The sequence below is a fragment of the Arthrobacter sp. 10T413_2 genome (assembly GCF_056394205.1).
Window position 1 is genome coordinate 1 of record NZ_JBFTHK010000010.1, and the last position, 56,636, is coordinate 56,636.

General features: G+C 65.2%; 50 protein-coding genes and 2 pseudogenes (1 of these 52 running past the window's edge). 31 read left to right on the plus strand and 21 right to left on the minus strand.

Annotated elements, in window-relative coordinates; genetic code table 11:
• Positions 1-2 precede the first annotated feature (2 nt).
• Positions 3-1,379, plus strand: coding sequence for an aldehyde dehydrogenase family protein (locus AC1DBQ_RS03220; RefSeq protein WP_476927131.1), 1,377 nt, complete (start codon positions 3-5; stop codon positions 1,377-1,379).
• A 105-nt stretch (positions 1,380-1,484) separates the two neighbouring features.
• The gene (locus AC1DBQ_RS03225; RefSeq protein ID WP_476927132.1) at positions 1,485-2,894 is read left to right on the plus strand and encodes an aspartate ammonia-lyase; all 1,410 of its coding nucleotides are present in this window, start codon (positions 1,485-1,487) and stop codon (positions 2,892-2,894) included.
• Positions 2,895-2,899: 5 nt separating this feature from the next.
• Here AC1DBQ_RS03225 and AC1DBQ_RS03230 read toward each other — a convergent pair whose 3' ends face one another.
• Entirely contained in the window at positions 2,900-3,367 is a 468-nt protein-coding gene (locus AC1DBQ_RS03230) for an Lrp/AsnC family transcriptional regulator (protein ID WP_476927133.1), read from the minus strand.
• A gap of 76 nt (positions 3,368-3,443) precedes the next feature.
• Here AC1DBQ_RS03230 and AC1DBQ_RS03235 point away from each other — a divergent pair, with 76 nt between their 5' ends.
• Entirely contained in the window at positions 3,444-4,199 is a 756-nt protein-coding gene (locus AC1DBQ_RS03235) for an HAD hydrolase-like protein (protein WP_476927134.1), read from the plus strand.
• A 191-nt stretch (positions 4,200-4,390) separates the two neighbouring features.
• Here AC1DBQ_RS03235 and AC1DBQ_RS03240 read toward each other — a convergent pair whose 3' ends face one another.
• Entirely contained in the window at positions 4,391-5,008 is a 618-nt protein-coding gene (locus AC1DBQ_RS03240; RefSeq protein ID WP_476927135.1) for a TetR/AcrR family transcriptional regulator, read from the minus strand.
• Positions 5,009-5,143: 135 nt separating this feature from the next.
• Positions 5,144-5,578, minus strand: coding sequence for a YegP family protein (locus AC1DBQ_RS03245; protein ID WP_476927136.1), 435 nt, complete (start codon positions 5,576-5,578; stop codon positions 5,144-5,146).
• A 339-nt stretch (positions 5,579-5,917) separates the two neighbouring features.
• On the opposite strand from AC1DBQ_RS03245, the gene AC1DBQ_RS03250 reads away from it, so the two are divergent.
• The 4 genes from AC1DBQ_RS03250 (at position 5,918) to AC1DBQ_RS03265 (ending at position 8,000) form a co-directional block, all read left to right on the plus strand.
• Entirely contained in the window at positions 5,918-6,280 is a 363-nt protein-coding gene (locus AC1DBQ_RS03250; RefSeq protein ID WP_476927137.1) for an ArsR/SmtB family transcription factor, read from the plus strand.
• A 170-nt stretch (positions 6,281-6,450) separates the two neighbouring features.
• Positions 6,451-6,687 (plus strand): hypothetical protein, encoded by a 237-nt coding sequence (locus AC1DBQ_RS03255; protein WP_476927138.1) that lies wholly within the window; start codon positions 6,451-6,453, stop codon positions 6,685-6,687.
• 121 nt (positions 6,688-6,808) lie between these two features.
• Positions 6,809-7,444, plus strand: a complete 636-nt coding sequence (locus AC1DBQ_RS03260; RefSeq protein WP_476927139.1) for a LysE family translocator — start codon at positions 6,809-6,811, stop codon at positions 7,442-7,444.
• Between the two features lie 31 nt (positions 7,445-7,475).
• Entirely contained in the window at positions 7,476-8,000 is a 525-nt protein-coding gene (locus AC1DBQ_RS03265; protein ID WP_476927140.1) for a DUF2127 domain-containing protein, read from the plus strand.
• 11 nt (positions 8,001-8,011) lie between these two features.
• On the opposite strand, the gene AC1DBQ_RS03270 is transcribed toward AC1DBQ_RS03265, so the two are convergent.
• The gene (locus AC1DBQ_RS03270) at positions 8,012-8,983 is read right to left on the minus strand and encodes a magnesium transporter CorA family protein (protein WP_476927141.1); all 972 of its coding nucleotides are present in this window, start codon (positions 8,981-8,983) and stop codon (positions 8,012-8,014) included.
• A 206-nt stretch (positions 8,984-9,189) separates the two neighbouring features.
• Here AC1DBQ_RS03270 and AC1DBQ_RS03275 point away from each other — a divergent pair, with 206 nt between their 5' ends.
• The 5 genes from AC1DBQ_RS03275 to AC1DBQ_RS03295 all read left to right on the plus strand — a co-directional run bounded on the left by AC1DBQ_RS03275 (position 9,190) and on the right by AC1DBQ_RS03295 (position 18,517).
• Positions 9,190-10,359, plus strand: coding sequence for an alkaline phosphatase family protein (locus tag AC1DBQ_RS03275; protein WP_476927142.1), 1,170 nt, complete (start codon positions 9,190-9,192; stop codon positions 10,357-10,359).
• Between the two features lie 154 nt (positions 10,360-10,513).
• Positions 10,514-13,189 carry a PEP/pyruvate-binding domain-containing protein gene (locus AC1DBQ_RS03280; RefSeq protein WP_476927143.1) on the plus strand — a complete coding sequence of 892 codons (2,676 nt, stop codon included), beginning with the start codon at positions 10,514-10,516 and terminating at the stop codon, positions 13,187-13,189.
• A gap of 196 nt (positions 13,190-13,385) precedes the next feature.
• Positions 13,386-14,411, plus strand: a complete 1,026-nt coding sequence (locus AC1DBQ_RS03285; RefSeq protein ID WP_476927144.1) for a DUF6454 family protein — start codon at positions 13,386-13,388, stop codon at positions 14,409-14,411.
• 188 nt (positions 14,412-14,599) lie between these two features.
• Positions 14,600-16,345, plus strand: a complete 1,746-nt coding sequence (locus AC1DBQ_RS03290; RefSeq protein WP_476927145.1) for a phospholipase C — start codon at positions 14,600-14,602, stop codon at positions 16,343-16,345.
• Between the two features lie 192 nt (positions 16,346-16,537).
• Positions 16,538-18,517, plus strand: a complete 1,980-nt coding sequence (locus AC1DBQ_RS03295) for an APC family permease (protein WP_476927146.1) — start codon at positions 16,538-16,540, stop codon at positions 18,515-18,517.
• 66 nt (positions 18,518-18,583) lie between these two features.
• Here the strand turns inward: AC1DBQ_RS03295 and AC1DBQ_RS03300 are convergent, their stop codons facing one another.
• The gene (locus tag AC1DBQ_RS03300; protein ID WP_476927147.1) at positions 18,584-20,038 is read right to left on the minus strand and encodes a purine-cytosine permease family protein; all 1,455 of its coding nucleotides are present in this window, start codon (positions 20,036-20,038) and stop codon (positions 18,584-18,586) included.
• A 344-nt stretch (positions 20,039-20,382) separates the two neighbouring features.
• Here AC1DBQ_RS03300 and AC1DBQ_RS03305 point away from each other — a divergent pair, with 344 nt between their 5' ends.
• Positions 20,383-21,267, plus strand: a complete 885-nt coding sequence (locus AC1DBQ_RS03305; protein ID WP_476927148.1) for a carbon-nitrogen hydrolase family protein — start codon at positions 20,383-20,385, stop codon at positions 21,265-21,267.
• A gap of 246 nt (positions 21,268-21,513) precedes the next feature.
• Here AC1DBQ_RS03305 and AC1DBQ_RS03310 read toward each other — a convergent pair whose 3' ends face one another.
• From AC1DBQ_RS03310 to AC1DBQ_RS03320, 3 genes are read right to left on the minus strand one after another with little or no spacing between them, the layout of a single operon-like run.
• Positions 21,514-21,666 (minus strand): LPXTG cell wall anchor domain-containing protein, encoded by a 153-nt coding sequence (locus tag AC1DBQ_RS03310; protein WP_116766408.1) that lies wholly within the window; start codon positions 21,664-21,666, stop codon positions 21,514-21,516.
• 10 nt (positions 21,667-21,676) lie between these two features.
• Positions 21,677-22,027, minus strand: a complete 351-nt coding sequence (locus tag AC1DBQ_RS03315; RefSeq protein WP_476927149.1) for a hypothetical protein — start codon at positions 22,025-22,027, stop codon at positions 21,677-21,679.
• 5 nt (positions 22,028-22,032) lie between these two features.
• Positions 22,033-22,290 (minus strand): hypothetical protein, encoded by a 258-nt coding sequence (locus tag AC1DBQ_RS03320; protein ID WP_476927150.1) that lies wholly within the window; start codon positions 22,288-22,290, stop codon positions 22,033-22,035.
• A 270-nt stretch (positions 22,291-22,560) separates the two neighbouring features.
• Here AC1DBQ_RS03320 and AC1DBQ_RS03325 point away from each other — a divergent pair, with 270 nt between their 5' ends.
• Positions 22,561-23,274, plus strand: a complete 714-nt coding sequence (locus AC1DBQ_RS03325) for a TetR/AcrR family transcriptional regulator C-terminal domain-containing protein (protein ID WP_476927151.1) — start codon at positions 22,561-22,563, stop codon at positions 23,272-23,274.
• A 13-nt stretch (positions 23,275-23,287) separates the two neighbouring features.
• Here the strand turns inward: AC1DBQ_RS03325 and AC1DBQ_RS03330 are convergent, their stop codons facing one another.
• Both AC1DBQ_RS03330 and AC1DBQ_RS03335 read right to left on the minus strand, forming a co-directional pair.
• Positions 23,288-23,638: a DUF1003 domain-containing protein gene (locus AC1DBQ_RS03330; protein WP_476927152.1), complete on the minus strand. Its 351-nt coding sequence runs from the start codon at positions 23,636-23,638 to the stop codon at positions 23,288-23,290.
• Positions 23,639-23,774: 136 nt separating this feature from the next.
• Positions 23,775-25,037 carry a S1C family serine protease gene (locus tag AC1DBQ_RS03335; protein WP_476927153.1) on the minus strand — a complete coding sequence of 421 codons (1,263 nt, stop codon included), beginning with the start codon at positions 25,035-25,037 and terminating at the stop codon, positions 23,775-23,777.
• Positions 25,038-25,407: 370 nt separating this feature from the next.
• Between AC1DBQ_RS03335 and AC1DBQ_RS03340 the strand changes: the two genes are divergently transcribed.
• The 3 genes from AC1DBQ_RS03340 (at position 25,408) to AC1DBQ_RS03350 (ending at position 27,704) form a co-directional block, all read left to right on the plus strand.
• Positions 25,408-25,560, plus strand: a complete 153-nt coding sequence (locus tag AC1DBQ_RS03340; RefSeq protein WP_476927154.1) for a hypothetical protein — start codon at positions 25,408-25,410, stop codon at positions 25,558-25,560.
• 122 nt (positions 25,561-25,682) lie between these two features.
• Positions 25,683-26,300, plus strand: a complete 618-nt coding sequence (locus AC1DBQ_RS03345; RefSeq protein ID WP_476927155.1) for a PadR family transcriptional regulator — start codon at positions 25,683-25,685, stop codon at positions 26,298-26,300.
• A gap of 207 nt (positions 26,301-26,507) precedes the next feature.
• The gene (locus tag AC1DBQ_RS03350) at positions 26,508-27,704 is read left to right on the plus strand and encodes an MFS transporter (protein ID WP_476927156.1); all 1,197 of its coding nucleotides are present in this window, start codon (positions 26,508-26,510) and stop codon (positions 27,702-27,704) included.
• A gap of 18 nt (positions 27,705-27,722) precedes the next feature.
• On the opposite strand, the gene AC1DBQ_RS03355 is transcribed toward AC1DBQ_RS03350, so the two are convergent.
• The 5 genes and pseudogenes from AC1DBQ_RS03355 to AC1DBQ_RS03375 form a co-directional block, all read right to left on the minus strand.
• Positions 27,723-28,844, minus strand: a complete 1,122-nt coding sequence (locus AC1DBQ_RS03355; RefSeq protein ID WP_476927157.1) for an ABC transporter ATP-binding protein — start codon at positions 28,842-28,844, stop codon at positions 27,723-27,725.
• Between the two features lie 10 nt (positions 28,845-28,854).
• Complete coding sequence (locus AC1DBQ_RS03360; protein ID WP_476927158.1) at positions 28,855-29,682, minus strand: ABC transporter permease; 828 nt, start codon at positions 29,680-29,682, stop codon at positions 28,855-28,857.
• Positions 29,669-30,556: an ABC transporter permease gene (locus tag AC1DBQ_RS03365; RefSeq protein WP_476927159.1), complete on the minus strand. Its 888-nt coding sequence runs from the start codon at positions 30,554-30,556 to the stop codon at positions 29,669-29,671. Before AC1DBQ_RS03365 ends, AC1DBQ_RS03360 begins: the two co-directional genes overlap by 14 nt.
• 1 nt (position 30,557) lies before the next feature.
• The gene (locus AC1DBQ_RS03370; protein ID WP_476927160.1) at positions 30,558-31,655 is read right to left on the minus strand and encodes an extracellular solute-binding protein; all 1,098 of its coding nucleotides are present in this window, start codon (positions 31,653-31,655) and stop codon (positions 30,558-30,560) included.
• Between the two features lie 488 nt (positions 31,656-32,143).
• A pseudogene (locus AC1DBQ_RS03375) lies at positions 32,144-32,446 on the minus strand (IS110 family transposase); the annotation flags it as partial.
• A 580-nt stretch (positions 32,447-33,026) separates the two neighbouring features.
• Between AC1DBQ_RS03375 and AC1DBQ_RS03380 the strand changes: the two are divergent.
• Positions 33,027-33,202: pseudogene (locus tag AC1DBQ_RS03380) on the plus strand (SGNH/GDSL hydrolase family protein); the annotation flags it as partial.
• Between the two features lie 152 nt (positions 33,203-33,354).
• Positions 33,355-34,329 carry a class I SAM-dependent methyltransferase gene (locus tag AC1DBQ_RS03385; protein WP_476927161.1) on the plus strand — a complete coding sequence of 325 codons (975 nt, stop codon included), beginning with the start codon at positions 33,355-33,357 and terminating at the stop codon, positions 34,327-34,329.
• A 49-nt stretch (positions 34,330-34,378) separates the two neighbouring features.
• Here AC1DBQ_RS03385 and AC1DBQ_RS03390 read toward each other — a convergent pair whose 3' ends face one another.
• On the minus strand, positions 34,379-35,158 hold the full coding sequence (locus tag AC1DBQ_RS03390; protein WP_476927162.1) for an MBL fold metallo-hydrolase: 780 nt from the start codon (positions 35,156-35,158) through the stop codon (positions 34,379-34,381).
• Between the two features lie 266 nt (positions 35,159-35,424).
• On the opposite strand from AC1DBQ_RS03390, the gene AC1DBQ_RS03395 reads away from it, so the two are divergent.
• The 3 genes from AC1DBQ_RS03395 (at position 35,425) to AC1DBQ_RS03405 (ending at position 39,271) form a co-directional block, all read left to right on the plus strand.
• The gene (locus AC1DBQ_RS03395) at positions 35,425-36,486 is read left to right on the plus strand and encodes a hypothetical protein (protein ID WP_476927163.1); all 1,062 of its coding nucleotides are present in this window, start codon (positions 35,425-35,427) and stop codon (positions 36,484-36,486) included.
• Between the two features lie 458 nt (positions 36,487-36,944).
• On the plus strand, positions 36,945-37,433 hold the full coding sequence (locus tag AC1DBQ_RS03400) for a hypothetical protein (RefSeq protein ID WP_476927164.1): 489 nt from the start codon (positions 36,945-36,947) through the stop codon (positions 37,431-37,433).
• Positions 37,434-37,642: 209 nt separating this feature from the next.
• Positions 37,643-39,271, plus strand: coding sequence for a S53 family peptidase (locus tag AC1DBQ_RS03405; protein WP_476927165.1), 1,629 nt, complete (start codon positions 37,643-37,645; stop codon positions 39,269-39,271).
• Positions 39,272-39,443: 172 nt separating this feature from the next.
• On the opposite strand, the gene AC1DBQ_RS03410 is transcribed toward AC1DBQ_RS03405, so the two are convergent.
• Positions 39,444-40,145 carry a GntR family transcriptional regulator gene (locus AC1DBQ_RS03410; RefSeq protein ID WP_476927166.1) on the minus strand — a complete coding sequence of 234 codons (702 nt, stop codon included), beginning with the start codon at positions 40,143-40,145 and terminating at the stop codon, positions 39,444-39,446.
• 292 nt (positions 40,146-40,437) lie between these two features.
• On the opposite strand from AC1DBQ_RS03410, the gene AC1DBQ_RS03415 reads away from it, so the two are divergent.
• Genes AC1DBQ_RS03415 through AC1DBQ_RS03440 form a run of 6 tightly spaced genes read left to right on the plus strand, consistent with a single transcriptional unit; the run spans position 40,438 to position 47,724 of the window.
• Positions 40,438-41,523: an ABC transporter permease gene (locus AC1DBQ_RS03415; protein ID WP_476927167.1), complete on the plus strand. Its 1,086-nt coding sequence runs from the start codon at positions 40,438-40,440 to the stop codon at positions 41,521-41,523.
• 36 nt (positions 41,524-41,559) lie between these two features.
• Positions 41,560-43,284 (plus strand): ABC transporter substrate-binding protein, encoded by a 1,725-nt coding sequence (locus AC1DBQ_RS03420; RefSeq protein WP_476927168.1) that lies wholly within the window; start codon positions 41,560-41,562, stop codon positions 43,282-43,284.
• A gap of 60 nt (positions 43,285-43,344) precedes the next feature.
• Entirely contained in the window at positions 43,345-44,346 is a 1,002-nt protein-coding gene (locus tag AC1DBQ_RS03425; RefSeq protein ID WP_476927169.1) for an ABC transporter permease, read from the plus strand.
• Positions 44,343-45,419 (plus strand): ABC transporter ATP-binding protein, encoded by a 1,077-nt coding sequence (locus AC1DBQ_RS03430; RefSeq protein ID WP_476927170.1) that lies wholly within the window; start codon positions 44,343-44,345, stop codon positions 45,417-45,419. Before AC1DBQ_RS03425 ends, AC1DBQ_RS03430 begins: the two co-directional genes overlap by 4 nt.
• Before the next feature lie 8 nt (positions 45,420-45,427).
• On the plus strand, positions 45,428-46,459 hold the full coding sequence (locus tag AC1DBQ_RS03435) for an ABC transporter ATP-binding protein (protein WP_476927171.1): 1,032 nt from the start codon (positions 45,428-45,430) through the stop codon (positions 46,457-46,459).
• Positions 46,460-46,482: 23 nt separating this feature from the next.
• Positions 46,483-47,724 carry an amidohydrolase family protein gene (locus AC1DBQ_RS03440; protein ID WP_476927172.1) on the plus strand — a complete coding sequence of 414 codons (1,242 nt, stop codon included), beginning with the start codon at positions 46,483-46,485 and terminating at the stop codon, positions 47,722-47,724.
• Positions 47,725-47,796: 72 nt separating this feature from the next.
• Here AC1DBQ_RS03440 and AC1DBQ_RS03445 read toward each other — a convergent pair whose 3' ends face one another.
• Together AC1DBQ_RS03445 and AC1DBQ_RS03450 are read right to left on the minus strand one after the other, a co-directional pair.
• Entirely contained in the window at positions 47,797-49,110 is a 1,314-nt protein-coding gene (locus tag AC1DBQ_RS03445) for an MFS transporter (RefSeq protein ID WP_476927173.1), read from the minus strand.
• Positions 49,111-49,328: 218 nt separating this feature from the next.
• On the minus strand, positions 49,329-50,606 hold the full coding sequence (locus tag AC1DBQ_RS03450; RefSeq protein ID WP_476927180.1) for a DUF3100 domain-containing protein: 1,278 nt from the start codon (positions 50,604-50,606) through the stop codon (positions 49,329-49,331).
• A 380-nt stretch (positions 50,607-50,986) separates the two neighbouring features.
• Between AC1DBQ_RS03450 and AC1DBQ_RS03455 the strand changes: the two genes are divergently transcribed.
• Complete coding sequence (locus tag AC1DBQ_RS03455) at positions 50,987-52,474, plus strand: chlorohydrolase family protein (protein ID WP_476927174.1); 1,488 nt, start codon at positions 50,987-50,989, stop codon at positions 52,472-52,474.
• Positions 52,475-52,557: 83 nt separating this feature from the next.
• On the opposite strand, the gene AC1DBQ_RS03460 is transcribed toward AC1DBQ_RS03455, so the two are convergent.
• Positions 52,558-53,697, minus strand: a complete 1,140-nt coding sequence (locus AC1DBQ_RS03460; protein WP_476927175.1) for an ROK family protein — start codon at positions 53,695-53,697, stop codon at positions 52,558-52,560.
• Between the two features lie 311 nt (positions 53,698-54,008).
• On the opposite strand from AC1DBQ_RS03460, the gene AC1DBQ_RS03465 reads away from it, so the two are divergent.
• Positions 54,009-55,280, plus strand: coding sequence for a DUF1479 domain-containing protein (locus AC1DBQ_RS03465; protein ID WP_476927176.1), 1,272 nt, complete (start codon positions 54,009-54,011; stop codon positions 55,278-55,280).
• 61 nt (positions 55,281-55,341) lie between these two features.
• Positions 55,342-56,025, plus strand: coding sequence for an HAD family hydrolase (locus tag AC1DBQ_RS03470; RefSeq protein ID WP_476927177.1), 684 nt, complete (start codon positions 55,342-55,344; stop codon positions 56,023-56,025).
• Here the strand turns inward: AC1DBQ_RS03470 and AC1DBQ_RS03475 are convergent.
• Positions 55,954-56,636, minus strand: partial view of an HD domain-containing protein gene (locus AC1DBQ_RS03475; protein ID WP_476927178.1) — the 3' portion only. It continues 61 nt past the right edge of the window; the window shows 683 of its 744 coding nt (coding positions 62-744); its start codon lies beyond the right edge, outside the window; it ends in the stop codon at positions 55,954-55,956. The two genes, AC1DBQ_RS03470 and AC1DBQ_RS03475, sit on opposite strands and share 72 nt — an antisense overlap.

The following is a 56,636-nucleotide window of genomic DNA, read 5'->3' on the forward strand; positions in this document are numbered from 1 at the left end:
CGCTGCCGCAGTTCCGCGATGTGACGAGCCCCTTTGACGGCAGAGTGATCGGCGCGGTGTCGCTGACCGAATCCGCTGCCGGCAAAGCCGTGATCGAAACGGCTCGCATCGGCGCCCGGAAAGCACGGGCACTGTCCCGCAACGCACGCGGGAAGATACTGGACGGCGCCGCAACGGAGATCGAGAAGCGCAACGAGGAGTTCGCGCAAACCATTGTGTCCGAAGCCGGTAAAACAATCCGTCAGGCCCGGAAGGAAGTCCTGCGCGCAGTCAATACGCTCCGCCTCTCCGCGGCCGAAGCACGCCGGAACGCAGGCGAAGTCATCCCTTTTGACTCGTACGAGGGCTCGGAGGACCGCACCGGGTGGTACTCGCGCGAGCCGCTGGGCATCATTGCCGCGATCACTCCGTTCAACGACCCCCTCAACCTGGTGGCACACAAAGTCGGGCCCGCAATCGCGGGAGGAAACGCCGTAATCCTCAAACCCTCGGCCCTGACGCCCCTATCGGCCCAGCTGCTCACGGACGCCCTCGTGAACTCCGGTCTCCCGCCGGAGGCCCTCACGATTGTTCACGGCGACCGGGAAGTGGCCGAAACAATCATCAGGTCCCGGGACGTAAGAATGGTGTCCTTCACCGGGGGGTTCTCCACTGGTGAGAGTATCGCCCGCACCGCGGGCCTGAAGAAGCTTTCCATGGACCTTGGCGGAAACGCTCCCGTGATCGTCCTGGACGACGCCCACATCGACAACGCAGTGGAATCCTGCGTCTCCGGAGCGTTTTGGGCCGCCGGGCAGAACTGCGTGGGGGTGCAGCGGATCCTGGTAGCCGCCCCGGTGTATAGCGCGTTCCGTCAGCGCTTCCTGGAGGCAACGGCACAGTTGGTTACCGGAGATCCACTGGATGAACAGACGGATGTCGGGCCGATGATCAGCCCCGCTGCCGTGCACGGGTTACAGTCCAAGGTTGACGAGGCCCTCGACGCCGGCGCTGTCCTTCTCGCAGGCAATGTCACGGACGGCAACGTGCTTCACCCGACCGTTCTGGAAGCCGTCCCGGAAGACAGCCGGTTGTGGACGGAGGAAGTTTTCGGGCCGGTGGTCATGCTTCGAAAATTCAACACCTTCGACGAGGCCATCGAAGTCGCCAACGCCATCGAGTTCAGTCTCCACGCCGGCATATTCACCGACTCCCTGGCCAGGGCCATGGACGCAGCCCACCGCCTCGAAGCAGGCGGCGTAATGATCAACGATTCGTCGGACTACCGGTTCGACGGCATGCCGTTCGGCGGCGCCAAGTACGGGAGCATGGGCAGGGAGGGCGTCCATTTCGCGTATGAGGAGATGACCCAGCCAAAGGTCATCTGCATCAAGAAATGATCGAAGCGGAGGGGCGCGGCCGGTCCTTGCGCCCCTCCACTTCCTCCGAGTAAGCGGCACACAACTACGCCACCACCCACACTTTCACGCAGAGGATCGAAACCCATGACCACCCGCATCGAGACGGATTCGCTCGGGAACGTTCCCGTACCGGCCACAGCCTATTGGGGGGCACACACCGCCCGCGCCCTGGACAACTTCACCATCAGCGGTATTCCCGTCTCCCGCCACCCCCATCTGGTGCGTGCCCTGGCGATGATCAAGAACGCTGCGGCGCAGGCCAACTGCGAACTCGGCATCCTCAACCCGCGTGAAGCGACAGCGATCCGCGAAGCATGCCAGGAAATCCAGGACGGACATCACCACGAACACTTCTGCGTGGACGTCATCCAGGGCGGTGCAGGCACCAGCACGAACATGAATGCCAACGAGGTGATCGCGAACCTTGCGCTGGAAAAACTGGGCCACCGCCGCGGCGAATACCAGCACCTGCACCCCATTGACCACGTCAACCGGTGCCAATCCACAAATGACACCTATCCCACGGCGATCAAGCTGGCACTGAATTTCGCTACTGCAGAACTCCACCGGGAGTTGGGGAAACTTGCCGAATCCGCCCGCAACAAGGGCGCCGAATTCGCCGACGTCGTGAAGATGGGCAGAACACAGCTCCAGGACGCCGTCCCGATGACCCTTGGGCAGGAGTTCAATGCCTTCGCCGCGACGCTGGAAGAAGACCGCTGCAGGCTAAGGGAATCCACAGCGCTGATGCTCGAGTGCAGCCTCGGTGCCACCGCCATCGGGACGGGCATCACCGCCGAACCTGGATATCAACAACTCGTCCTTCGGGCACTGTCCGAAGTGTCCGGCGTCCCGGTCTTTCCCGCCGCTGATCTCATCGAAGCCACGTCCGACGTCGGCGTTTTCATGCACATGTCAGGCATGCTGAAACGCACGGCCATCAAGCTCTCCAAAATCAGCAGCGACCTCCGGCTGCTGTCGAGCGGTCCACAGAACGGCTTCGGCGAAATTATCCTGCCCCCGCGCCAGGCCGGGTCCTCAATCATGCCGGGAAAGGTCAACCCTGTCATCCCGGAGACCATGAACCAGATTGCCTTCGCAGTGGCCGGAGCCGACACCACAGTGACGATGGCTGCAGACAACGGCCAGCTCCAGCTCAATGCCTTCGAACCTGTCATTGCCCATGTCCTTCTTCAGAGCATTTCGTGGCTCGAACAAGGATCACGCGTTCTTCGTCGGTACTGCATAGAAGGCATTGAAGCGAACACCGGACGCCTCGCCCGCCAGACGGCAACCTCCGTAGGTCTCGCAACAGCCTTGATACCGGCAATAGGGTATGCCGCCGCTGTAGCGGTGGCCAAGGAAGCACTCCAGGACGGGTCCGCCATCCTGGAGATCGTCACCAGCAGGAACCTCATGGACCGGGACACAGCTCAGTTACTGCTTGAATCCGCCGTGCTGCCCGTCAGAAATGCCAACATGTCCGGCGTCTGATCACTTCACTCGCTGGCGCCGACCCCTCCGGTCCCCCGCCTGATGAAACTCGAAAGCGTCATGGCCGTCACCGTGTCCGTCACGCCAGGAATAGCCGCGATCTGCTCCCAGATCTCCTGAACCCTCTCCAGCGAACGGGCCTCGACCCTGACCAACAGGTCAAAGTCACCGCTCACGACATCACACAGAACCACCTCCGGAATCGACCGCAAGACGGTGATGACGTCCGACCCCCGCACCCGGTCCTTCCGGTAAACCATCAGGAAGGCGGACACCGGACCCTGGCCCGGCGGCCCGGCAACAATCGTGTACCCCTGGATATACCCCTGCCGCTCCATCCGTTCGATCCGCTGGCGAACGGCATTCCTCGACAGGAGGACCTTGGTCGCCAGCTCCGCATGGCTCATGCGGGCGTTCTTGGTGAGCTCCGCAAGAATCCTCTGATCAATCTGATCAAGACTCACTCGATCCATGCCTACCCTTCACCGCAACAATCCCCCGGGCACTACCGGAACGGAACCAATATCAAGACCGAAAGCCCTCGAAAAAATGACACCTCTGCACCAGGCCCGCCCCTCTCTCACTGGCGTTAGCTGCATCTTGTTCGACATGGACGGCACGCTCCTGGATTCAGCTCCCGGCGTGACAGCAAGTGCTGCCCAGGCCCTGGCAGCTGTAGGTGCGCCAATCCCCGCGATGGACACTCTGCGCCGGTTCGTCGGCCCGCCGATGATCGAGTCCTTCAGGACAGTCTCACAGTTGGACGAAGAAACCGCCCAAAGGGCCCTCCAACATTACCGCAAAGCGTATGCCGCTCATGGCGCTGAACAGTGCAGTCCATACGACGGGATCACAGACTTGCTTGAGCACCTACACACGGCCGGTCTTCCAATGGCTGTAGCCACTTCCAAGGTGGAAGACCAGGCAGTACGACTTGCACGACGGTTTGGGATTGAGCGCCACTTCATCAACGTGTGCGGGGCGTCGGACTCCGATGGAAGAGCGAGCAAGGCGGAGGTCATCGCCGAATTGCTGCTCCGGCTCCAACGCGAAGGCGTCGACATCTCCCGTCCCGCAATGGTTGGAGACCGAAGCTACGACGTCGCGGGAGCAGCCAAACACGGCATCCCCACGATATTCGCACTCTGGGGGTACGGGGAGGCCGAGGAAGCATCACAGGCGGCCGCCGTCGCTGCCTCCCCCGCGTCCCTGCTGCCACTGCTCCTGAAACACGACCGGCCGTCAGCCGCCCTGCATGAGAATCGCCCCTGCGATGAGTCCATGGCTTCGACCATCGGGGATTAACGCTCCACTGTGTGCCAGAAAACTGTGGATTGGCCGGAGTCGCGGCAGACAACGAAGACCCGCCTATTGGGGGTTAGACGGGCCTTCGCCTGCAACGGTACATCGCGCTGTCTCGGCCATCGAGTGTAGTAATCTCCCCCACCCACGGAGGGCGCCCGTGGTGCGGGGCTTGGTAACGAGTGGATCGCCGGTTACAGGCTCCGGTGGTGTTCGATCAGCCAGCGGGCCATTTGCTGCGCCCGCTTGGAAGCCAGGATGTCGCCTTCGGTCGCCGAGATGATGGAGCCCTTCATCAGGATGTGCCAGGAACGGGCAAATTCCTCGGGGCGGTTCAGCCCGGCTTCCTCGGCGAGAGCCTGGATGTGGTCCCTGATCCTGCTGAGGTATCCGATGCTTGCTATCCCCAAGGGGTGCCCCGGTCCCATCTCCAACAGGACGTTGATGAACGTGCACGCCTCGAAGTCTTCTCGCTTGAACCAGTCCCCGAACACGTCAAAGACGGCCAGTAGCCGTTCCTCGGCGGTGTTGCCGCGGCGCCTGGCCTCGGCCACGATGAGGTCCACGGTCCACACCTGGTCACGCAGCTCCAGGAAGGCAAGCACCAGCGCGTCCTTGGATGGAAAGTGCCGGTAGAACGTTGCCTTGGAGACGCCTGAGCTGTCGATCAGCTCGTTGACCCCGACGTCGCGGATGCCGCGGCGGGAGAACAGTTCGTAGGCGGTGGAGAGAATGCGGTCCACTGGATCATCGCGACCGGCCATCGCCGCGGCGGGCAACAACGTGGGACTGGCAGCTTCGTTGGCGGTCATTGTGGAAGAAATTTTACACGGGACCCTCGGGGCGGACTTGTGTGTCGTAAGTCGGCCCCCGGCCTCATGCGGTACAAGGCCGGGTAAACAAAGCCCGGACGTCCCTCCCGTGGATGGCACGGGAGAATCCGGGGTTCAGCAAGGGCTCAGCCCGGCCGGGGTAGCTGCCGCTCCCGGGGCTCGGCGCCACCTCATCATCATCATGTGATTCCGGGCAACGGCCCGCCCGCCAAGAAAATGTGCGGCGGAAGGGATACGGATGCGTGGCAGCCGGGCACGGGCCCCGGATGCTCCATCAGCGGCCGGATTCTCCTGCCGGACCCGATTCTGTGCAGTGGCCCCCGACGGAACCTGTACCGCCGCGGGTTCCTTTACGCCGTCGTCTCCCGGTGCCGAGATTTCACAAACCAGCCCCATTCCGGCGTACTCACGTACCGCGGCGATTCCTGCCACTGCGGACGGCTTGTCGGGGAATGACCTGGAGAGCGCCATCACCGTCCCGTCCGGGGCAGTCAAACGAAATCGATAGGAAGCATCGGAGCCGGTGAACAGTTCGAACATTCCTGCCATTGAACCCTCCTGAAAGTTGGGATCATTCTGCTCCGGTGACGCCGTTGTCACCGGAGGCAGCCTGAATCCACCTGTAGGACGCCGGCCGCTAGCAGAGGGCCGGATCGGATTGATGAATTCATGAAAGTCTGAACTACGGCCGCCGTCTGCGCAAGGGGTGCCCACACACCTGCCGCCGGCGGCGACACGACGGCAGTCCGGCGCTACGATGTAATGTGCGAGCGGGACCGCCCGGATGAGTGGGAGACAGACTTTTCTGTCTCGCGTGTGCTAATTTCCTCGGACCGGGTCCGGCACGGGCCTTGGGCCGTGAGTATTGGATGCGAAGGAGAAGGCCCCATGGCGGACGGATTGCCTGCAGGTCTTGTCCTGTCCGATGTGAAGGCCGAACTCTTCAAGGCGATGGGGCACCCTGCACGGGTCCAGCTCCTGGAAATGCTTGCTGACGGCCCAGTGGCCGTGAGCACGCTGCGCCACAACACCGGCCTCGAACCCTCCAATCTGTCCCAGCATCTCGGTGTACTGCGCCGCCAGCACCTGATTCTCCCGACCCGGCGGGAAGGGCGGCTGTTTTATGAGCTTGCCTGCCCCGAAGTGAACACTCTGCTGGGCGACGCCCGCTCTCTGCTCGGAACCCTCCTTCGCACCGCCCGGTTGAGCCTCCCTCAGGGCGAAACCTCAACGGACGACGCGATCCTGTAGGTGCATGCGTGCCGAGACGAGCGGCCGCCGCGCGGTTTCGGCACGGACGCGAGACAGACTGGTCCAACGTTCGATATCCTTTCCTGACCACCGGGTGCGGCCCGTCATCGGGCACGAATCGCTTCCCGGCTCAACTGCAATGAGGCAGAGACGGGACTGGAGGACAACCGGTGATCGATAGTGAAATCCTGGCTGTGGAAGCGGCTGCGGCCCGACTTGAGACATCCAGAACCAGCGAGGAGAACGCGGCCAGCCTGCAGTCCGCCATCGCCGCGGCAGTCACGCACGGCAAGTCCATAAGGGACGTGGCCGCCGCGGCACACCTCACGGCGCTTGAGGTCCTGGACGCCGCCGACGCAGTCACCTACCCGGGACCGGCATTGCAGGCGCCGAATATGGCGCAGTGAGCGTCACCCGCCCCACACATATTCCGAACGCCGGAACACCTGCCGTCTTCCCGGGCCTCTGGTCCGGTCCGGGTGTTGCCGCCGTTGCGCCCGGACAGCCGGCACCCGGACAATGGTGCTCATGACCGTCGTGACCCTGCTGGCCTTTGCCGGGCTGTGCCTCCTGCTCTCTGTCACCCCCGGCCCGGATACGTTCCTGGTGCTGCGGATCTCGCTGCAGAGTGCCGGGGCCGGCCTTGCCGCCGCGCTCGGCTCGGCCGTGGCATCCATGGTTTGGGCCGCGCTGGTGGGCGTGGGGCTCGCCGCCGTGCTGGAGGAATCCGCGGAAGTGTTCCGCTGGCTGAAGATCGCGGGCGGGCTGTACCTGCTGTACTTGGGAATTTCGTCGCTGATCCGGGCCCGCCGCACAAAGTCCTCCGCGACGGCCGGGCACGCTCCCCGCCGAAGCTACAGCCGGCGGGCAGGGTTCGGCGCCGGCGGCCTCTCCACGCTGCTCAACCCCAAGGTGGGCCTGTTCTACCTCGCCGTCGTGCCGCAGTTCATTCCGCACGGCGGCAACACGCTGGACACCGCCATGGTGCTGGGTGCCATCGAAAGCGCCATCGGGTTCCTCTACCTGGCGGCCGTATCCATCGCGGCGGCGAAAGCCATGGCCTGGCTGCAGCGCCCCCGGGTGAGCAGTTGGCTCGAACGCGGCAGCAGCGGCATCATCGCCGCGCTCGGCCTGGGCGTGCTGGCATCCAGCGCCAGCTCGTAGCCGTGCGGGAAGTCCGTGCCGGCGGTTTGCGGTGACGTTGGCTAAAGGCAGTACCGACAGGACGTTGCTGGACAAGACCTTCAGGGTCAGCCTGATTCTCAAAGGCCTTGACGGACTCTTGGAGCTCGCAGGAGGAATTCTTCTCCTGCTGGTCTCCCCCGCGCAGATCGGCGGCTGGGTCCGGTTACTGACACAGCACGAGCTCTCCGAAGATCCGCATGATCTCGCTGCCACCACCCTGGTGCACTGGGCCGGGACCATGACCGTCTCGGCGACCCTCTTCGGCGCCATCTACCTGCTGTTGCACGGAGCGGTGAAGGTGGTCCTGGTCTGGGCGGTGCTCAGGGACAAATTGTGGGCTTACCCATGGATGATTGCCTTCTTGATGGCCTTCATCCTCTACCAAAGTTATGAACTCGTGGTTGCCTTCTCCTGGGGGCTAGCCCTCCTGACAGCCTTCGATATCTTCATCGTCTGGCTCACCTGGCACGAATACGGGGCCCACCGCGCCCGCAACGCGAACACCCCCGCCGGCAACGCTGCGCGCCAGGCATAACACTGGCCGATCTAGATCCAGTCCCGCCTCTTGAACCCTCGGTACAGGAACACTGATCCGGCGACCATCAATGCGGTGGACAACCAGAGACCATAATCGCTCTGGAAGCCGAAAAACGGCACGTTCTGCCCGAAGAACCCTGTGACCGCGGTGGGTACGGCGATGATCGCGGCCCAACTGGTGACCTTTTTCATGACCAGGTTCATCTGGTTCCCCTGAATACTGATGTGGGTCTCCAGGATGGTCGTGACCAGGTCGCGGAGCGACTCCGTCCATTCCGTGGCCCGCAGCACGTGGTCGTAGACGTCCTGCAGGAACGGCTGCATTGCGGGGCTGCAGCCGACGAGGTCGTCCCGCCGGAGGAGGGTGTTGAGGACTTCGCGCATGGGCAGGACCACCCGGCGGAGCCGGACCAGGTTCTTGCGCAGCTCGAAGGTCTTTCGCTGCAGGTCGTGGTCCGGTGAGTGGTCATCGAAGAGCGATTCTTCAAGGGCGTCGATGTAGCCGTCCAGTTCCTGCACGGCGTCGAAGTGCCCGTCCACGATCATGTCCAGCAGGCCCCAGAACAGGAAAGGCACCCCGTGGGCGGCCAGGTCCGTCTCGGCATCCCAGTGCGCCATGAGTTTGTCCGTATCAAACCCGGGCCCGTGCACGGTCACGAGGACGTTCCGGGTCACGAATGCGGAGACCTCGGCAATGTCCACTTCCCCGCTGCCGGGCCGCAGCCCCGCCTGATAGGCCGACAGGAACAGGTGGTTGGCGTAGCGGTCCAGCTTGGGCCGCTGGAAATCATGGACGGCATCCTCAACGGCGAGGCGGTGAAACCCGTACACCGTCTCGACACCCAGAAGGTCATCCGCCGTCGGGTCCGTGAAATCGATCCACAGCACCACGTCGTCCTGGTGCGCCAGGGCCTCGATCTCGTGGGCGCGGACGTCGTCGCGTTCGAGCTTTCCTTCGCGGTACAGCCGTATGAATACCATCCGCGTCATGCTACGGGAGCTGCCTCCGAACATCCTCAACGTCGTAAACACGCCGGCTCGGCGCGCCCGGGCCTGTCCGGGGAGTGAGGCCCGTGTCTATTCTGTTTATGGACCGGCGTGACATACCGTCCGCAGGAACGGGCACCGGAGGCGCGCCGGATCCGGCGCGGGAGTATGGGTTTCGCCGGGAAGGGAATCCGGGTCTGATGAACCGAAGACGAGCGTTCCTTGGCATCGCCGTGGTCCTGCTTGTGATCTTTGGGGCCGGCGTCAGCCAACCGGATAGGCCGGCCGGCCGTCTTTCGCCTGTCCGCCACGTGTTTGTGATTGTGCTTGAGAACGCATCCTACGCGCACTCGTTCGGGCCGAATTCGCGCCTTCCGTTTCTGGCCCAAACGCTTCGCGGCCAGGGCGTTTTGCTGGACCAGTACTACGGGACCGCGCACTACAGTCTGGGAAATTACCTGGCCATGCTGGGCGGTGTCGCTCCGAGCCCCGACATCCAGATGGACTGCACCGCCTACACGGACATGGTGCACCCGTCCGCGGAACGCTTCGGGCAGGTCAAGTCCGACGCCGGCTGCATCTTTCCGGCCTCGGTGCCCACCCTGGCCGGCCAGCTCGCGGCACGGAGCCTGACCTGGAAGGGCTACATGGAGGACATGGGCAACGTCCCGGGGCGGGAAGAAGCCGTCTGCGGGAAGCCCTCGCTGGGTCCCGGATCCACGGACCTGACGCAGGAAGCCACGGCCGGGGATGCCTACACGGCCCGGCACAACCCGTTCCTGTATTTCGCGTCAGTGGCAGGAACCGCGGCGTGCGCCGCGAATGTCGGGTCCCTGGCCCGGCTGCCCCAGGATCTGACGGCCGTCTCAACCACCCCCAACCTGTCGTTCATCTCCCCCAGCTTGTGCAATGACGGACATAACCAGAGCTGTGATGGCCAGCCTGCCGGTCCCGCGGCGGAGGATGCCTGGCTGCGCACCTGGGTGTCCCTGATCTCGGCATCTCCCGCCTTTCAGGAAAGCGGTGCCATCATCATCGTCAACGATGAAGCCGACGGCGACACCAGCGCCTGCTGTAATGAGCCCTCCGGCCCCAACGTTGCCGCGCCCGGCCTGCCGCCGTCGGCCGCGAAGGATGGCACGTTTGCGGCTGGGCCCGGCAACGGAAAGGGCGGCGGACGCATCGGCGCGCTGGTGCTCTCGCCCTTCGTCCGGCCCGGGACAACGAGCTCCACACCGTATAACCACTACTCGCTCCTGAAAAGCATCGAGGACCTGTTCGCCCTGCCCTACCTCGGCTATGCAGGAACTCCCGGGCTCGCCGGTTTCGGGGCTGACGTATGGACCGACGGGCGCGACGCCGGCCGCTGACCATGCGACCGGCCCGCGTCAGGCGGTCCCCGGCCGCGCAGCCTGGAGCTAGGGCAACGGCTGCAGCTATGGCCCCCGGCCTGCGGCAGTGCCAGTATGTTGAGGGTCACGCTCAACGAAGGCGCCCCGGCTCCCGGCAGAAAGGTGCTCGGTCATGACCTACATCAACAACCTCGGCGATGTGGGGCAAAGCGACGTCGCCGTGGCCGGCGGCAAAGGCGTCGGCCTGGCCGGCCTCGTTCAGGCCGGGCTGCCGGTTCCCCCGGGATTCGTGCTGAACACCGCAGCCTACGCGGATTTTGTGGACGCCAATCGCCTTCAGGCCGGCATCCGGGAGCTCGCCGCGCTGTCACCGCTGGCAGCGCCACAGGATTACGAGGATGCCTCGAACCGGATCCGCGCCCTGTTCGCCGGCGGAACCATGCCGGCCGCGATCGCAGCCGAACTCGGCGCCGCCTACCGTCTCCTCGGCGACGGGGATGCAGCCGTGGCGGTGCGCTCCTCCGCTACGGCCGAGGACCTCCCCTCCGCCAGCTTCGCCGGGCAACAGGAAACCTACCTCAACGTCGTGGGGGCGCAAGCCCTGGCCGCGGCCGTGACCGATTGCTGGGCCTCCCTGTGGACAGCGCGTGCCATGGCCTACAGGGCCCGTGAAGGCATCGGACCGGACGCGGTGCGTCTCGCCGTCGTAGTCCAGCGCATGATCGAGGCCGAGGCCGCCGGGGTGATGTTCACCGCCAATCCGGCCAACGGGCGCCGCGACCAGATCGTGATCAGCGCCGCGTGGGGTCTGGGCGAATCCGTGGTCGGCGGCACGGTCACCACCGATGACGTCGTCATCGAAGCGGGCTCTGGCCGTGTGCTCTCGCGCCGGACCGCCGACAAGGAAGTCATGACCGTCTTCGCGGACCACGGCACCCGGGAGCAGCCTGTGCCGGCCAGCCGCCGTCGTGAGCCCGTACTCGACGACCAGGCGGCGGCGGAGCTGGCCGGCTACGGAACCCGGATCGCGGACCATTTCGGGGCCCCGCAGGACATCGAGTGGGCACGGGCCGGTGCCGAGTTCTTCCTCCTGCAATCCCGCCCGGTCACCGCACTGCCGGAACCGGCGGCTGATGCCCCGGACACGTGGACGGTGCCCTATCCGAAGGGGCTCTACTTCCGGGCGAGCATCGTGGAACAGCTGCCTGACCCGCTCTCACCGCTGTTCGCCGATCTCATTGACGGCTCGGTGTCCCGGTCGCTGAGGGCCTTGATGGCCGGTGCCATCGGCAAGAACGTCATCGGGGAGGACGAAGTCGGGCTGCCCACCATTAACGGCTACGCCTATTACTACTACCGCACCTCGGCAATGTTGCGCGTGACGGCTATGTCGCTGGCCGCGATGCGCGCGCTGATCCGCGGCACGGCGCACATGGGAGTGGCCGGCTGGCGGGAGTATTCGCATCCCCGCTACGAGCGGGTGATCAAGGACTGGTCGGCGAAGCCCATCGGGGGGCTCTCCGGGGAGCAACTGTTGGAGGGTGTGCAGACGTTGCTGGACGCCGGCACCGTCTACTACACGGCGGTGCAGTCAATCATTCCGGTCGCTGCGACAAGCGAAATCTCCTTCCGGGCCTACTACGACAAGTTGGTTCGGCGCGACGGAGACGCCCCGGCCCAGACGTTCCTCCTCGGCTACGACAGCGAACCCATCCGGGCGGAGAAGTCGCTGTACGACCTCGCAACCTGGGCCCGGGGTGTTCCGGGACTCGCCCCGGCGATCCTCAACGCACCGACGCAAGCCCTGGTCGAGTCGCAGCGCACCGGGGTGCCGCCGGCCGGCATGGACCAGGCACTCTGGGGGCAATGGCGTCCCCGCTTCCAGGACCACCTCAGCCGGTACGGCCATGCAGTCTACAATCTGGACTTCGTCTGCCCGGTGCCCGCAGATGATCCCTCGCCGCTGCTCGAGACGGTGAAGTTCTACCTGCGGGGACAGGGCACGGACCCGCATGAACGCCAGCGGATGTTGGCCGCCCGCCGGGAAGAGGAAACCGGCCGAACGGCCGCCCGGCTTGGACCGCGGCGCCGGGCCGCGTTCCTCCGGCTGCTCCGGTGGGCGCAGAATGCCGCCCCGATTCGCGAGGACGCCCTGGCCGACGTCGGACTGGCCTGGCCCCTGCTGCGGCGGATGCTGCTCGAGCTCGGCCGACGGCTGGTTGGCTCCGCCGTCATCGCCGAGCCCGGCGACGTCTTCTGGCTCCGCCACCGGGAGCTGCGAAGCGCCGTCGAGTTCGGCCTCGCCGCGCCGGGCGCCCCGGCGGCCGTGGCCATTACCGGGGCAGACCGGCCCGTCCGGGCCGCCGCCATCGAGGAGCGCAAGATGCTCTGGCGGGGCCAGGCCAAGGCCGCCGCCCCGCAGCTGCTGCCCGAGAGCCGGTGGATGGAGCGGGCCTTCGGGTCCATGATGCCGGCAGCCTCACAAGAGCAGCCGGGCGACGTCATCAAAGGCACCGGTGCCAGCTCGGGCCGGGTCAGCGCTCCCGCCCGCGTCCTGCGAGGACCCGAGGATTTCGCGACAATGGTTCCCGGCGACGTTCTGGTCGCCCGCATCACCACTCCCGCGTGGACCTCGCTGTTCGCGATGGCCTCCGCCGTGGTCACCGACGTCGGCGGCCCGTTGAGCCACAGTTCGATCGTCGCCCGGGAGTACGGCATCCCGGCCGTGCTCGGCACCGGTGTGGCCACCCAGAGGCTGACCAGCGGCCAGCGGATCCGGGTCGACGGCGACGCCGGCACCGTCACGGTCGAAGGGCATCCTCGTCCAGCGGACGGTGGATCCGCCTAAGCTCTGCGCAACTGCTCCGCCCGCTCACATCCCGCCGCCACCCTCGCGTCGCTACGGGCCGCCTCATGTCCGACATTCGACACCTGCGCCCGGGCCGCGGGCGCAACCTGCCGTTCACCACCCCGCCCCGGGGGATTCATTACCGGTAAGTAACGTGGTGAGTTCTTGTTGAGACCCAACCTTGAGAGGCTCCCCCATGAGCACGACTCGCACCCGAGGCATCCTCACGGCCACCGCGACCATCATCCTGGCCGCATCCGCGATCTGCGCCGCCGCGGCCGCCCAGGCGGCAGGCAATAATGACCAGCACGAGGGCAACGCCCAATCCGGCAGCCACGGTGATACGAACGCGTCCCTGGCCGACGCCTTCAACGGTGTTGACCGGAACACGAACTGGCAGCAGACGTCCAAGCTGAAGCTGAACTTCCCCACTTACCACACCGAGGGAATCGCCTACAGCCAGGACCACATTTTCCTCTCCGCCGTCCAGATCATTGAACCGACCACGAAGTTCCCGACCCCGCAGAACGGGTTCGACCGCACCGCCGGCAAGGGCATCGGGCACCTGTTCGTCATGGACAAGGCCGGCAACCTCCAAAAGGACATCACGCTCGGCGAAGGCGACATGTACCACCCGGGAGGCCTTGACTTCGACGGTACCAACGTCTGGATCCCGGTAGCCCAGTACCGGCCAAACAGCAGCGCCATCATCTACCGGGTCGACGCCAACACCCTCGACGTGCACAAGCAATTCGAAGTCAAGGACCACTTCGGCGGCATCGTGATGGACAAGCAGACCGGCCACCTGATCGGCAACACCTGGGGGTCGCGCCGCTTCGCGGAATGGGATCTGCAGGGCAAGCAGCTTTCCGCCTGGGAGAACCCGAACTTTTTCATCGACTACCAGGACTGCCAGTACGTGCCCAACTCCAAAATGCTCTGCGACGGGATCACCAACCTCCCGCAGACCCCGGCGGCCGGTGGCAACGGTGCCACCTACGAACTGGGAGGAATGGCGATGATCGACCTCAAATCCCACAGCGTGATCCGTGACGTCCCGTTCCAGCAGTGGTCCACCGCCGGGCACGTGGCCACCCGCAACCCGTTCAAAATGACCGCCGATGGGAATCACCTCACGATGAAGGTGGCACCCGATAACGGCGACGAAGGCAACGGCACCGAAATCCTCACCTACGAAGCCACCGTCACCCCCGCCAAATAGGGCAATCCGGCGGCGGCCGGACCGCGACACGGCGGATCCCGGCCCATCCGTGGCGACCGACACTAAGCAGGCTTTCTTTGGCCTCGTGCCGTTTACCGCGGATTCATGACAAACCCCTACCGTCGGCGATGAATGCGAAGCCGGCCTTTGACGGCGGACACCCCTGAACCGGAACGATTGGATAACCCATGCCTCATCCAGCACAACGTTTTACCCGAAAGCGCGTCGCCGCCGCCACGGGCGCTGCAGCCCTGGCGGCCACGGCGCTGACAGCCGGAGCGATCGGCTTCGGCGCAGGGCCGGCTTCTGCCGGCGAAAACCACAGCGGCACCGCGACGCCGATCAAGCACGTGGTGGTGATCTTCCAGGAGAACGTCTCGTTCGACCACTACTTCGCCACCTACCCCCAAGCCGCCAACACCCCGGGTGAAGCCCAGCAAGGCACGGGCACCGCAGCAGCTTCCTTCACCGCCGCGAAGAACACGCCCAAGGACATCAACACCTTGGCTACAGCGGGCCTCCTGGCACCAAACAATCCCAACGCGGTGCAACCGGCCCGGCTCTCGCCGATGCAGGCCGTCACCTGCGACCAGGACCATGGGTACACTGCCGAACAGAAGGCGTACAACGGCGGCGCGATGGACCAGTTTGTCCAGTTCACCAGCCGGGACTCGTGCGGCACCAACCAGTACGGCCGCCCCGGGCTGACCATGGACTACTACGACGGCAACACCGTCACCGGCATTTGGAACTACGCCCAGAACTACGCCATGAGCGATAACCACTTCAGTACCGTCTTCGGGCCATCCACTCCGGGCGCGCTGAACCTGGTCTCGGGCCAGACCCACGGGGCCACGGAATACACTGCCGCCGGGCAACCCGTGGCCACACCGGCAGCCGGAAGCAGCACTGTCCGCCAGCCTGAGGCGAACGGCGTCGGCACCGTCATCAACGATCCGGACCCGGTCTACGACGACTGCTCGAACAATAGCCACGCCAAAACCAACAACCTGGCCGGCATGACCGGCAGGAACATCGGCGACCTTCTCAACGCCAAGGGCACATCCTGGGGCTGGTTCCAGGGCGGCTTCACACCGACCACTGCCGCGACAGGGACCACGCCGGCGTCGTGCCTGTCCAGCCACACGAACGCCGCCGGTGCCAGCGTCGTTGACTACTCCCCGCACCACCAGCCGTTCCAGTACTACGCCTCGACCGCCAACCCGCACCACCTGGCGCCGGCGTCGGACGCGGAAATCGGCCACAACGGCCAGGCGAACCACCAGTACGACCTCACCGCATTCAACAAAGTGGTCAACACCGACAACATGCCCGCCGTGTCCTTCCTGAAGGCGGGAATGTACCAGGATGGCCACGCCGCCTATTCTGATCCCGTCGACGAGCAGAACTTCATCACCAACACCGTGAACCAGATCCAGAACTCCAAGAACTGGGAGAACACGGCCGTGGTACTCGCCTACGACGACTCGGACGGCTGGTACGACCACGCCGCCGCCAAGGTGAAGAACTCCTCAAACTCCGCCGACGACGCCGCCTGGTGCCAGACCGCTGCGGCCAGCGGAATCCCGATGGCCGGCGGTTACGCTGACCGCTGCGGCCCCGGCCCCCGCCAGCCGCTCGTGGTCATTTCTCCGTATGCGAAGAAGAACTATGTGGACCACACCCAGACGGACCAGGCCTCGATCCTGCGCTTCATCGAAGACAACTGGCACACCGGCCAAATCGGCGACGCCTCCGCGGACGCGACAGCCGGCTCGGTGAACGCCATGTTCAACTTCGACAGGCAGCGCACCGACAAAGTCCTGCTCAACGAACAGACCGGCGCCGTCGCCTCCATCACCACTACAGAGGACGGCAACCACTCCGGCCACGACGACGGCGGCAACAAGCGCGGCAGCAACTCCGGGGAGTAACTGCCCGCAGCGGACCGGTCTGTGTCCGCCAGGAAAACATCACTCCAGGAAACGCCATCCGGCCGGCAGCCGGGTGGCGTTTCCGGTACCTCCTCCAGCTGACAGCCGGCCGGAGGGGCGGCCACTAGAATTGGCCGGTCCCTGTGCTTTGTTCCGGCCCGGCAGAGGCCCGGCCACCGACGGAAAGACCCCATGACGACGACTTCTGACCACGCCGTACCGGCCCAGGTTGACCTTAAGCAGGCCGCAGCCCCGGACCGCAAACCCCTGGTCCGCTGGCTGCTCGCCAACCAGGTCGCACCGGCCGGCCCCGAAGCAGAGGAAGATCACAAGCCCAACGCCTGGTGGAAGGTCATGTGCCTGACCGGCGTCGACTATTTCTCCACCCTGTCCTACCTACCCGGCATCGCGGCCCTGGCCGCCGGCGCGCTGTCTCCGTTGGCGACCCTGCTGATCGTTGCCCTGACACTGCTGGGCATGTTGCCCATGTACCGGCGCGTCGCGCAGGAGAGCCCGCACGGTCAGGGCTCGGTTGCCATGCTGGAGAAGCTACTGCCGTTCTGGCGCGGCAAGTTCTTCGTCCTGCTGTTGCTCGGGTTCGTCGCGACCTCGTGGATCATCACCATCACCCTCTCGGGTGCCGACGCCACAGTGCACCTGCTCGAGAATCCGATGATCCCGCACGGCCTGAAGGGCAGTGCCGTCATCATCACGGTAATCCTGCTGCTGATCCTGGGCGGCGTATTTCTCCTTGGCTTCAATGAGGCCGTCGGCGTCGCCATTCCGCTTGTGGCCGTCTACCTGCTCCTGAACGCCGCCGTCGTCGTCGCCGGGTTCGCGCACATCTTCTCCGACCCCTCCCTGATCGCCGGCTGGCAGGACCGGCTGCTCTCCAGCGCCGGCGGCGGTCCGATGAGCCTCATTGGCCCGGCAGTCATTGCCTTCCCGCTGCTGGTTTTGGGGCTCTCCGGCTTCGAGACCGGCGTGTCCATGATGCCGCTGATCAAAGCCACCGGGAACACCCCGGAGGAAGTCATGGCCTCCAGGGTCAAGAACACCCGCAAACTCCTCACCACGGCGGCGGCCATCATGAGCGTCTATCTGATGTCCACCAGCTTCCTCACCACGGTCATGATCCCGGCCAAGGAATTCCAGGACGGCGGACAGGCCAACGGCCGCGCCTTGGCGTTCCTCGCCCACGACCTGTTCGGCGCCGGATTCGGCACCGTCTACGACATTTCCAGCGCCCTGATTCTCTGGTTCGCCGGCGCCTCCGCCATGGCCGGGCTCATCAACATCGTGCCCCGCTACCTGCCCGCGTACGGCATGGCACCGGAATGGGGCCGGGCCGTCCGTCCGGTCGTGATCGTCTACACCGTGCTGAGCGTCGGCATCACCATCGCCTTCAACGCCGACGTCAACGCCCAGGCCGGCGCCTACGCCACCGGCATCCTGGCCATGATGGTCTCCGGTGCGGTCGCCGTGACCGTCTCAGCGGTCCGCCGGCACAGCCGTGCCGGGACCCTGGGATTCGGCGCGCTGACCCTGGTCCTGTTGTACGCACTGGGCGCCAACGTGATCGAAAAGCCCGACGGCATTGCGATTTCGGCATTCTTCATCGCCGGCATCATCGTCGTCTCGCTGATCTCGCGGGTGAAGCGCACCACCGAACTGCGCCTGGAAACCATCGAGTTCGATGAGTCAGCCCGGCAGTTCATCACCGACTCGATCGCTTTCGACGGCCAGCTGAACGTCATCGCCAACAAGCGCCAGGCCGGGGACAAGGCCGAGTACGCCGACAAGGAGTACGAACAGCGCGGCCTGAACCCGGTCCCGGGTCCGGCGGACGTCATCTTCCTGGAGGTGGAGATCTCCGACCCGTCGGCGTTCAGCCACACGCTCCGGGTCGAAGGTATCGAGGTGGGCGGCTACCGGGTATTGCGGGTGAAGTCGCCAGCGGTGCCGAACGCGATCGCAGCGGTCCTTCTGGCCATGCGCGACTCGACCGGCACCAAGCCCCAATGCTATTTCGAGTGGTCGGAAGGGAACCCGATCAGTCACCTGATGCGGTACCTGTTCCTGGGTCAGGGCGACACGGCCCCTCTGGTGCGTGAGATCCTCCGCGAGGTCGAACCCGACCCGGCCCTCCGCCCGGGCATCCACGTCGGCTGATGGCCGCCGGGTGGGCCGCCGTGCGCACCCGTCTGTTCCTGCGTCGGACCGGGGCTCGGCGCCGGATTAGGGCTCGACGTGCATCTTCGCGGCTTCCTCAAGTTCGGCTGCCTGGGTCTTTGCCAGGCGCCATTCTGCAGCCGTGTCGATGCGGCGGGTGAGGGCCCAGTAGAGGACTGCCGAGACCGGCAGGCCGATGAACAGGGAGATGTCAGCGCCACCCATTGCCTCGGCCGCGGGTCCGACGAAGAGTTTTCCGGCGGAGAAGAAGGGAATCATGACCAAGAAGCCCACGAGGTAAGACGTGATTCCGGGCCAGCCCCAGCGTCCGTAAATGCCGTGAGGGTGGAAGATCTCCGCGATGGCATAGTGGCCCTTGCGGACGACGAAGTAGTCGGTAAGGTTGACCGCTGTCCAGGGGATGAAGAAGTACAGCACCAGCAGCAGGAAGTCGTTGAAGTTGACGAGGAAATCGGCGGACGCGATGTTGGCGAAGATGATTGAGATGGCCGCGGTGATCACGATCGTGACGACGCGGATTTTGACGGTGGGCCGGATGCGGCGCAGGCTGTCGATGGAGGAGATCAGAGTCAGGGACCCGCCATACATGTTCAGCGCCGTGACCGACACGAGCCCGAGGGCGGCGATGAACAGCGCGATCGATCCGAACCCCGGGAACAGCTTGTTGGCGGTGTCCTGAATCGAGCCGATAGTCTCGAAGTCCGTGCCGGCGGCCGCGGCGATGAACGAGCCCAGGAACATGACCCACATACCGCCGAGGGCGCTGCCCCAGAACGTCCACTTGAACGTCTTGCGGCCGGAATCGGGGGGGAGGTAGCGCGAATAGTCGGAGACGTAAATGGCCCAGGAAATCTGGTAGCCGGCGGCCACGCCCAGTTGACCCAGGAACGGGACCAGATGGAATTCGGCCAGGTTAAACGCGCCGCCGGGCAGGTCAAGGTGGGTGAGGACAGCCACCGTCAGCAGCGCCAGCATGATGATGGTCAGGTAGGTCAGATAGCGTTCGAAGCCGTGGATCAGGTCATAGCCGAACAGTGCGACGGCGGCGGCGACAATCGTGATGATCCAGAACCAGAGGGTTGCGTTTCCGATGTGAAGGGACCCGGTCACGGCCTCGCCGGCCAGGACGGTGTTGAAGACATTGAATCCCGCGTACTGCAGGTAGGCGAACAGCCAGACCAGCAGGGCCCCCACGTACCCGAACTGCGGACGGGACTGGATCATTTGAGGCAACCCTAGCTGCGGCCCCTGGGAGGAGTGCGCCGCCATGAACAGGGTGCCCACGAGCACGCCGATGGCGATCGCGATCAATGACCAGATCAGGTTCCCGCCGGTGGTAATGCTGATCAGTCCGACCGCGAGCGTGGCGATCTGGGCGTTGCTCATAAACCACAGCGGCCCGATGTTCGAGACCTTTCCATGCCGCTCATTGAGCGGAACATAGTCAATCGACCGGACTTCGAGTCCCCTGCCCGCCGCCGGACCTGTGGCTGTACTCATGACATGTCTCCTGGATCGTGCGATGCTGCCAGCATCGGTGCGGGACTGAAGGGTGCGGCGACCGGAACCCGCGGGGTCGCCGAGAGGGCATGAAGCGAATCACATGCAGATCGCGGACAAGAGTAAACTCGAATCGTGTCGTTCCCCGGGTGGGGATGACAGAATCGTGGTCGCCATATTGTGCGAATGTCAAGAGCTGTCGGAGGGCGCCATTGGGCTCAACGGCAGGCATCATCGGGTCTCTTGCCCCACAGACCGGCGGGCGGCCGGAAGCGGAGCGGGCGATGAGAGCTGATCCCGCCGTCGGCCATCTCCCGCAACCGCCCGTTCGAAGGTAACCGCTGATGTCCCACCTTGCCGTGGCAGCCGTCCAGGCCCCTCCGCGCCCGATCGGTGAGCCCTTCCCCGCGTTCGCCGATGAAGCCGCTCGCGTCTTGGCGGACGTGCCCGAAACGCAGCTGATGGTCTTTCCCGAACTACACCTGTTCAGCGACGGAATCCCGGACAGGCAACGATCCGAAGCGCTCCGGGAGGCCGCGCAGCCGCTCGACGGGCCGCTCGTTAATGAGTTGAGGCAACTCGCCGGAGACCTCAAGCTCTGGCTGGTCCCCGGGAGCATCTGCGAACGCGGGCCGCATGGCCAGCTGTTCAACACGTCCTTGGTCCTCTCCCCCGAGGGTGCCCTGGCGGCCAGCTACCGGAAGATTTTCCCCTGGCGCCCGTTCGAACCCTACGACCCCGGAGAAACTTTTGTGACGGTCGATCTACCCGGATTCGGCAGGGCCGGCCTGTCCATCTGCTACGACGCCTGGTTCCCCGAGGTCACCCGCCAGCTGGCCTGGATGGGAGCCGACGTCATCATCAATGTCGTCAAGACCACCACCCCGGACCGCGCCCAGGAGCTGATCCTCGCCCGCGCCAACGCAATCGTCAACCAGGTGTTCATGATCAGCGTCAACTGCGCCGGGCCCACCGGCCAGGGACGCAGCATCATCGTGGACCCCGAGGGCGCCGTCCTGTCCGAAGCCCCTGACGACTCCCCCTGCGTGCTCTCCGCAGCACTGGACATGGGGCACCCGGGCCGGGTCCGTTCAGAAGGTACTGCAGGATTGAACCGGATGTGGTCGCAGTTCCGGACGGATGACCCTCCCATCGAGCTCCCCATCTATGGCGGCAGAATCACCCCAGCTACCTGGACACCGGAAGCGCACACGAAGCACCAGCCGTAGCCTGGCTCGCCTGCCGCTGGAAGGTCGGATACGACGAGGCCGACGCAGTCGAGGTGTGGACCGGTGGACCGCCGACGACGAGTACGCCGTCAACACGTGGGATTCCATGCTGGCCCGCCCAGTGCACGACGGCGGCCGCTGGCTTCCGGCAATGGGCAACAGCGACGCCGCGGACAGGGCATACACGAAAGCGGCGGCCGGTCCCGTGTGTTGGACCGGCCGCCGCCGAAGGAGATCAGTTGAGCCTCAGGCCTTGGCCTTCCGCTTCACCCAGCCCCAAACAGCCGTGGCCACGAGCAGCACCAAGCCGATGATGGCCAGCCAAAGCAGGCCCTTCACGGCGAAGCCAAGGATCGAAAGCAGGAGCCAAATGATAAGTAGTGTGATTATTAGTCCCATGCCGTAAAGCCTAAGCCACGCCAGAGGTCGCGGATGGCATTTTGGGCAGGGCGCTGGCCGGGTCCACCGCGGACATCGGCTCCTGGCAGTGGCGGTAGGCGTCGTCGCGGCGTACGGAGCCCCCGCTGTCCCCGTCCCATCCCGGGATGGCTGCGAGGAAGGCTGCAGTCGTGGCCACCACATGCGAGTTGCCGCACTGGGTGCAGCTGATGGCGGCGGCAAGGGTCTCCTGCCGCGGATTCATCATGGTGACGGAGTCCGCGGTCAGGTGCCGGTCGGTGTCGCAGCTCGCGCACCAGGGCCGGCGGCCCCGGGGCTGATGGGCGTCCCGGGGCAGGTAAGTGTTGGATGTGATTGACATCCGGCTCAGACCAGGACCGGGTAGCTGGCCAGGATGTAGTCCGCCGCGGCCGGCCCTTTCATGCGCAAGCCGGTGCCCTTGGGGTGGACCCGTTTCTTCTTCATGGCCGCCCAGAATGCGTCTTCGGAGCGGGGCGCGGCCTGGCTCAGGAAGCACCAGCTGGTGTACAGCCCGTAGAGCGGGTCCCGGCCCAGGGCGCGATCGGATGCAGGGTCGCGGGTGGTGGCTTCCTGCAGGAATTGGTCATAGTGAGAAGTTGCCATGTGTGGCTCGTTTCCTCGCGGTGCATTCTGTGCCGCCGTGTGGCTACAGCAGCTGGACTTCAAGGCCGTGCACGCGGCGTCGAAGCATGATCCCGGGCTGCTGCGTCGCCGCAGATCCGGGGATAGAAGGTTATCGGGCCGGAAATCAACGTGTCGCGGAGGTCAGCCAAGCAACTTTTCTACAATGTAGACTCTAGGCGTAGACTACATATTAAGCAACCTGTCTATTTTCCTGGCAGTGTGACCTGTCCCCGACCCGAACGGAACACGATGTCGCCCGAAGCGAACCCGGCACCCCCAGCGGCCCCCGGCAAGAAGAAGCGGCTCAGCCGGGAGATTATTTTGTCCGCGGCGCTGGCCCTGGTGGACGCTGAAGGACTCGACGCCCTCACCATGCGCAGGCTGGGCCAGGAACTGGGACGGGATCCCATGGGCCTGTACCGCTACGCCGAAAACCGCGCAGCACTGCTGGACGGAGTCTCAGAACTCGTCCTGAATGAACTGGCCGTCTTCCCCGATGATCCCGACTGGCAGGCGCAGCTCCGCCGCATCGCCCACGACCTGCGGCTCCTGGCGCTCCGGCACCCCAATGTTGTGCCCCTTCTCGTGACCCGGCCCCTATCAACGCCCCTGGGCCTCCGGCCACTGGGGACACTGCGGCCGCTGGAGCAGATCTTGTCCCTGCTGATCGACGCCGGATTCGCGCCCGCCGATGCACTGCACGTCTACCGCGCCTACTACGGATTCCTCTACGGGCACATCCTCAACGAGCTGCAGGAATTCATCGTTGACCCCGACGAAAACGAAGCGCTTCTCCGCCTGGGCCTGCACCGCCTGCCGCCGAAGGACTTCCCTCACCTCCGCGCCCTCGCCCCGGTCCTCGCCGACTACGACGGGATGGCTGAACTGGATGAAGGAATCACCATCCTGCTCTCAGGCCTGGCCGCCCGCCTGTCGCTGCCGGAAGCTCCGGCCAAACGCTGACGGTCGAGAAGCCCTAAGCGCCGGCGCCGGCATCAATCCTGACGTTTCCGGCACCCGCAAGGGCCCGCAGCTCCCGAAGGATCTCCAGCTGTTGACTGTTGATGGCCATCAGCAGGTCGATCTCCTCCTTGGACTTCACGTTGGTGTCGCGGTCGTGCTGGGCCATCGCTGCGGCAATCGCGTCCTGCCGCTTGGCCGCGATCAGAAGAATCGCTCCCTGCAGCCCTGCCAGCATCGAAAGAAAGAGATTCAACAGAATATACGGATACGGATCCCAGGCGTTGTTCGCCAGTGCCCAGCTGTTGATGGCCGCCCACACGATCATGAAGCCGATGAAACCGCCGACGAACGGCCAGCTGCCCATGCCGTTCCGCATGACATCCGCAGCCCGTTGGCCCCGCGTCAAGGATTCCTTATGGGTTTCGTGCCAGGTCTTTCGCTTAGCGATCATGTCCAACCCTAACGCCGAGACTCCGATGTGGGCCCGGCGGGCCGCGGCGTCAGCCCGCGGTGGCCGCGCCGAGGGTGACGTCAGTGCTGTGCTGCTCGCCGTCGCGGTCGAAAGTGGCCTTGACAGTGGCCCCTGCGGCCTGTTCCCGCGCTGCCGCCGTGAGCTCGGAAGCATCAGTCACAGTCCGGCCGCCCAGGTAGGTGATCACGTCGCCGGCTTTCAAGCCGGCCTTGTCCGCCGCGGAGCCCGGGGTCACGGCAGCCACCTCTGCCCCGGTCGTGAATCCCGACGAGGTTCCCGCGGCCTTGTCCTGGACCGAGAGGCCCAGTTGGCCGTGCTTGGCTGTGCCCGTGGCGATGATCTCCCGGGCGACGCGTTTCGCGTTGTTGACCGGGATGGAGAAGCCGACGCCGATGTTCCCCGACTGGGCTGAGGAGGAGGACGTGGATCCGGCCGAGGCGATGGCCACGTTGACTCCGATGATCTCGCCGCTGGTGTTCACCAGGGCGCCGCCGGAGTTTCCCGGGTTGATGGCCGCATCCGTTTGGATAACGTTGATGCTGATGGAATCCTGCGCGGCCCCGGAGGACCCGCTCTGCGGGGCGGGCGCGGCCGAGGAAGCGGTCTCAATGGTGCGGTTTGCTGCCGAAACGACGCCGTCCGTCACCGTTCCGCTCAGTCCCAGGGGTGCTCCGATAGCAATCGCGGTGTCACCGACCTTGACCTTGCCGGAGTCGCCCAGGGGCGCCGCCACCAGCCCCGGGGCAGTGATGCGGACGATGGCCAGGTCCGAGAGCGGATCCGTTCCGACAATGGTCCCCGGGTAGACCTTGCCGTCGTTGGTCCGAACTTCGATGGCCGCGTTCGCGGCCTGTCCGTCCAGGGTGACCACGTGGGTATTGGTCAGAATATGGCCCGACGTGTCCAGAATGATGCCCGATCCGGTACCGCCGGAAGTGCCGGAGCTGGCGCTGATGGTCACCACACTGGGTGAGGCCTTCTCCGCGGCCGCTGTCACGGCATTGACGCTCTCGGGATTGTTGACAATCGCCGGCGGGTATTGAGTCGTTTGGGTGGTGCCGGCTGCCGGGGCTGCGGTGTTCCAGATCGACGTCGCCGCTGCAGCCACACCCCCGCCGAAGGCACCCGCAGCCACCAGGCAGGCAACGAACACACCGGCGCCAACCCGCTTCCCGGGTTTCCGGCCGCTTGCCGCGACTGCTCCCGACCAGGGCGCCTCCGGCCATGCCGGGTCGGCACCGGCACCGGCTCGTGCGTTGTCGCCGGGCGTGAGATGGTCGTGCTCGCTCATGGGTCATCCTGATCTCGTCGTTAGTGCCTGTGTTGACCTCCCGTCTGACCTGCGGGCGAACGTGTACTCAGGGCAGCTGTGAACATCCATTACCGACCGGGGCCGCCAGGGGACGCCGGCTGGCATTCGTGGCGCTGGGGCGGACGCACCCCCGATGCTGCGTCCGTCCCCGGAGTCCCGGTCAAGCCGTGTCCCCATCCTCAAACCCCGGACTGTCGACCGTCTGTCGGGCTGCTGTGAACAGGCTGTGAGCCTTTTCGCCGGCGACGGCTGACGGGCCGCTGCACAGCCACGGCAAAGGTTCCCCTCAGCCCCTGACAATTCCGCGGCAGGAAAGTGGTTACAGGAACACCGCCCAAGGAGGACCCTGATGATCGTCTATCGCCCCATCCCGCCGCTGACGGCCGGCGGCACCGGACTCAAGTCGGCGCTGGCCGCCATGGCCTTGACCGCCATCCTAGGCACCACCTGGCAGGTCCCCGGCGACACGCCGGGGACACAGGGGAGCCCGCAGAAGGGCTGAGCAGACGATCATCCAGCTAAATTGACCGTTGACCGGCGACATTCTCCGATATATCGTTAACTATCGCCGAAGGATCGGTGATCATCAGAGGAACGCACCTCAAACGGAAGGACGATGCCGGTATGAAAGGCATTCACGACGACAAATTCACAGACGGCGGACCCGCCCAGGGACGCTTCGGGCGCGGCAGAAGCCGCCGCGGACCCCACGGACACGGCGGCTTCGGACCGGGCCGCGGGTTTGGGCCAGGATTCGGGCCCGGTCCCGGGCCGGGCTTTGGTCCCGGGTTTGGTCCCGGCGGTTCACGTCGGGCCAACAAGGGCGATGTTCGTTCGGCGATTCTCTCCCTCCTGGCCGAATCTCCGTCCAACGGCTACGGCCTGATCAAGACAATCGCGGAGAAGACGTCCGGGGCCTGGCGTCCAAGCCCGGGCTCCGTCTACCCGACGCTGCAGCAGCTCGTTGATGAAGAACTCATCGCGCCGGTCAGTGAAGGCCGGCGCACGGAGTTCACTCTCACCGATACCGGCAAGGCTTATGTAGCCGACCACGCCGAGGAACTGCACAATGCGTGGAACACCGATCCCCAGGGATCCGGGCCGGCATTTCACCAGAGCGTAGGAAAGCTCATGGGCGTCATTCACCAGTTCCGCTTCTCGGCCACCGAGGAACAGCGCAATGCCGCGATGGAAAAAATCGACGAAACCCGCCGCGCGCTCTACCAGATCCTCGCCGACTGAACCCCGCCGTTCCGGAGTCTTCGTCGGGAGGAACCGGCGCGAAGGGATCCTGCCGCGGGGAACGCATGGAGAGGCGGGTCGGCGATGCCGCCTGACAGCCTGAGTCCGGACAGCACGGGCGCTGACAGCACGGGACCGCCGGTGCCCGGAATGACGCCCGGGGCTCCGCCTCCGCGGCGTGCGGTTGATCTTTTGCGGGCGCTGCGGGTGCGGAACTTTGCGCTCTTTTGGACGGGGCAGCTCATCTCCGGCACGGGCACCTGGATGCAGATGGTGGCGATGGCCTGGCTTGTGCTGGACATCAGCGGGTCACCGGCCGTGCTGGGTATGGTGACCACGCTGCAGTTCCTGCCGCTGCTGCTGTTCGTGCTGCCGGCGGGAGTCCTGGCCGATCGCTTCCCGAAGCGGACAATAATGCTGGCAGCCCAGGCCCTCGCCACGGTGCAGGCGCTTGTCCTCGGCTTTCTCGCCCTGACAGGGCCCCCGCAAATATGGCAACTAGCCCTCCTGGCGTTCATCCTTGGAGTCTCCAACGCGTTCAACAATCCCGCACAGCAGGCGTTTGTCCCCGAGATGGTGGGCCTCACGCTGGTGCCGGATGCCGTGGCCATGAATAGTGTGCAGTTCAATTCCAGCCGGATGATCGGCTTCGCCCTTGGCGGGCTGGCGGTGGCCCAGCTTTCGGCCGCGGCGGTCTTTTTCATGAACGCGGCCAGCTTTGCCGCGGCACTGACCGCGTTGCTGGTCCTGCGCACCGGCGAGCTTCGCCTCTCCCGGAGCAAACCGGCCCGCCACGGCGCCCTGCGCGAGGGCCTGCAGTATGTCCTCCACACCCCCGCCGTCCTCTTTGTCCTTGGGGCTTTGGCCGTGGTGGGGACATTCGGTTACAACTGGCCGGTCGCAGCGCCGTTGCTGGCCCGCGATGTGCTGAACGTGGCGTCCGTCGGCTTCGGCGCGCTCATGTCGGCGTTCGGCGCCGGTTCCCTGGTAGCCGGCATCGGCCTGGTAGTTGTAGGCGGTAGCAACGATCGCCGGATGATCGTCTCGGGCGCTGTCCTTGCAGTGATTTTGATCCTCCTGGGCATCTCACAGTCCTACCCGGTGAGTCTGGGGCTCATGGCCCTGGCCGGCCTCAGCGGCACGGTGTTCACCACCACTGTCAACACCCGACTCCAAGGACTCACGCCGGACCGGCTCCGCGGCCGGGTCATGAGCCTGTTCGTGCTACTGCTGGCCGGCACCACCCCGTTCGGTTCGGCCCTGCTGGGGCTGGGCGCGGAAGCCTTCGGCATCTCGTCCGCCATCATCGGATTCGGCGCCGTCACCCTGGCAGGGCTGGCCGTGCTGCTCGTCCTACGCGCTCGAAGGGACGGGTCTGCCGCGGCAAGACATCGACCCTCCTGAGAGCCCGGGCGTTGCCGGTCAGGACTCCAGAACCAGCAACTGGGCCTTGTCCGCGTCCCAACTCACCCACAGCCCCTCATCCGGCAGGAGCCTGTCGCCCGCATCAGAGCTGAGCTCGCGAAGCTGAAGTTCGTGGCCGCCGGCCGTGAGGCGGTGGCGCACCGTGGCACCCAGATTCGTGGAGGACACAAGAGTGGCGGTACAGCCGTTTCCCTCCGCGGCCCGCGTGCTGAATTTGAGGTGCTCCGGACGGATCGAGACGGCGTAGTTCTCCCCGCTCGCGCCCCGGTCCCGGACCCTCGCCAGCCCCAATCCGCCGAGATCCACAACAGCCTCCTCCCCGTTGCGTTCAACGATGGTGCAGGGAATCAGGTTGGTGTCACCGAGGAAGCTGGCCACCCAGTCCGTGAGGGGATGGTTGTAGACGTCCGACGGCGGTCCGGCCTGGACAATCTTCCCGTCCCGCATCACCACGATCCGGTCCGACATCGCCATGGCCTCATCCTGGTCATGCGTCACGAACAGCACGGAAATGCCCAGGCTCTTCTGCAGGGTCTTGATCTCCTCCTGCATCTGTTCCCGCAGCCGCTTGTCCAAGGCCGCCATCGGCTCATCCAGCAACAGCGCGGCCGGGTTGAAGACCAGGGCCCGGGCCAGCGCCACCCGCTGCTGCTGCCCGCCGGAGAGCTGGCGCGGCTTGCGGTCGCCCATCTTGCCCAGGCCCACGCGGTCCAGTGCGTCCGCGGCACGCTGCCGGCGTTCGGCACGCGGGACCTTCCGCATCCGGAGGGCGAATTCCACGTTTTCAAGCGCGCTCATGTGCGGGAACAGCGCGTAGTTCTGGAACACGACGCCAAGGTTCCGCTCCCGCGGCGGCAGGATGTCCACCGGCCTCCCGTCGATAAGGACAGAACCGGCGGTGTGTTCTTCAAAACCGGCCACCATCATCATGGTGGTGGTCTTGCCGGAGCCGCTGGGGCCCAGCAGGGTGACGAACTCGCCGGGCTGGACCATCAGGTCCAGTTGGTCCACGGCGAGGACGTCGCCGTAGCTCTTGCTGACTTGGCGGAGCTCGATGGCGCCGTGCGTGGCATTCCCAGCACGCGAAATCGGTTCCGCGGAAACTACTGATGCAGTCATCGACTTTCCTTTACGTTTGTGCGGACACGGCCAGGGGCAGCATCCGGGCGGAGGAGCGGCGCTTGAGGACAAACATGACCTGGAGAAGAAGCCCGATGGTCGCGACGCTGACCAGCAGCGCCGACGATACGGCGATCTTCGGGGTCAGGTTGAACTGGATGTCCGTGAACATCTTGACCGGCAGCGTCGTGGCCCCCGGCGACTGCATGAACAGGGACATCACCGTCTCGTCAATGGAAACCGAGAAGGCGAAGAGCGCCCCGGAGATCAGGCCGGGCAGGATCACGGGCAGGTACACATGGCGCAGAACAGACAGCGCGCCGGCGCCGAGGCTCTGCGCCGACCGGACCAGCGCAGGATTGAGTCCCGCGAGGCTGGCCCGCGTCGTCAGGTACACGTACGGAGTTGCAATCACCGCGTGCGCCAGGCCGATGGGAACGATGCTGCCCACCATGCCGATCGAGATAAAGAACTGGTAGAACGCCAGCGCCAGCACCACGGTGGGCACGATCATGGGAGCCAGGATCAGGCCCACCACGGCAGACTGGCCCGGGAACTTTCGCCCGTTCAGGCCGATCGCCGCGGTAGCGCCCAGCAGCACACCGATCACGACGGCGATCCCCGCCGATTGGAGGCTGGCCGTCAGGGCGGAAGTCCAGGCCCGGTCCGCAAAGAATCCGGCCACGGCGGCGAAGGAGATCCCCTCCGGCGGGAAGGTGATGTAGCGGCTATCGTTCAGCGCCACCGGCACCACAATCGCCGTTGGAATGACGAGGAAGAGGAAAGCCGGGACGGAAAGTAGCGCCAGCAGGCGGTGCTGCGGATTAGTTGTCTTCATGTTGGCCTCCCGCCTTGAGGACGCGCTGGTAGACCGCCACGAGGATGCTGACCATGACCGTCAGGATGACGGCCAGCGCGGCGGCCCCGGAGAAGTCCGTGAGCTGTCGGGCGTAGTAGTCGATCTGGTTGGCGATCATCATGTCGCCGGGTCCGCCCATCACCACGGGCGTGATGAAGAAGCCCGTGCTGATGATGAAGACCAGCAGCCCGGCGGCGGAAATGCCGGGCATGCTCAGCGGCAGCGTGATGCGCCGGAAGACGGATCGTTCCCCCGCACCCAGTGAGCGGGCCGCCAGTCCCAGCCGGTCATCGATGGACGTCAGCGAGGAAAAGATCGGGAACACCGCGTACGGCAGGAGACAGTGCACCATGCCGACGATCACGGCGAACCGGTTGTGCAGCAACGGGATCGGCGCATCCGTCAGCCCGATACCCTGCAGGAAAGCATTCACAATGCCGTTGTCCTGCAGCAGGACCGCCCAGGCGAAGTTCTTCACTAGGATGCCGGTCCAGAACGGCAGGAGTACGACGGCGAACAGGATCACCCGGGTGACGTTCCCGGCACGCCACAACACCATGGCGATGACGTAGCCGAGCACTACGGTCACGATGGTGCTCGCCAGGCTGATGGTCAGGGTGTTGACGAGTGCCCGCACCACGAGCGGGTCCTGGAGGACCCGCTCGTATGCATTGTCGGCGAAGCTGGCACCGACCAGTTTGCCCAGCGGCGTCAGGAACAGCACGACGTCGAAGGCAAGGATCGGGGCCAACAGCAGCCACCAGCTGCTGCGTCGCCGTCTGGGTGCTGTTTCAGCGGAAGGAGGCGCACCGCGGCCCCGCGGACGCGTCCGCTCCAGGGTTGCGTGGCTCATGTCAGCTGGCCTGCCAGAGCTTGAACTGCTGCTCGGTCTGCTTCAGGTTCTGTGACCACCACTTGTCGTCGCGGACCAGGATCTTGTCCGCGAGCAGGGGGCTCGTGGGAAGGGTGTCGGCGATTTCCTTGGGCAGCTTCGACAGCGCCGGGATGTTGGCCAGGGTCAGGTTCGTGACCTTGTCGAACGCTGCGCCGGCCTCGGCGTCGTTGGACATGAAGTTCATCAGTTTGAAGGCCGCTTCCTTGTTCTTCGCCCCCTTGGGCACCACGAAGTAGTCGCCGGCCAGTACGGCGTTTTCGGCGGAGAAGTTCAACTTGGCGCCATCGTTGCGTGCTGCGTTGATCCGGTTGTTGAAGCTGGTGGAGAGGGAGACTTCGCCGGAGGTGAGCTGCTGGATCGGTTCCTGGTTGGCGGAGTGGTACAGCAGCCGGTCCTTGCCGGGGTGCTGGCCCAGGACCCTGAGGGCGCGGTCGACGTCGAGGGGGTAGATCTTGTCGAAGGGGACACCGTCGGCCAGCAGCGCGGCCTCCAGGACAGAACTGTCGGAGAGCTGGTTGTAGATCGAGCGCTTGGTGTTGTACTTGTCCTGGTCGAAGAACTGGGCCCAGTCCTTCGGTGCCTGCGCATCAGAGATGACCTTCTGGTCCCAGGCCATGACGAAGAGGAAGCTCAGGTACTTGATGCCGTACTCGGCCTTGGCGTATCCGGGCAGGCCCTTGTCGCTGATGATGTTGTAGTCGAACTTCTCCAGCAGCCCCTCGGCCACCGCCACCTCGTACTCCGGCGCCGTGATTTCCACGAGGTCCCACTGCACGTCCCCGGACTGCACCTGCGCCTTGAGCGCCGCCAGGCTGGTATTGGCCAACAGTGTGGTCTGGATCCCCGACTGCTTGGAGAACGGATCCAGGATGGTCTGGGTCAGCTGGTCGTTGTAGGAACCGCCGTAAGACGTCACCGTGACCGTCTTGTTGGCTGCCGAGCTTTCGGCCGGCTTCGCTGCACCGCATCCGGTGAGCGCGAGGCCGGCGAGGGGGGTCAGCGCTGCCGCCTTGAGGAGCTGCCTGCGGTCAAACGGAGTGGAACGGAACTGTGTCAAGGAAACTGCCTCTCATTGGTGCCCGCGCCACGGCACGCCAAAGGAGGTCGTGCTGGGGCGGTGGGGCGGGGGGCTGATGGCGTGGAGCGGGTGGCGCATAGAAGCGTCAGGGGAATCGACAGCGGCGGTTCGCGCGCACCGTCCATCCACGCAACGTTGGTGACTCAAATCCGCGGTCCGGCGGCTTTTCGGTTTCGCAACTGTAACTGTGAAGTTGCTCACCAGTCAACAGTTGTATTGGTTTAATCAACACGGTCTTTGGGGAGCGTACGCGAGGCGGTTCCGTTGGCGCTATTGAGCACCCATGCTCAGTCCCGCGAGTCCTCTTCGGGCGGCCTGGTCATTGCGGCGTGCGGATTGGCTGGAGCCGGTTCGATCGGGCGTTTTCCGGTTGCACTCCAGCTTGTGAGGAAGTCGAGCTGTTCCTGGCATGGTTTCCGGGGTCGGCCGTGTAGGCGATGAGGGTCAGGCTCTCGCCGGGGAGCTCGAGTGCGTCGCCGGTGAGTTCGATGTCTCCAACGAGCGGGTTGTGAGGGTCTTGCGGGCTGAGCGGCGTAGACGCACCGTGAACCAGTCCGCAAGGTCGCGACGAGAAGTCCGCGGCTGGTCTCGATCGCGACCGCGATGGGGTTCTGCGGTGTGTCGCCGTGTTCGGCGAGCAACTCCAGGAGGAGACGATAACCGGCGGCGTCGTCGGTGATGCGCTGCCTGGCTAGCAGAGCGCCGACTTCGTCGACGAGTGCGACGTCATGGTGATGCTCGGCCCAGTCGAGCCCGCAGTAAACGTTCACAACTTTGCTCCTAACTCTCTCCCAACTCGTAGTTTCGGTGGTGAGCCTGTTCGGGGTACGCGGCGACCTAATTCCAGGACTCATCGGTCCGCCATCTCACTAGCCGTTCGTGACACCGGCTCACCGCGGGGGCCTCAGTCTTATCAAGAGCTCGGAAGCCTGGGAACGAGAAGGAGATCTCCCCGCGGCGGGCTCGCACCACAACGAGCATGACCCCACCGGGCCCGCAGGTTTCGTAGACACCCCCACTTGGGCCGCAATCTCATGCTCTCGGTCATCGGCCAGGGCATGGATCGCGGGGGCTAGTTTCTCAGCAATGACAGACATCGGAGGCAGCCGCTCTTTGCTCGAGGTCTCTTTGGGCCCAGGAAATCTCAGGAGTCCACTGATGCCAAATCACCGCCGGCGAAACCAGCCCGCGCAGTGGTTCCCGCAGCCTCCGGGGCTGCCATCAGGAGCCACTAATATAGAATTCGGAAATTTTCGCCGCCCCGTGAAACACGTCCCCGGGCGTCGTCGCGCCTTGGAAGAGAGCCGGCCGGGCATGGCGCCCGCCGTGGAGTGGGAGCAGTATGAGGGAATGAACTCGCCCACCGCCGACGGCCGGGCGCAGGCGCAGGCCGGGGCCGTGGACTACCGGGCATGCCTGCACCCATGGAGCCGTTACGTGGCCTTGGGTGATTCGTTCACAGAAGGGGTCGGGGATCCGGAACCGCGGAGCCCGGGGGCCTGCGGGATTTGGCCGACCGGGTCGCGGCCCGACGCGGGACCCGTGTTTGGCGCCCGGATGCCACCCGGGACATTCATCGGAGACGGCCCGCGAAACTATCCCGGCCGCCCCGGGACCCTGGTCATATGCAACTGCCTCCATAATCTCCGGTAGCACCACAAGTCGAAAGGAACGGGAAATGCGCCCGACAGGTGCCGCCGTCGCCTTCTATGCGCTCAGTATTGTGCTGCTACCGGTCTCGCTACTCGGCTATGCGATCTGGCTGGGCAAGCTCCTGGCCGCGAAACCGTCCGGTGTGTCGACGAGCGCGCAAGCCCCGCTCTCGGCCAGGTGGGCGATGCACAATTTCGGCGTGCGCGAAGACCATGCCGCGAACCTGCTGTTGCCCGTCCTGCCCGGCGTGCCCTGGCTGGGCATGCGGCTGGCATTCTGGCCGACGGTCTTGGCGCACCGCGTCACCGGCTACGTCCCGAAGACCTTCCGTTACCCCTTCGAGGGCAAGATCCCTCCCCAGGCCGAGGCGTCGGCCAGGGTCACGTTCTTCGACAGCGCCGTGGACCGCTTCCTTCCCGCCATCGAGCAGCTGGTCATCCTCGGCGCCGGCTTCGACACGCGTCCGTACCGCCTCCCGCAGGACACCCCTGTCAGCTCCTTCGAGGTCGATGCCCCGAAGACACAGGCGGTCAAGCGAGCCATGCTGGACAAGGCAGGGATCGACGCGCACAGGGTCACGTTCGTGCCTGCTGACTTCGGGAAGGATGACTGGCTCGCCACGCTTGCCGACGCCGGGTTCGACCCCGGGCGCCCGGCGCTGTTCCTCTGGGAAGGCGTGACAATGTACCTCGAGCAGGCAGCGATCGAGGACACGCTGAGCAAGGTCGCGAGCTGCGCCCGGGGCAGCCTGCTCGCCTTCGACTACTTCACGACCGAGACCCTCGAATCGACCATGCTGTACTGGCGGTACGGGAGGGCGGCGGCCAAAGCAGTGGGCGAGCCGTTGAAGTTCGGTGTGGACAGCACACCGCCGTCGCGGGAGCGCCTGTCCGAACTTCTCCGATCCTGCGGGTTGGCGATCCTCGAACAGCATGTGCTCGGTCGTGAGACCACGAAAAAGCGCGCGTGGGGCGGCTTCGGGATTGCAGTGGTGCAGTGAAGCCGCTGTCGAACGCGACCGACAGCGGAGACGAGCCCGGGCTGAGGTGTCAGGCGCGGAGGGATGCCAGGGCGTAGGAGAGGGGCATGGCTAGCGCGGGACCGTGGCCCGGAAGAATGACCGACGCTTCTACGCCGTCCAGGACATGGGTCGCGGACAGTACGGTGCCCGGCTCCGTATGGAACATCGGATGGAGCATCTGCGGGCCTCTTTGCCGAGTCAGAGGGTGCCCGGTGATCAAGGAATCGCCGGTGGCGATCACCCCGGCGCCGCGGAAATAGATGGAGGCGTTGCCCGGCGTGTGGCCGGCAACCAGAATCGCCTCAGGGCTGCCCGGGAGTTCCCGGAGCTGCTCCGCCGTCCAGGCCCGGGCCTCGGTGGCTGGATCGGCGTTCAGCGCACCGGCCCGGATCGCGTGACTCATCCAGCGCAGGACGCGCGGACGCCAGGCGCGGAGGACAACCTGTCCCAGGCCGACCTGGTGCTTTTCGTGTCCCTGGACGTGCGCCAGCTCTTCGGGACTGCACAGGACCGGGGTCCCGAACGTACGGGAAAACAGGGCCGCCGACCCGGTGTGGTCGACGTGACCATGCGTGATGAGGATGGCGCGGGCATTGGCCGGCTTCAGCCCGGCGTGCTCGATGGATTTCAGGACGAAGTCCGTGTCGCCGGGGTAGCCACTGTCAACGAGGATGAAACCGGACTCGTCCCGGACGATGATCCAGTTGGATGCCGGGCCTTCGACAAAGAAGAAGCCGGGAGCCTGTTCGGAAACCTGTGATGAGGGCTGCCATGCGGTGTGGCCGGAATGCGCAAAAGGGTCGGGCAAAGGACTGTACTCCTGAAGATGGTGATCAGATGACGCTTTGTACAGCCTGCCGGGCATCCGCCAGATGGGCTTGGTAGACACATGATGCCAATCGGTTCAGGCAAACTCAAATCCACAAGTCGTGATCCAGGACCCTTGGCGGCACGGTTTTGACAAAAAATATGACATAAGCCCCAAATGGTGGAGGATGGCCCCTGGTCATGCCAATTGGTTGCGTCATAATGCGCGGCGGAAACGACCCTATATGAGCGACGGGCGCAGGAGTCATGAACACGTTAGGCGACACGCGAGGCCGATGGGTCCTGGTGGACTATCTCAACAAGGAGCAGCCCGGTCTCCTGAGCGTCGGTGCGGTGAACTACTCCGGGTCCAGTGTCCGCAAAAACCTCGATCCGCTGGGCCGCGAATTGCTGATGGACCGGATCAAAGCCGTCGCTGAGACCGGAGAGCAACTCCACGACCCCGTCCACCATCGGGGCATCGATTACCGTGTTCTCGCAGTGCCGATCAACTCTCCGATGACGAACACGGTTCTTGCAGTTCTGGCCGTCTACACTGCGGCGGGAGACAACCCGCCACCGCGCCCGCCGATCGGCGCCCTGGAGTGGACGATCTCCTCCACCGGGCACATTGAAACGTCCTGGAACGATGACCTCTTCGCCATCTACGAGATCGATCGTTCCGGGGAGAGCCCCACCGGGGACATGAACCAATGGGTCAGCGAACTGATCTCCCCCGAGGACAGAACCCGGATGAAGGTGACCATCGACGCGGCCATCGCTTCGATGAACGCGCAACGCTATCTGGTGCCGTACAAGATCATCACCCGGTTCTCGTCTGCTTTGCCCGGGATCAAGAACCTCGAGGTGTCCGGTCGGGTCATCCCTGACGAACAACGGCAGGGCAAGTGGCTGCGCGCCATCACACGTGAGGTTCAGGAGGCCGCCCCGTCCCCGATCACGCCTGGCTTCGGGGACTTCCAGTCCAGCAGCCTGCTACGCGCCGTCTTCGAACTCGCCGAGGAGCGGGTGCTGATGGCCGTCGACACCACCTGCTGGCAGACCTTCATGACGTCCGGCTCTTGGCAGCGGTTCGGCATCCAGTCACCGAGATTCGGCTACCTCCCCCACGTCATCCACCCGGACGATTACCGCGCCTTTAGGGACACCGTTGAAAAAGCTCAGCCCTCCACCCGCGCGACAGTGCGCCTGCTGCACACAGACAGCACGTACCGGCCCTACACCGTTTGCGCCAGCAGCGGCCATAGTGGACACGGCGACACTGGCCGCTACGCCGTTGTGGCCTTGTCCCCACTAACAGGGCTGTAGGGCCCTAAAGGGTTCGGGTGTAACCTGCTCAAAACCTCTGGCCGAGCACGCCCCCGCCGCACGAATGAGCGGAACCCTTGGCCAGTCCTTGGGATCTGCTGCCACTGATGGCTCCCGGTGCGGTACGTTCCTGACGGACACTGGACGCTACGGCTTCCGGTAGGCAAGCCGCGTCCCGCCACGCCGCCCCGCATTCCCGGGGCCCGGTCAAGGAGTCCCGATGAAGCCACTAAGGACCCTGGCCTGCATCCTTGCCCTGCTGGCCTCAAGCCTGGCACTCGTGGAGGTACCTGCGCAGGCCGCATCCGCATCCATTGGCCTCAGCCCGACCAAGGGCCGGCCGGAACCACCGTCACCGTCACCGCGCCGGTTTCCCCAAGAAGAGCCCCGGAAGACTCAGCGGGCGTCAATTCCGCGGCCTCACCGTCGCTGCCTCCGGATACTTCACGGCCGACGTCGTGATCCCGCCAACGTCCCAACAGGTCCTTGATATTCAGGCCGTATCCGGCACCGTCAAGGCTTCCGCGGCCTTCACCGTCGCTGCCGCAACGCCTGTGACATCGCCGCCGGCCATCAGCAGCGCACCGCTGCGCCTCGGCGTCGGCACCACGGGCGGACCGCTGGCATCGGCGGAACTGGACCAGGCCGCGTCCCTCGCCGGCGAGGCACCGCCCGTCATTCTGTCCTACGAGGACTTCAATCAGGCTCCGCCCGAACTACGACGCCTCGCGCCGGGGAAACAAGTGCTCGTGGCAGAAACGTCGTCGGCAGAACAAGGCGGGTCCAAAGCCGACTGGAACACGGCCCTGATCAGCTATCTGGCGTCCCAGACCGACGTCACAACGGTGGTCTGGTTCGGCTTCAACAAAGAAACAGACTGGCGGATCGACAGCAGCACCACTTCCGCCACGGCGCTGGAGTTCGCCCTGGCCGCCCGCCCCAAGTAGCGCCCGGCGAAGCGGAAAGGTCTTGAAGTCTGAGACGGTACCGGCTACACCACTAAGTGAATATCCCCACGAAGCTGACGGCTGTCCGACCAGTGACTGACAGCCGTAGGAATGATCCATCAATGGCCGATCAAACCTCGGATCCTCCGGGTCCAGGAACATCCTGCCTCCTCCCTTACGAATGAATGTCCACGTCATAGGAGAACACCATGAGTGACAAGCCAGCTACCCGTCCCGCTTCCGCTGAGGACAGCGTTCCCCTGCCAGGTTCGGAGCGCCAGGGGGTACCGGAAGTCCAGGCCGAACACGGACCAGTTGATCCGTCCCGCAGGATCGAGGTGACCGTGATCCTGCGCCGGAAGGCGCCGATTCCGGAGACGGTCAGGGAACCGATGTCTGTCGAAAATCTGGCAGCAAACCACGGGGCCGGCCAGGATGACATGCAGCTCGCAACGGACACTTTCACGCGGCTCGGGGCTGAAGTCCTGGAGGCGGATCCGGCCTCGCGCCGGCTGCGTCTGGCAGGGACTATTGAAACGCTTAGCAATATCTTCGGCACCCGTCTGAATGAAGTGACAAGCGCCGGACCCCACGGCGCCGGGGTCACCCACCGCCACCGCACCGGAGGACTAAGAATCCCAGCGGTACTCGACGGCATCGTCACCGCTGTCCTCGGCCTTGACGACCGGCCGCAGGCCCGGGCCCAGTTCCGCGCGATCCCCCTCGCAACCGCGGGCAGAAGCTACACCCCGCCGGAGCTGGGAAAGATCTACAAGTTCCCGGCCGGCACCGATGGCGCCGGGCAGAACGTTGCCATCATCGAACTCGGCGGGGGCTACTCGACGTCGGACCTGAACGCCTACTTCAACGGCCTCGGGATCACGCCGCCCAACGTCACGGCTGTCGGAGTGGACGGGGCGGCCAACCAGCCAGGGGTGGATCCGAACGGGGCGGACGGCGAAGTGATGCTCGACGTCGAAGTTGTCGGCGCCCTCGCACCCAAAGCGGGCATCTTGGTCTATTTCGCCCCGAACAACGACGCCGGATTCCTCGACGCGATCATCAACGCCTCGCACGCCAGCCCGACGCCCGCGGCGATCAGCATCAGCTGGGGCCAGAGCGAGGACGCCTGGACGGCGCAGGCGCGCACAGCATTCGACCAGGCCTTCGCCGACGCATCAGCCCTCGGCGTCACCGTCACCGCCGCGGCCGGGGACAACGGCAGCGCTGACGGAGCCAGCGATGGCAAGGATCATGCCGATTTCCCCGCTTCAAGCCCCTATGCCCTCGCCTGCGGCGGAACCCGGCTCGAGGCCGATCCGGTTACCGGAAAAATTACCCGTGAGACGGTCTGGAATGACGGGCCGAACTCGGCAACCGGCGGCGGCTTCAGCGACGCTTTCCCCGTTCCTGTCTGGCAGAACGGTCACGTCGTCCACGGCAAGCATCATAAGTCGGGTAAGCCCGCCAAGAAATTTCTGGGCCGTGGCGTGCCGGATGTCTGTGGGGTCGCGGATCCGCAGACCGGATACAAAGTAAGGGTCAACGGCACAAACATGGTCATCGGAGGCACCAGCGCCGTGGCACCGCTCTGGGCAGCCCTCGTCGCGCGTTTGGCCCAGGCGAGCAACCGCCGGTTTGGCCTTATGCAGGCCATCATCTACGGCCAAATGGCATCCACCAACACGGGCTTCCACGACATTGTTGTCGGCAACAACGGCTCCTACGAGGCTGCGCCAGGCTGGGACCCCTGCACCGGCTTCGGCAGCCCCGACGGAACGGCCCTGCTCGCCGCTATCCAGTCCGGGGCAGGGGCAGGGGGAGGGGGAGGCACCTGATCATCTGGTGCCGCACGCCCTGCTCCGCCAAGTCGGGAAGGACATCGGGACAAGCCCCTGTAGGCGGACTTCATCTGCAGGAGACAGTAACGCCCGCCCCGGACTAACCCGGGCGGGCGTTTTTGGACGCTTGGCGACAGCCGGAGACCCGGAGGGCTAATAATTCAGCCGGCTACGGTGCGAGCGTGTGGGCGAGCCCGGCAAGAACCGGTTCACGGCCCAGCTCAATGTGCGAATAGGCCAGAGAATAGGCGAGATCGGGGCGGCCCTTGAGGATGGCATTGCAGAGCTCGACATGCTCGTCGCGCTGGAGCTCGTTGCTGCGGTTGTGGGCCAGGCCGAAGATCCAGCGCATGCGGCCAAAAAGCGGCTTAACCGATTCGACAAGCAACCGGTTGCCGGAAAGCCGCACTATCTCGGCGTGGAATTCCGCGCTGAGACTCGCAACCTTCGCCTCCGGACCCTCGTCGATGGCCAACCTCGTTTCGTCCACGAGTTCCTGCAGCCGTGCGCCGCTTTGACCCTCGGCAACCCGGACCGCCGCGGTCCGCGCGGCGAACGTCTCGAGGCACAGCCGGACATCGAAGAGTTCGTTGACGTCCGTGAGCGTTAGCCGCCGCACCGCCGCACCCCTGCGGGGAAAAGTTTCAACGAAGCCGTCCTGCTCCAGACGCTGAATGGCCTCCCGCACGGGAATCCTGGACACGTTGTGAAGTTCTGACAGTTCCCGTTCGCGCAGCCGCATGCCCTGCTCGTATTTGCCGGTCACGATCCCTTCAAGGACCAGCTGATACACGTGTTCGGCCCGGACTTCGTCATCCCGCCCGTTCAGCGCATCACCTTTGGGTTCAACCACACTCACACCGCCGCTCATCACTCACTCCGTGGCCCTGGCGGACGGTGCCGCTCAGCGTTCCAACTGAGCATACACTCGCTCAACTGCCGGTTCCGGGCACATGCAAAGGCTCCCGCGCAGCTAACCCCCAAGTGCGTTGCCACCGCGATCGGCAGGCCGGCCAAGTCACGGCGCCGTCCAGGCCACGTCATTTTCTGGTATTCCAGATGATGCTAGATTGTGATTTACATCGCACAAATGGTGCCCTAATCTTTGTTTGGTATACAAAATGATGGAGCTTGCTCCTTGGACCCTGAATCGAGCGTTCCCGATGACCCAGCTTCAGTCCGGTGCCACACCAACTGCTGCGAGTCCGTTGCCCGGCGCCAGCGACAGCGACGATGGCAACAGCGGCGTCAGCCGCCCCATGTCCCCCGGCGACCAAACCACCGCCAGCACGGGGGCCGCCCAGGCACGGTCGCTGCTGGCCACTGCCTGGCTCAGGATCCGCAGGAGCAAGATCGCCCTGCTGAGCCTCTGTGTCGTGGTCGCCATCGTGCTCTTTGCGGTCCTCGCGCCTGTCCTCAGTGCCTGGTCCGGAAATGATCCCTTCACCTCCAACACCAGCCCGGAGGTGCTTGATGACTTCGAAACCCCGGGCCTGCCTCTCCCCGGCTACATGTATCCCTCTGAGCAGCACTGGCTGGGGGTAGAGCCCGGGCTCGGGCGGGATCTGTTCGCCCGGCTTGCCTTTGGCGGTCAGGTCTCCCTCACCATCGCCCTCCTTTCAACCGCCGTCTCCGTCGTCCTTGGCACCGTGCTCGGGGCGGCGGCCGGCTACTTCGGCGGCAAAACGGACGCGATCATCAGCCGCGTCATGGATCTCTTCCTCGCCTTCCCGCACCTCCTGTTGGTGCTGTCGCTGACGCCCATCCTTCAGTCCCGGCTGCGCGGCACGCCCTTGGGCCAGGGCAGCTTCCTGCCCATGGCCTCGCTGGTCATCATCCTGGGATTCTTCGGCTGGGCGTATCTTGCCCGGATCGTCCGGGGCCAGGTCCTCAGCCTCCGGGAGCGTGAATTTGTTGAGGCGGCCCGCTCGTTCGGCGCCTCCCACCTCAGCGTGCTGTTTCGGCAGATCATCCCCAACGTGATGGGCGTCGTGCTGGTATACGCGACCATGCTCATCCCCACCAACATCTCCGCGGAGGCCGCGCTGTCCTTCCTCGGCGTCGGCGTCAAAGACCCGACTCCGTCGTGGGGCCAGATGCTCAACGCCGCCCAGTCCGGCAACTGGTACCTCAGCGATCCATGGTTCCTGGCCGTCCCCGGCGCCATGCTCATCGTCACCGTCCTGGCGTTCAACCTGCTCGGCGACGCCGTTCGCGACGCCTTGGACCCCAAGGCCTCCCGCCACTAGCACCCATCACCATCACCCACCCGTATGAGGAGAACCATGAAATATCCATCCAGACTGCTGGCACTTGCCGTGCTGATCTCCGTGGCAGCCACCGGTTGTTCCGCGGCCCAGGGCCAGCCGGCCGCCAGCAAAGCCAGTGGTTCAGCGACGGATTCGGCCGCGGCAGTGGTCAAGCCCGGCTTCACCACCAAGGGAGGCAACATCAACGTCCTGATGTCCTCCGACTTCCAGACACTTGACCCTGGAAACAGCAACTACGTCCAGACGGCCAATGTCGGACAGCTGTACTACCGGACGCTCACCATGGCCAAAGAGACGGCAGGCCAGCCGCCCACCATCGTCCCGGACCTCGCCACGGACACCGGGAAAGTATCAGCCGACGGCCTCACATGGACGTTCACGCTCCGGGACGGCGTCAAGTTCGAGGACGGCCGCCCCATCACTTCCGCGGACGTCAAATACGGCATCGAACGCACCTTCGCCCAGGACGTCTACACCCAGGCGCCCCAGGAGCTGAATTCCGCGCTCGACGCCGGCGGCTACAAAGGCCCCTACAAGGATCCTGCCGCCGTGCTCCAGGCAGTCGAGACCCCGGACCAGCGCACTGTCGTCTTCCACCTGAAGAAGCCGTTCGCTGAATTTCCTGCGCTGGCCTCACGGTCCAACACCGCTCCTGTGCCCCAGGACAAGGACACCAAGCTGGACTACACGAACCATCCGGTCTCATCCGGCCCCTACATGGTGGAATCGTACAACCGCGGCAAGTCGCTCAAACTCGTCCGCAACCAGCACTGGGATCCCGCGACGGACCCCAACCGCACGGCACTTCCGGACACCTTCAGCTTCTCCCTGTCCACGTCGCAGGCCACCATCAGCCAGCAGCTGCTGGCCAACGCCGACACCAACGCCATCACCCTGGACTCGAACGGCGCCCTGCAGACCTCGGATTCGGCCAAGCTGGCCGACGCCCAGGTCAAGGACCGGGTCGCCTCAGGGCTGCTGGGCTGCAACGACGTGCTGAGCCTGAACACGCAGAAGATCACGGACCCGGATGTCCGCAAGGCAATTGCGCTTGCCCTGGACCGCCAGTCGATCCTGGTCCAATACGGGGGGCGCCGTTTCGGCGAGCTCACCCAGACGCCGCTCAACGACAAGATGCGCGGGTACGTGGCCCAGGAGTTGGAGATCGATCCCAGCGGGAAGCCCAAGCTGGACGAGGCCAAGAAGCTCCTCGAAGGCAAGACCTACCCCAAGACCCTCACCTTTGGCTACGCCAACAACCGGGACGCTTACAAGAACACAGGCACGGTGGTCCAGGACAACCTCAAGGCCCTGGGCATCGACGTACAGCTGGTGCCGATTCCGGCCCCGAACTATTACTCCGTCATGGCCAGTGAGCAACTGCCGGACATCGGACGGTCAGGCTGGTGCGGCGGCGCCGATCCGTCTTCGATCCGGACCTCCGCGGACCCCATCCTCGGCCCGAACAACGATGGCACCAGTTACGGATTCTCCAACACGTCCCGCTACTTCGACCCGGAGGTGTCCAAGGCCATGTTTGAGCTGCGGGACACCGCGGGGACCTCGGAGGAGCTGGGCAAGAAGTGGTCCGAGGAATTCGGAAAGGCACTGAAGACCTACCCGATCATTCCGCTCGTCCGCAGCCACACGAACAGCGTCGTCGGCTCCAACATCCGCAACGCCCAAGTGGGCTACTTCTTCGGCGGCATCGACCTGTCGATTGTCGGCGTCGAGCACTAACCGGTCCTCACAGAAGGAGACGCGGGCCGCCCGGATTCAGGCGGGCGGCCCGCAACCACAATGATCAGATTCATACTTCGCCGGACAGGCTCCCTGGTCCTGCTACTCATAGCCGTCAGCTTCATCACCTTCACTCTCTTCCAGCTGGGTCCAGCCGATCCGGCCTCGGCCGCGTGCGGCCAGGAATGCACGCCGCAGCGCGTCGCCGAGGCGCGCGTCGCCCTCGGCATGGACCAGCCGTTCTTCCTTCAGTACGCCGACTACATGCGCGGGCTGGTATCGCCGCGCATGATCGGTGCCCCCGGCGCCGAATCCGTCTGCCAGTGGCCCTGCCTCGGAAAATCGTTCCAGACGAATGAGAACGTCTCGGACATCATCAGCCGGTCGCTGCCCTACACGGTCTCGATGGCAGTGGGCGCCCTGGTCCTTTGGACGGTTTCCGGCGTGGGCCTTGGCCTGCTCGCAGCCCTCAGGAAAGGCAGCGCCACCGACAAGTTCATCGTCGGCGCCGCGTCCGTAGGAGTCTCGCTGCCGATCCCGGTCACGGGCCTGTTCCTGCTGCTGGTGTTCGTCAATCAGCTTCATCTCCTGCCGTTCACCACGAATGAGATCAACAGCCCGTTCGGCACCCAGGGTCCTTGGGCTTGGGTACTCAACTATCTGTTGCCATGGATTGCCCTCGCCGTGCTGTTCAGCGCCTCCTATATCCGCGTCACCCGCACCAACATGATTGAAACGTTCGGCGAGGACTTCATCCGCACGGCCCGGGCCAAGGGACTGGCCCCGGGGACCGTGACGTTCAAGCACGGCGTCCGGGCCGGAATCACCCCGATCGTGACCATGCTCGGCATGGACATCGGTCTGCTGCTCGGCGGCGCCGTCCTCACCGAACAGATCTTCTCCGTGCCGGGGCTCGGTTTCACGGCAGTCCGGGCTGCGATCTCCGGCGACTTGCCCGTCACCATGGCCATCACCATGCTGGCCGCTTTCTTCGTGATCGTCGCCAATGTTGCCGTCGACCTCGCCTATGCCGCCATCGATCCCCGAGTGAGGCTCCAATGACCCATTCCTATCGCGGCGCGCCGGCCGCTTTCCCGTCCTCCGCGCCAACCCCTGCAGCGGACGACGGCGGGACCGTCGCCTTCCTGGACGTCCGGAACCTGTCGGTCGGGTTCCCCACCGACGACGGCCTGGTCTCGGCCGTCAACGGCATGGACTTCACCCTTGAGCGTGGGCAGACGCTTGGCATCGTTGGCGAATCCGGATCCGGGAAGTCGGTGACGAGCCAGGCACTGATGGGCCTGCTCAAAGGCACCTCCGCCCAGGTCTCCGGCCAGGCGCTGTTCCAGGGCAAGGACCTGATCACGCTGTCCGAGTCAGGCATGCGCCAGCTGCGTGGCCGGAACATCGGCATGATCTTCCAGGACCCGCTGTCGGCACTGCACCCGTTCTATACAGTCGGGCAGCAAATTGAGGAGGCCTACCTCGTCCATCACCAGGCGAGCAAGAAGCAGGCCCGGGCTGCGGCCATCAACATGCTCGGCCGGGTGGGGATTCCCAGCCCCGAGCAGCGCTACGACGAGTACCCGCACCATTTCTCCGGCGGTATGCGGCAGCGGGCCATGATCGCCATGGCCCTCATCTGCGAACCGGAACTGCTCATCGCGGACGAGCCCACCACGGCCCTGGACGTAACGGTCCAGGCGCAGATCCTGGACCTCATGGCCGAACTCCAGGCGGAAACCAACTCTGCGCTGATCCTCATCACCCACGATCTGGGCGTCGTGGCCGAGGTCTGCGATTCCGTTCTTGTCATGTACGGCGGCCAATGCGTCGAGTCCGGCCCGGTGGACGAGATCTTCTACGACACCCGGCATCCGTACACCCTGGGCCTCCTCAATTCCATGCCGACGCTCACCGGCGCCTCCGGCCGCCTCAACCCGATCCCCGGCCAGCCGCCGTCGCTGCTTGACCTGCCGTCAGGGTGCATCTTCAGCTCCCGGTGCGACTACGCCGCCCTGGCCGGCGCCGACGTCTGCGGGGAGCAGAGGCCCGAGCTCCTGGTGGAGGCCGGCCACGGCAAGCGCTGCCATCTCAGCAGCCGCCAGCTCATCGCTATCCGGACTTCGCGTTAGGACCCGCCATGGACAGGCAGCCAATTCTCCAGGTGGAGAACCTTCAAAAGCATTTCCCCGTCAAGGGCGGGCTCTTCTCCCCCGGCGGTGGCCGCGAAGCCAAAACCGTCAAGGCCGTCGACGGCGTCTCGTTCAGTCTCGAACGAGGCCAGACGCTCGGACTTGTGGGTGAGTCCGGGTGCGGAAAGTCCACGACGGGCCGCATGGTCGCCCGCCTGCTGGACCCCACGGGCGGACGGATCGTCGTCGACGGCGTCGACATCAGCCAGTTGCGCGGGCAGGATCTGTACAACTTCCGACGCAAGGTCCAGATGATCTTCCAGGACCCGTTGGCGTCGCTCAACCCGAGGCAGACGGTCGGTACCGCGATCGCCGCGCCGATGGTGGCGCAGAAGATCAATCCGCCCGCTGGGCTGAAGAACCGCGTCAAAGAACTCATGGAACAGGTGGGCCTCAAGCCCGAACACTACAACCGCTTTCCGCATGAATTCTCTGGCGGCCAGCGCCAGCGCGTGGGTATCGCCCGGGCCATTTCGTTGAACCCCTCGGTGATCGTGTGCGACGAACCGGTGTCCGCCCTGGACGTCTCCGTCCAGGCGCAGGTGGTCAACCTGCTCCAGGAGATCCAGCGCGACACCGGTGTCGCGTACATCTTCATTGCCCACGACCTCTCCATCGTCCGGCACATCTCCCACCAGGTGGCCGTCATGTACCTCGGCAAGATTGTTGAACAGGGTTCCCGCGAGGAACTGTTCCGCCTTCCCCGGCACCCGTACACGCAGGCGCTCCTGTCTGCGGTGCCGTTGCCCGATCCGCGCGCAGCCCGGCAACAGGTGAAGATCCGGCTCCGCGGAGATCTCCCGTCACCGGCCAACCCGCCCAGCGGTTGCGTGTTCCGCACGCGCTGTCCGCTGTTCGGCACGCTGCCCGAAAGGCAGCAGCAGCTCTGTATCAGCGACGTTCCCTCGCCGGCCGGCCCCGCCGCCCCGGCCTGCCACCACGCGGGGCTGGCAGCTGCCGTCCCCGCCGGTGTGCAATAGACCCAACACAAAGGAGCATTACATTGACTATCCTGATCCGCGCCGTCCGTCCCTGGGGACAGGCGCTGAGCGACGTCCTGCTCAAGGACGGCAAGATCGCCGGCATCGAACCGCATGACCCGGTGCGAACGCCGTCGGACGCGTCCGGCACCCTGGGCGAGGCAGTGACGGTCGTGGAGGGCCGCGGCCGGCTGCTGCTCCCGTCCTTCTCGGATGTCCACGTCCACCTGGACTCGACCCGCATCGGCCTGCCGTTCCGCGAGCACACCGGCGGTCCCGGCGTCTGGACCATGATGATGAACGACCGGGAGAACTGGCGCAACGCCGAGGTCCCGCTGCAGGAGCGGGTCAACAACACGCTGTGCCGGATGATCGCGCGCGGCACCACCCGGGTCCGCTCGTACGCCCAGATTGACGTGGACTGCCGGCTGGAGCGGTTCGAGGCCGTTGTGGCGGCCAAGGAACAGTTCGAGGACCAAGCCGACGTCGACATCATCGCGTTCCCGCAGGCCGGCCTCCTGCTCGAGGACGGCACCGTGCCGCTCATGGAGGAGGCCCTCAGGGCCGGGGCCAACGTGATGGGCGGCATCGATCCGTGCAGCCTGGACCGCGATCCCGCACGCCATCTGGACATCGTGTTTGGCTTGGCCGAGAAGTATCAGGTTCCCATCGACATCCACCTCCACGAGCCCGGTGAGCTCGGTGTGTTCAGCACGGACCTCGTCCTGGAGCGCACGCGCGCCCTGGGGATGCAGGGCAAGGTCACCATGTCGCACGCCTATCAGCTGGGCAGCGTCTCCGAGGCGACCACGCGCCGGCTCATCGAGGAGTTCGCGGAGCTGGACGTTTCCATGGCCTCCGTGGCTCCGGCGGTATCCGGCCAGCTCCCGCTCCCGCTGCTGGCCGAGGCCGGAGTCCGTGTCGGTCTTGGCGAAGACGGTCAGCGCGACTACTGGTCCCCCTACGGCAATACCGACATGCTAGACCGCACCTGGCAGCTCGCCTTTACCCACGGATTCCGCCGGGACGAGCTGATCGAACACTGCCTGGCGATCGCCACAGTGGGCGGCGCCAGCGTTCTGGATCCGGCCCACACCCGACTGAAAGGCACCGCGCACCGGCCGGGCCTTGAGGCCGGCGATCCGGCCGAGCTGCTGCTGGTCGACGGCGAGACGGTAGCCTCCGCGGTCATGGACCGGGGCACCGACCGCACCGTGATCCACCGCGGACGCGTCGTGGCGGACCAGCTGCAACTGGTTCCTTAGCCCCGCAACAAGAAGTGGCAGGTCCCACGCTCGAGGGACCTGCCACTTTTTCGTTGCCCGCCTTGCACCTGCTCAGCTTCCGACTCCGGCCGGCCGGGCCTCTCCGGCGGGCACAGTTCCTTCCTCGACGGACACGATGCGTCCATGCACCGCGAAGTACCCCGCCAGCGCCAGCAGCATGGCCACCCCTGCCAAGGCCCAGAACGCAGCGTCCCAGCCCCCGGTCACATCATGAAGCAGGGCAGCTCCCAGAGGTCCCAGGGAGGCGAGGGCGAAACCCAGGCCCTGGCTCATCGCCGAAAGTTTCCCGGCGGTTTGAGGCCCCGCCGATCGGAGCACCACGAGCGCAATGGCAAGCCCGAATCCTGCGCTCTGGACAACTCCCAAAACACCCACCAGGAGGAACTGCAGCTCAGCCGGGCCCGCCAGCACCCCGAGCAACGCAGCCGCCACGAGCACCCCCAAACCTGGTGCCATGATCTTGAGAACCGCTGGCCGGCTGGCCAGCACGGGTGCCAATAGGCTGGCGGGAAGGCCGGCCACGCTGAACCAGGCAAGGAGCGCCGCAGCGTTGCCGGCGGTGATGCCCTTCGACGCCAGGAGGACCGTCAGCCATGAAGTTACCGCGAAATACAGCATCGCCTGGAGACCAAAGAATGCTGTCACCGCCCAGGCAGTTGCCTGTTGTCGCAGTGCGCGTGCGGCGCGGGGCCGTGCCTGCGGGTCAGCAGTCGAGCTGCCGGGGTCGACGGCACGTGCGGGGAGAACGGATGCCCCCGGAGCCACGGGTCCGGTCCGCCCGCCGCCGTGCCGGAGGATCAGTACTGCCCCCAGAACAGCAGGAGCAGCCCACAGGGCCAGTGCACCCTGCAGGCTTCCGCCCACAACGTGCTGCAGCGGCTGGATCAGCCCCGCTCCCAGTGCCGCTCCGAGGCCGAAGCCCATGCTGCACAGCCCCGTCCACCAGCCGGTGCCCTGATTGGCCTTGACGATCTGGGGCAACAGCACGCTCGCCGTCATGATGGCCATCCCTGCAAGGAACGTCCCGGGGAGCATAAGGGCCGGCAGCAGCACGCGGGCGGTCAGCGCCACGGCGAGCATCAGCATCGCAAGAGCTACGGCTCTCCCCGCCCCTAGGCGCCGGGCGAGCCACGGCCCGCATGGGGCGGAAATCCCGAAGGCAAGCACCGGAAGCGCTGCAAGGAGGGGAATCGTCTGGGCGCTTATCCCGAGCCCCTGTTCCAGCTGGCCCATGGATCCGGCAACAGTCGTAATCGCCGGCCGAAGGTTGATGGAAACAAGGCTCAAGGCAATGAGGGTCCATGCGATCTTTGAAGCCGGAAGAGTCCGGGGCCGCTCCCAGGGCGCTTGGGGGATTTGTTCCACAGTCGTCTCCTGACAATAATTTGGTATACCAAGAATACCGTGAGATTCGGGGCGGCGCGGCAGAACGGGTGACTTGATGACATTACTTGCGCCTAAAAGGTCCTTTGGAATACCAGCGAGCCCCCGTGGGAGGCGCGCCAAGGGCGACGGCGGTTTCCGCCGTCGCCCCTTCCACGCCTCACTGTTTCGTCTTTTTCGGCGGTTCCGCGCCGGATTCGTTACCGCCCGAGGGCCATCTGCCCCAAGGCGGCTGCCGCAATGAAGGATGCACTGTAGGTCACGAGGGCGACCACGATGATCTTCCAGCTCAGGGACTTCAGCGCCTTGATGTCCCGCCCGACGGTGAGCCCGATCAAGGTCAGCGCCGGCAGCCCGATGAGTATGACGTCCAGGTGTTGGGTCAGTCCGGCAAGGAGCCCCGCAGTGGGCAGGAACGGCGCCGAAAGCACCGTTGTGATGGTCAGCACCCACACACTCGATGGCACCGAAGGAAGCAACCGGGCCAGACGGAATGACAGGCCCGTCAGCAGCAGCAGGACAATCACACCCGCTGCATCATTCCAGGAGAAGTTCCTTGTCCCGACGACGTTCATGACAAGGGCCGAGGCTCCGGCAATGGCAAAGGCGAGAATTGTGATTCGCGGCGTCACCTTGAGCGTGGGATCCACATCCACTGCCACCGGAGCGGCAAGTTGCGTTTCGGTGGGCAGCGCCGGCTTGCTGCGCGCCCCGCGGGTGGACCTGCCGTCGTCGTCCTTTCCGAAAAGGCGGCTCCAGAAGGCGTAGAGCCTCCGGCACAGAGGCAGCGACAGGAAGACTCCCGCATAGAAGCCGACGATGTTCGTGACGAGGTTGGACAACGCGGCCAGCGCCATGATTTCGCCGGCCTGATCCGGGTAGAGCAGGGACAGCGCCCCGACGCCCCCGAGCATCATCGACGCCGAGCCGAGTCCAAGTCCCAGGGCCAGTGCGCGGGGATCGAAGATGTTCAGTCCGCCGAGGAATCCGGCGAGCAGGGAGATGAATACAGCACCAAAGAGGCTGCCGAGCAACCATACGGAGAAGACGCCCCTGTACTCTCCGGAACGGACTCCAAAGCGCTGTATGGCGAAGGCGAGGAAGGATTCGCGGTCGATTGACCAGGTGGCTCCGACCGCCACCCGGCCCAGCCCCATGGCTACGGCAATCGGCAGCGCCAGTATGACGGTGCCGAAGATGTGCCCTACTTCCTGAAGAAGGATGGCGGGACCGATCTCAGTCACTTTCGCCAGAGACGGACCGATCTGGGTGCCGAGCCGGGCGAGGAAGAGGATGATGCCAATCTCCAAGAGCAGAGTTGCAACGGCTCGGCTTGCCCCGGAGACGCGCCGGACGCGCTGGGTTCCGAGGATTCCACCGAGGACCACGGCCCAGATGATCGGGAAGAGGACCACCGGGGCCGGCCCAAGCTGGAACTTGTACGTGCCAATCAGAACGGCCGCCACTGAGACAAGCATCGACACGGCTACCACCGTCCACCAGTGTCGGCGCGTGATCTGTTGATCCGGGACCGCAGCGGCAGATTGATTGATTAACTGGGCTTCTGAGGCCATGGGAGTAACTGTCCTTTGGGGAAAGACCTGCCACCCGTACTAGGCGGTTGCTCGGTCGAGGGTACGTGTCGTGTCTAGCTCACAAACCGGTTTGTATACCAAAATAGAATAGGTCAGTGCGGGCGAGATGTAAATCACTTTCTAAGCTCAGCTTTTTGGCGGCTTGCGGGAGGTTGGCTTCCAGCAATCCCATCCGCGTTCTGGCATCGGTATACCAAAATCGCTATGGTTTGATCTGTGCGGTCCGACTGAGTGTCCGCCCCATCATCGAATCGGAGGTTGGTTTGCGCACCAAATTCAGCGCGGAATTCGTGCTCGGACATGAAGCCGGTCAACACCTTCTCATCCGCGACGGCGACGTTGTCTATGAGGACAGTCAGATCGTCTTCGTCGGGCAGAACTACGACGGTCCCGCGGACGAGTCACTGGATCTTGGCCGCTCCCTCATCACACCGGGCCTGATCGATCTTGACGCCCTCACCGACATCGATCACCTGCTGATCGATTCGTGGGCATCCGCGGACCGGGCCAGTGGACTGCAATGGTCCGAGGACTACTTCCGCAACCGCCGCGCGGACGTCTTCACGGCGCAGGAACGCCAGACCATCCGCAAATACGCTTTGCTGCAGCTGGCCCTGCACGGCATCACGACGTACATGCCCATAGCATCGGAAATCCATTCCGCCTGGGCAGAAAGCTTTGAAGAGCTTGCCGGCATGGCTGAAACCTCCCGCCAGATTGGGCTGCGGGGATACCTGGGCCCGGCCTACCGTTCCGGGGTCAATATCGTCAGCGCCGATGGGCAACGCGATGTCGCATTCGACGAGGAGCAGGGGCGTTCCGGACTTGCCGACGCCGCTCGTTTCCTTGACTACGCACAGGAGTTGGCGGACCCCCTGGTCAACGGAGTTCTGTTGCCGTGCAGGATTGAGACGCTGACCGCGGAGCTTCTGCGTGCAACGGCTGAAATCGCCCGCGAACGGCATGCCCTTGTACGTTTGCACTGCCTTCAGGGGACCCTGGAGCGGGAGTTGCTGCAGCGCCGGCACGGACTAACTCCCCTCCAGCTCCTGAAGCAGACAGGGCTCATGGAGGAGCACCTCCTCATCCCGCACGGGATCTTCGTGGACCGCAACCCGCTCGTGGATGGCACCGACCTGGGCGATCTTCAGACCTTGGCGGAGGCCAACATCTCCATCATCCATTGTCCGCTCACGTCCTTCAGATACGGCATGGCCCTCGACTCGTTCGCTGCTTTCCGGGAGGCCGGCGTTAACCTGTGCCTTGGAACGGACTCCTTCCCGCCGGACCTCATCCGGGGCATGGATACGGGCGTGCACCTCGCCAAGCTTCCTGACCACAGGCCGGACGCAGCTCCCGCGGAACACTACTTTGAAGCGGCGACCCTTGGCGGCGCCCGCGCCCTGGACCGCCCGGACCTGGGGAGGCTGGAAGTGGGAGCCCAGGCCGACCTCGTTGCGTTCTCCCTTGACGACATCAGGGACGGAGTCCTGGACGACCCGGTTCGAACCCTCCTACTCAACGGAACAGCCCGGCAGGCCACTCATTCCGTCGTAGCAGGGCGCCTTGTCATGCGCGACGGCGTCATCCCGGGCATCGATATCCCGGGCCTGAAAGCCGAGGCCCAACGGCTTTTCGAAAAGATGAAGGAAGCGTACTCGGAGCGCGATTGTGAACACCGAACGCCCAAGCAACTGTTTCCTCCTACTTTTCATGAAGCGAGGCAGATCCAGCTGGTCAACGAAAGATAGATGACCCGCGTGAACTCAACGCCGGTATCCGTTCATCTGTCCGCCGTCCGTGGCGGGCGTTTTTGGCGGGGCGGACCGGTGGATCACCGGCGGTATTCGGCCCAGATTCCTTCGACGGCCGCGTCACGGGCATGCAATGAGGCCCCGGCCAGGGGCCCTTCTGTGCCGAGATCGCTGACGGTCAGCAGTGTTGAGGGTTCCAGCAGGTGCGGTACCAGGATGACGCGCAAGCGGTCCACAAATGCCGGGCAGTCCACCAGCGGCCCGCTCAGCACGACGGCCGCGGGGTCGCTCAGGGTGGCCGTGTTTCCGATGGCTTCGCCCAGCAGTTCGAGGAAGTCGTCGGCCGCCGGGGAGTCAGGCTGTTCCGTAAAGAGGCCGCGGTAACGGTCCATGTCCAGGGAAAGCCCGCCGGCCGTGGTGATCCCGAGATCGAGCAGACGCTCCATCAGCGTCCGTCCATTCTGCCGCAGATAGGCGATCTCTCCCGCGATGCCGTGTGAGCCGCGGCGCACCTCGCCGCCCATGACGAGGGACGCACCGATACCGGCACCGACATAGACCATCAGGAAGTCGTCGACGCCGCGCATCGCTCCGGACTCGCGCTCCGCCAGGGCCGCCCAGTTGACGTCGTTGTCAACCCGGACCGGCCCCCGGCAGTCTCCGAGAAACCGTTCGCTCAGGTTCCACTGCCCTTCGGGGAAGGGCGCGTTCGGCAGGCTCAGCACGGCCTGTCCGGCGGCCTCGACGGGGTTGGCCTGGGAGATGCCGGCGGCCAGGCACGGTGTGGAGACATCGCGCCGGTACTCGGCGAACAGGCCTGCGAGGGCGGACTCGAGCTGATCCCGGGTCTGCGGCGTTCCCGACGAGACCTGGTAATCACCCACGACGCTGCCGCGCAGATCAGTGGCGCGGAGCTGGGCGCGGCCGGTGGTCACCGCGACAGCGAGAGTATGTCCGTAGCCGGGGGCGATGTCGTAGATCGCCGCGGTGCGGCCGCGCGGCCCGGCCGACTGGCCCGTCTCACTTATCAGGCCGGCTTCCGTCAGCCGGGTGGCCGCCTCGGAGGCGGTGGGCTTGGACAATCCGGCTGCCGCTGCGATGGCCGCCCGGGAGCTGGGCCCGCTGCGGCGGAGATGTTCGAAGAATCGCCGGTCAGTGACCGTGGCCAATGCCTGCGGCGTCGATGCAGCCGGGGCCAGGGAGTGCGGGGAACGGGTCAAGGCAGGGGTCCTCCGATAGGGGTCTTCCCCATCGTAACGGAGTGCCCTACACTGGAAAAAGGAATTAGTTAGGATTCTTTACTATAGGAGGAATTGCCGTGGAACCGACGCCCGCTACCCCTCAGATCCCGGCCGATCTTCCCCGGCACCGGTGACCGCCGCCACGAGCTAGGCCTTCGCGAAGTCCGGGGTCACGAGCTCCCAGGGACGTGTCACGGACAGTGCCCTCGGACGGCAGGCTTCCCCCTCGCATCGAAGTGCCCGATGCAAGACACCGCGGTTTAGGAATGACGACAGAAAGAACGATGAAAATGAATCAACAGGACACAGTCCGCCAAGCCCCTCAGGTCCCCGCCGATGTCCCGGGCCAGATCCGCGCCCTCAAACGCGAACTGCGCCACCGGATCGGCGATGTCGAAGGAGTCTTCCGCCGGCTCGAGGACCGCATCCGGGTACAGGTCGAGGAAATCGAGGCCATCCGGGCCCGCGGCGAGGAGGTCTGGCCGGTTATCAACTTTGGGGACATCGAAGCCGGCCAGGTCAGCGAGGCGCAGCTGGCCGCGCTGAAGCGGCGCGGCTGCGCCGTCGTACGCGGTCACTTCCCCCACGAGACCGCGCTGGGATGGGACCGGCAGCTCGTGGACTACGTGGAGAGCAATGACTTCGATGCCAAGTACCGCGGTCCGGGGGACGACTTCTTCGGCACCCTGTCCGCCTCCCGCCCGGAGATCTATCCGATCTATTGGTCCCGCCCCCAGATGGAGGCGCGGCAGGACCCGCGGATGGCCGCCGTGCAGTCATTCCTGAACCGCCGCTGGACCTTCGAATCCGAGGGGAGGACCTGGTTCGACCCGGACCAGGACTCGATGTACCCGGACCGGATCCGCCGCCGCCCGCCGGGCGCCGACTCAAGCGGCCTGGGCCCGCACACCGACTCCGGCGCCCTGGAACGGTGGCTCCTGCCGGCCTACCAGCAGGTGTTCCGGCACGTGTTCGACGGCGAACCGGAGAAGTACGACCCCTGGGATGCCGCCTACCGCACCGAAGTCGACGAGTACGAGGGCGGATCCACGATGTGCTCGGCCTTCCGCACCTTCCAAGGCTGGACGGCCCTGTCCGACATGAACAACGACCAGGGCGTGCTGCAGACGGTCCCTATCCCCGAAGCGATGGCCTACATCCTGCTTCGTCCGCTGCTGGATGATGTGCCGGAGGACGAGTTGTGCGGCGTCAGCCCACGGCGCGTCCTGCCGATCAGCGAACAGTGGCATCCTCTGCTGATGCGTGCGCTCTCGTCCATCCCCGATGTGCAGGCCGGCGACTCGGTGTGGTGGCACTGCGACGTGATCCACGCCGTCGCCCCCGTGCAGGACCAACAAGGATGGGGCAACGTCATGTACATCCCGGCAGCCCCCCAGTGCGAGAAGAACACCCGGTACGCCGCCGTCGTGGCAGAGGACTTCAAAGCCGGACGCTCACCGCGGGACTTTCCCGAGGAGCACTACGAAACCGACTGGGATGACCGGTTCCCCGAGAACGACCTCAACCCCATCGGCAGGCGGGGGCTCGGGCTGGCCGTTTAGCCACGCCGCCCGGCCGGCGCCGACGGGACCACCAGCCCGCCCCACCCATGGAAGGACAGCGGTGCCTGAGATTCAGGACAACAGAACCGGATACCCCGCAGCGGTGCTCTGGGACATGGACGGCACGCTCGTGGACACGGAGCCGTTCTGGATCCAGGCCCGCGCCGATCTCGCCGCCGAATACCACGTGCCCTGGAACGACGCCGATGCCGCCTTCTTCATCGGCAAACCCCTGCCGGTGTCCGCGGCCGCGATGCGCAATCGCGGAGTCCCCCTGGCCGAACCGGAGCTCATCGACCGGCTCGTCCAACACGTCCTGGACACCATCCGCGACCGGATCCCCTGGCGGCCCGGAGCGCAGGAGCTCCTCACGCGCCTCGCTCAGGCCCGGATCCCCTGCGCACTGGTCACCCAGGCGTTCCGGCCGGTCGCCGGATATATCGCCCAAAGCGCCGGTCCCGATGCCTTCCTCAAGGTCGTGGCCGGTGATGACGTCACCCACGGCAAACCTCACCCCGAGCCATACCTCACGGCCGCGGCATCCTTGGGAATCCGCCCCCGAGATTGCCTCGCCATCGAGGACACGGACACCGGGGCGGCCAGCGCCGTGGCCGCCGGCATGACAGTCCTCGTTATCCCACATCTTGGGCCTGTCCCCGACGGGCCGTCCCGGTCAACCCGGGCGACCCTCACCGGCATCACCCTCGATGATCTTCGCCTCCTCCGGCCAGCGCTGCACCGTTAGCAGCGCCTGACGCTGCGGCCACAGCGTCACCGATTCCAGCGCCGACAACGCCCGGGCCATGGCCTGCGCCTCTGCCGTGAACAGGTGTCCGTGGACGCGCTGGCTGCACAGACGCAAGGCCTGGCCGCGGTCCAGTCCGAACCAGTCCATCACCGTGTCGATGCCGTGCGGGCTGAGCCGCCAGGTCTTGTCCGCGTCCTTGACGATCGCGTCCTCGATCGAGAGCGCCTCGCGCCGGGAGTCGTGGCCGTCGATGATCCCCAGGATGGCCGGCACTTTCCCGGCGTCGTACCCGGCCTCGGCGAGGATCCCGGCGGCGAGCCGGGCACCCTCCTTTTCGTGCAGCAGCACCAGGTCCGGTCTCCCGCCTCCCGGCGCGATCGCCTGGAGGACTTCCGCCGGAGGCACCTGCGACCAGCCGATATCGTGCAGCATGATCGCGGGAAGGACGACGGTGGCATCCGCTTCCGGGTGCGCATCCACCAGCGCGCGGGCCAGCCCCACGGCGTAGAGCGTGTGGGCGTCGTTGTCGCGGACTTTCAGGAACGGCGCCGCAAGCTCCCAAAGGGCCGCCAGCTCCGGATCCAGGGCGATAACGCCGTCCGGCTGCG

Excerpts from the sequence above, each read along its gene's own strand:
- AC1DBQ_RS03270 (WP_476927141.1), bottom strand. The coding sequence starts at position 8,983 with ATGGTATTCATACGGCTGTACCGCGAAGGAAAGCTCGAACGCGACGAC.
- AC1DBQ_RS03430 (WP_476927170.1), top strand. The coding sequence starts at position 44,343 with ATGACCCATTCCTATCGCGGCGCGCCGGCCGCTTTCCCGTCCTCCGCG.
- AC1DBQ_RS03280 (WP_476927143.1), top strand. The coding sequence starts at position 10,514 with ATGACCTACATCAACAACCTCGGCGATGTGGGGCAAAGCGACGTCGCC.
- AC1DBQ_RS03410 (WP_476927166.1), bottom strand. The coding sequence starts at position 40,145 with ATGAGCGGCGGTGTGAGTGTGGTTGAACCCAAAGGTGATGCGCTGAAC.
- AC1DBQ_RS03310 (WP_116766408.1), bottom strand. The coding sequence starts at position 21,666 with ATGGGACTAATAATCACACTACTTATCATTTGGCTCCTGCTTTCGATC.
- AC1DBQ_RS03275 (WP_476927142.1), top strand. The coding sequence starts at position 9,190 with ATGAACCGAAGACGAGCGTTCCTTGGCATCGCCGTGGTCCTGCTTGTG.
- AC1DBQ_RS03285 (WP_476927144.1), top strand. The coding sequence starts at position 13,386 with ATGAGCACGACTCGCACCCGAGGCATCCTCACGGCCACCGCGACCATC.
- AC1DBQ_RS03385 (WP_476927161.1), top strand. The coding sequence starts at position 33,355 with ATGCGCCCGACAGGTGCCGCCGTCGCCTTCTATGCGCTCAGTATTGTG.
- AC1DBQ_RS03415 (WP_476927167.1), top strand. The coding sequence starts at position 40,438 with ATGACCCAGCTTCAGTCCGGTGCCACACCAACTGCTGCGAGTCCGTTG.
- AC1DBQ_RS03365 (WP_476927159.1), bottom strand. The coding sequence starts at position 30,556 with ATGAGCCACGCAACCCTGGAGCGGACGCGTCCGCGGGGCCGCGGTGCG.
- AC1DBQ_RS03225 (WP_476927132.1), top strand. The coding sequence starts at position 1,485 with ATGACCACCCGCATCGAGACGGATTCGCTCGGGAACGTTCCCGTACCG.
- AC1DBQ_RS03295 (WP_476927146.1), top strand. The coding sequence starts at position 16,538 with ATGACGACGACTTCTGACCACGCCGTACCGGCCCAGGTTGACCTTAAG.
- AC1DBQ_RS03420 (WP_476927168.1), top strand. The coding sequence starts at position 41,560 with ATGAAATATCCATCCAGACTGCTGGCACTTGCCGTGCTGATCTCCGTG.
- AC1DBQ_RS03355 (WP_476927157.1), bottom strand. The coding sequence starts at position 28,844 with ATGACTGCATCAGTAGTTTCCGCGGAACCGATTTCGCGTGCTGGGAAT.
- AC1DBQ_RS03320 (WP_476927150.1), bottom strand. The coding sequence starts at position 22,290 with ATGGCAACTTCTCACTATGACCAATTCCTGCAGGAAGCCACCACCCGC.
- AC1DBQ_RS03405 (WP_476927165.1), top strand. The coding sequence starts at position 37,643 with ATGAGTGACAAGCCAGCTACCCGTCCCGCTTCCGCTGAGGACAGCGTT.
- AC1DBQ_RS03260 (WP_476927139.1), top strand. The coding sequence starts at position 6,809 with ATGACCGTCGTGACCCTGCTGGCCTTTGCCGGGCTGTGCCTCCTGCTC.
- AC1DBQ_RS03335 (WP_476927153.1), bottom strand. The coding sequence starts at position 25,037 with ATGAGCGAGCACGACCATCTCACGCCCGGCGACAACGCACGAGCCGGT.
- AC1DBQ_RS03300 (WP_476927147.1), bottom strand. The coding sequence starts at position 20,038 with ATGAGTACAGCCACAGGTCCGGCGGCGGGCAGGGGACTCGAAGTCCGG.
- AC1DBQ_RS03450 (WP_476927180.1), bottom strand. The coding sequence starts at position 50,606 with ATGCTTGTCTCAGTGGCGGCCGTTCTGATTGGCACGTACAAGTTCCAG.
- AC1DBQ_RS03315 (WP_476927149.1), bottom strand. The coding sequence starts at position 22,027 with ATGTCAATCACATCCAACACTTACCTGCCCCGGGACGCCCATCAGCCC.
- AC1DBQ_RS03290 (WP_476927145.1), top strand. The coding sequence starts at position 14,600 with ATGCCTCATCCAGCACAACGTTTTACCCGAAAGCGCGTCGCCGCCGCC.
- AC1DBQ_RS03425 (WP_476927169.1), top strand. The coding sequence starts at position 43,345 with ATGATCAGATTCATACTTCGCCGGACAGGCTCCCTGGTCCTGCTACTC.
- AC1DBQ_RS03360 (WP_476927158.1), bottom strand. The coding sequence starts at position 29,682 with ATGAAGACAACTAATCCGCAGCACCGCCTGCTGGCGCTACTTTCCGTC.
- AC1DBQ_RS03240 (WP_476927135.1), bottom strand. The coding sequence starts at position 5,008 with ATGACCGCCAACGAAGCTGCCAGTCCCACGTTGTTGCCCGCCGCGGCG.
- AC1DBQ_RS03245 (WP_476927136.1), bottom strand. The coding sequence starts at position 5,578 with ATGGCAGGAATGTTCGAACTGTTCACCGGCTCCGATGCTTCCTATCGA.
- AC1DBQ_RS03395 (WP_476927163.1), top strand. The coding sequence starts at position 35,425 with ATGAACACGTTAGGCGACACGCGAGGCCGATGGGTCCTGGTGGACTAT.
- AC1DBQ_RS03435 (WP_476927171.1), top strand. The coding sequence starts at position 45,428 with ATGGACAGGCAGCCAATTCTCCAGGTGGAGAACCTTCAAAAGCATTTC.
- AC1DBQ_RS03330 (WP_476927152.1), bottom strand. The coding sequence starts at position 23,638 with ATGGGCAGCTGGCCGTTCGTCGGCGGTTTCATCGGCTTCATGATCGTG.
- AC1DBQ_RS03305 (WP_476927148.1), top strand. The coding sequence starts at position 20,383 with ATGTCCCACCTTGCCGTGGCAGCCGTCCAGGCCCCTCCGCGCCCGATC.
- AC1DBQ_RS03340 (WP_476927154.1), top strand. The coding sequence starts at position 25,408 with ATGATCGTCTATCGCCCCATCCCGCCGCTGACGGCCGGCGGCACCGGA.
- AC1DBQ_RS03345 (WP_476927155.1), top strand. The coding sequence starts at position 25,683 with ATGAAAGGCATTCACGACGACAAATTCACAGACGGCGGACCCGCCCAG.
- AC1DBQ_RS03465 (WP_476927176.1), top strand. The coding sequence starts at position 54,009 with ATGAATCAACAGGACACAGTCCGCCAAGCCCCTCAGGTCCCCGCCGAT.
- AC1DBQ_RS03235 (WP_476927134.1), top strand. The coding sequence starts at position 3,444 with ATGACACCTCTGCACCAGGCCCGCCCCTCTCTCACTGGCGTTAGCTGC.
- AC1DBQ_RS03325 (WP_476927151.1), top strand. The coding sequence starts at position 22,561 with ATGTCGCCCGAAGCGAACCCGGCACCCCCAGCGGCCCCCGGCAAGAAG.
- AC1DBQ_RS03250 (WP_476927137.1), top strand. The coding sequence starts at position 5,918 with ATGGCGGACGGATTGCCTGCAGGTCTTGTCCTGTCCGATGTGAAGGCC.
- AC1DBQ_RS03230 (WP_476927133.1), bottom strand. The coding sequence starts at position 3,367 with ATGGATCGAGTGAGTCTTGATCAGATTGATCAGAGGATTCTTGCGGAG.